Genomic DNA, 57,671 nt, shown 5'->3' with positions numbered 1-57,671 from the left:
CAGCTTTTGTCTTCTGACTTGGCAAGTACCACCGAACCATCAGCACTTATCGCTTCGCGGCTAGAATATCCTAGACTAGCCGTAACGGGCAGCGTAAAACGTTCGTTTCCGGTATTTAAATCCCACGCTTTCACAGTTTTGTCCCACCCAAAAACCACTACTGAGGTATTACTGTTTATGGCTACTTGTCCGAATGCTCCATTAACATTACCCGTCAAAGTGAAACGTTCGGTGCCATTGGTCAAATCCCACACGGTTACCTTTGGGAAAGGCTCCTCGTCAGATGGATAGTACGATGCACAAGCCCCCACCAACCCATCGGCGCTTATTGCTACGGCTGTGACCCACATGCTATGGCTTTTCAGGGTGAAGCGTTCGGTGCCATCGATCGCATCCCATACCTTCATCATGCGATCGCGCGAACCAGAAACGGCTACCGAACCATCAGCATTGATACCTAAAGCATTCGGTTCAACCGAACTAATGTGACCTTTTAGGAGAAAGCGTTCGGTTCCTGTAGCCGCATCCCATACCTTTATGGTTTGGTCATCCGACCCAGAAACCGCCACCGACCCATCCGCACTTATCGCTACGGTGGTGACGCAGTCTTGGTGACCTGGAAAAGGAAAGCTGTCCGTAGCAGCCGTTAAATCCCACACTTGCACGCATTGGTCTACCGAACCAGAAATCGCTACGGAGGCATCGGCATCGATCCCTACTGAGTCAATCTTGTTTATATGACCTTTTAGGGTATAGCATTGGGTTCCGGCGGTCAAATCCCAAACTTTCACGGTTCGGTCTGCTGACCCAGAAACGGCTACCGACCCATCCGCACTGATGGCTACCGCAGCAATCCAGCGGCTGTGACCTTCTAGGGTGAAACGTTTGCTGCCGGTAATCAAATCCCATACTTCGATCGTCTTGTCAATGGACCCAGAAACGGCTACGGAAGCATCCGCACTTATCGCTACTGAAGTAACCCAGTGACTGTGACCCTCTAAAGTAAACCGTTCGCTGCCGGTAGTCAAATCCCATACCTTTCCGGTAGTCAAATCCCATACCTTTATGGTTTGGTCATCCGACCCAGAAACCGCCACCGACCCATCCGCACTTATCGCTACTGACGAAATGACACTGCTGTGACCCTCTAAAGTAAACCGTTCGCTGCCGGTAGTCAAATCCCATACTTGGACAATTCCATCTGCCGATTTCAATCCAGCAACCACTACCGACCCATCGGCACTGATGGCTACTGTTTGGATTTCGCCTTCGTCACCTTTTAAGGTGAAGCGTTCGGTACCTGCGGTCAAATCCCATACTTTTACGGCTGACCCATGTGCAAAAACCGCTACGGAACCATCGGCACTGATGGCTACTGCTGCTGGCTTATAGTATGCTGGTGTGCAAATACATAACTTGGAAACACTTCTCAAAGTATGTAGCAGTGGGTCTCCCGCTGGCATCAAATTGGGGGCAAGCGGACGCAACCAAGGTCTGGTTTGATTTTGTTGGGCTTGTTCCAGGAGTTGACGAATTTCTGGGAGCTCGTACTCCATTAGCCTTCCCCACAGATGTGACGCCAGTTGGGTTCGATCTTTCTCGATGGTCGGTGCCGATAGCTGCAACGCTTTCTGAATCAAACGCAACGCCCGCACGGTTTTCCAGTTCAGATGGGTTGCTACTTCTGTGGTTGCCAACCACCCATAATCTTCAATTAAGGCTTTGATGCCAAATTCGGGATGGTTGACTTTGGCAGCGATATACTCGTAGCTAGACAGTAACTGGGCATATTGTTGAACATTTCCCGCTTGAATGAGACTGTCTGCTTGCTCCAGTTGCGGTTGGCTGCTGGCGTTCCTTGGTTCTTCATTCGATGGTATCATTGTGCCAATCAACGATCGCGCTCGACTTATTCGGTTATTATAGCCAAGATTTTTTCGGCTGTCGAGAGCAGAATATGGCAGCATAATGGATGTCCTACGATTGGCTGCGATTGGTTATTTTTATAATTGTCAGTGGCTGGTTGTATCGAGATGGAAAAAGGGATTGATACCAAATCCGTACTGGCAAGACCCGATAATGCAAGCGAGTAAAAAACCCCCTGTTGTCCCCCTTGTAAAGGGGGACGGTTTGGGTTATGTTTGTGGTTTAGCAATATCGGGTTTCGTATGAAAATTTTGACGGGAGTAGATTTTCGATCTAAAGAATAAGCATGTATTACTCTTGCGCTGTCACTTCATCATTAAATATCGCTTTTAGCTCTAATTCATGTAAAGTCTGGCTGTAGACTTGATTGATTTCGGCTGATGTTAAATTTGGCTCGATATTATTTTCTTAAAAATATACAAGAAATAGTTGGCGGGTTTTTCTAGGGGACGTTTCGCTCAATATTCCTATATACAATATTGTTGGTACGTGCAATCAAATAGCGATCGCTACGAACAACCATCCTACCCCCTTTTTGATATTTTCGTTAATTATTGCCCAATTGTGCCTATTTGAAGCGATTTGGTGGGGTTTGTAAAAAGAGCCATTTTTGTGGGACTGGTTGTGGGTACAATTGGCTAGGCGCTATAGATACCCAACGAACAACAGGGGAACTGTTCAAACCTATGCTTAGAAATGGAATTGGAATTCGGACAGCACAGGCCCTTTCCGAACGCCTGAGAGGGCAAATTCACGTATACGACGGCGAAGGCAAGGGCAAATCCCAAGCGGCTTTGGGGGTGGTTTTGCGTTCCATTGGCTTGGGAATCGACAAACCCCAGCAAACTCGGGTGTTGCTGCTGCGGTTTCTCAAAGGTCCGGGTCGCGAATATACCGAAGATGCTGCGATCGCGGCGTTGCAGCAAGGCTTTCCCCACCTCATCGACCAAGTACGCACCGGTCGCGCGGAATATTTTGGACCTGATGAAATTACCCGGTTCGACCGCCAGGAAGCACAGCGTGGCTGGGATATTGCCAAAGGCGCGATCGCTTCTGGTCTGTATTCTGTAGTCGTCCTCGACGAACTCAACCCCCTCATCGATTTGGGATTGCTTTCCATTGAGGAAGTGGTCAAAACCCTAAAAAACAAACCAGACTATCTAGAAGTCATCGCCACCGGACGGTCCGCGCATCCCAAATTAGTGGAAATTGCCGATTTGCACTCGGAAATGCGTCCCCAATACCATACCGAACACAGCATCGATGGCGTAGAAATTTATACCGGGTCTGGCAAAGGCAAATCCACCAGCGCTTTAGGCAAAACGCTACAAGCCATTGGCAAAGGCATCAGCCAGGACCAATCCCACCGGGTTCTGATTGTACAGTGGTTGAAAGGCGGCAGCGGCTACACAGAAGATGCAGCGATCGCGGCTTTGAAACGAACCTATCCCAGTTTGGTAGACCACCAACGCTGCGGTCGGGATGCCATTGTCTGGTACAACGATCGCCAGGATATCGATTATCTAGAAGCCGAACGGGGATGGGAAATTGCCAAAGCTGCCATTGCTTCTGGTTTGTACAAAACCATTGTTCTCGACGAACTCAACCCGGTGGTAGATTTGGAACTACTCGATCCCGACCCAATTGTAGAATCGCTGCTACGCAAACCCAAAAATACGGAAGTTATTGCCACCGGTCGCTGCAAAAACATTCCCCCCTATTTCGACCTGGCAAAAATTCACTCGGAAGTTTACTGCCACAAACATTACGCCAACGAAGGGGTGGAACTGAAACAAGGGGTCGATTTTTAATTGGTTTTGCTAATACTGCAAAGACCCAAAAAAATTCCCCCTCCTCCCCCTCCTCCCACTCCTCCCACTCCTCAATCCCAAATGTGATTTGTAAACATCGGATTTCGTATAAGTTATGTACAATCCGCTGACTGGTTCCAAATTTCCCCAACCGCTGGATAAAATTGCCCTCACCGCGATCGCGGTTTTGCTGGTTGCGATCGTTTGGTTTGCTTTGGTTGGCGAACGGGTACCGCCACGGGTGGTGAATTTTTCCTGGTCCGAGCAACAAATTAGTGCCGACGACCGCGCTTTTATCATGACCTTTAGCCGACCCATGGATACCGAAAGCGTAGCGGAAAACCTGCGTCTCGACCCACCCCTGCCAGGAAAAATTAGTTGGGCCGGAAGGCGGATGGCTTATACGTTAAATTCGCCTATTCCTTACGGAACCCGCTTTCAAATTGCCTTAGAAGGGGCGCGGGATGCCTACAGCCAGCAAGGTCAAGAAAGAAAAATCCAACCCTTTTCCGATTATTTCAGCAGTCGCGATCGCGTTTTTGCTTATTTAGGTGTGGATGGCGAAGAACGGGGTCGTCTCATGCTGGTGAACCTCACCAACGCCAAAGACAATTTGCCCATTGCCCTCACGCCCAAGGACTTAATCGTCAGCGATTTTCAACCCTATCCCCAGGGCGATCGCATTTTGTTCGCCGCCACCGACCGCCGCCACTTTCAAAAAGAAGGCACCTACAACAACAAACTCTATTCTGTCACCACCGGCATCCGTTCCACCGACGCCCCACCAGACACTCCCAAACCAGAAGCCGGCAAAATTACCCAAATTCTGGGCAATCAAAACTATAAAAACCTGCGCTTCGATTTATCCCCCGACGGCAAAACCATCGCCGTTCAACGGGCCAGCCGCCAAAACCCCGGCAGCGATTTTGGGGTGTGGGTCTTGCGGGAAGGAGAATCTCCCCAACGCTTGCCCACCAAAGCCGGCGGGGAATTTGCGATCGCGCCAGATAGTAAAACCTTAGCCATGACCCAAGGACAGGGCATTGCCATTTTACCCCTCGACCCGGAACGCCAAGCCGGTGAATCTACCGTCGAACCCATCGAATTTCTGCCAGAATACGGGCAAATCTTGGGCTTTGACCCCGATGGCAGCCAAGCCGCCTTGGTGAAATTTAACAGCGACTACACGCGATCGCTGTTTCTCGCCAACATCCAAGGGGAAGAAACGGAAATCTTACGCACCAAAGGCTCCATCCTCAGCGCCACCTTCGACCCCACCGGTCAAACCCTGTACTGCGTCCTCACCGACCTCATCGAAGGGGAACAGTACGTAGAACAACCCTACATCGCCAGCTACAACTTACAAACTCAAAACTGGTTGCGCCTGTGGAACCTTCCCCAACAGCGAGACATTCAAATCAGCCTAGCTCCCGACGGCCTCTCCTTACTGTTCGATCGCTTGGTTGCCAACAATTCTGACAGCAGCGATAGCGATCGAACTTTGCGAACGGAAACCGGGATGCCAATAGAGTCAGCGCGGATTTGGATCTTACCTTTGGTACCGCCAACCGCCGCCGACCAAGAACCCGAACCCAAGCAACCGGAAAAGCTGCCCTTAGATGGTTTGCGTCCCCGTTGGATTCGGTGATGCAGTAGGGTAGAATATAGCAACGATTGAAACAGCAAGCAGATTTGGGGGGATATCGTGAAAGCCGTTGTCATGACCGCAGCTGGAGAACCGGAAGTTCTGCAACTGCAATCGGTTCCGCAACCGCAAATCCAAATCGAAACGCAAATGCTGGTGCAACTGAGAGCGGCGGGAGTCAATCCCATCGACACCAAAGTGCGCCAGCGAGGAACGTTTTACCCCGACCAAGAACCGGCCATTTTAGGATGCGATGGTGCTGGTGTGGTGGCAGAAGTGGGTTCTGCCGTACAAAATTTTCAAGTAGGCGATGAAGTCTATTTCTTTAACGGCGGTTTGGGTGGTCCCACAGGCAATTACGCAGAATATGCGGTGGTGGATGCTCGTTTTGCAGCCAAAAAACCGCGATCGCTGAGTTTTGCCGAAGCTGCCGCTGCGCCTTTGGTTTTAATTACTGCCTGGGAATCCCTGTACGACCGAGGTCGCTTGCAAGCCGGACAAACCACGTTAGTTCATGCCGGTGCCGGTGGTGTCGGTCACGTGGCGGTTCAACTGGCGAAACTACAAGGTGCTAGCGTGGCAACAACGGTGGGAACGCAAGAAAAAGCCGATTTTATCCAAAGTTTGGGGGCAGATTTGCCAATTTTATATAAAGAAAAGGATTTTGTGGAAGCGGTTTTGGCATGGACCCAACAAGAGGGCGTGGATTTGGCGTTTGATACGGTCGGCGGTAAGGTTTTGGAACAGAGTTTTCCTGCGGTCAAAGTCTACGGTGATGTGGTGACCCTGTTGGAACCGGCCGCGGATACCTCCTGGAAAGTCGCGCGCAAACGCAACCAACGCCTTAGTCTGGAATTGATGCTAACGCCGATGACCCTGGATTCGGCGACCCTGCGCCAGGACCAGACCAAAATTCTCAACCAATGCGCGCGCCTAATTGATGCTGGCAAGTTGAAAATTTGTCTCAACCATACCTTCCCCCTGGAACAAGCTTCCCAGGCGCATCGTCTGCTGGGACAAGGATCGATGCTCGGTAAAATTGCTTTGGAGATCGGTCAGTCTGCTGGTTAGGCAAGTGAGAAGGGGCGTTGGCTTCCATCTTCCATTCCCCTTTTTTCTTTTTTTCGTCAACTAGGAGGAAAATCATGGCTCCAAAATTCTTTGTTGGTGCTTTTTGGAAATCAGCGATCGCACTTTCTGTCTGCAGTGCGGTCGGCTATCTAGGAACAGCAGTTCCGGCTGGGGCCGTTCCCCAAACAGAATCTCGAATCCCGGTTGCTACTGCTTATTTAGCCCAGGCAACAGATATGCAGTCGATTGCCGAAAATTTGGTGGAATTGCTGGCTGAAGATAACTACGAAGAGGCACAAACCTTATTTGGCGATTCCATTCGCTCGGAAATTTCTCCCGAAAGCTTAAAAAATCACAAGCAGAATTTTATTTCTTTGCACGGTGAGTTTCAACAGGTCGTCGGAACTCGCAACCCAGAAGAAAATTTGGTGGTGGTAGAAGTGGAAACCACCCAGACAACCACCGACGTATTTGTGATTTTCAACGAAAACCGGGAAGTGGTAGGCGTTGATTATCTGCAAGAAGAGGAAAATTAACAAGAGAAACTGGTTTTTCTAGCAATGGGACTTGGTTGGATTGGTTTGCAGGAAATGTTGACGCCGCGGCGTTGCATGGCTTGCTGGAAATGGTCTGTCGGTAAGGCAGCTTCCACGGGGAAAACCCCCGCCGGAAATAGATTTCCCGAAAGCAGGTACTCTGCAACCGCACCAGTTCCCTGACCTACGGCTGTAACGGTGTTGTCGCCGCTGTAGGTGACCATTGCTTTTGATGGCTGACTTTGGTGTTTGCCGCTGATTTCTGCGGCCATGGCTATGCCAATTCCCGTCCAGCGATCGCTAATTTGGGTCATTTGATGGCTGCCTTTGGATAAAAATTCGATGGTTTGCGAGTCTTGCAGCCATTTTTTGGGTAATTTTGCTACCATCCACGTCATAAAATTGTACAAATCGGGCACCGAACCAAATTTGCTGGTGACGGTTTGCACGGGGAAAATCTGCGGCAGGGTATACGCTTCGATGGTGGGAAACCAGTAAACGCCCACTTTTCCGTATTTGGGAAAATCAAAGGTTTCTCGTTCGCTGTAGGGTTTGACTGGCTGCCACTGACCGTTTATATAAGCCGAAAATCGATGTTGCAGTTCTAAAAACGTGGTTCGCATCACCGTTACACCAGCGCCACCGGAACCAGCTACTGCATAGCGCAAGTGTACGGTTTCCGGTGCGTCGAACTGTTCGATGCCCATTTTGGCCATGCTGTTGGAAATGCCGGGAAATACGCCGCTGCTGAGAATGGCGGTCATGCCAGCGCGTTTGGCTTCGTCGTGCAATTGCCAGCAGTTGCGAACGTAGTTTGGGTCGTCGCTGATGTCTAAGTAGTTAACACCCTGTTGGATGCAAGTTTTTAATACTCGCGTGTCTCGATAGCGAAACGGTCCGGCACAGTGAATGACTAACTGGTGGGCTGCGATCGCTTTTTCTAGAGTGTCTCGATCGTCCAAATCTAGGATTTGAGTTTGTACGCGCTGGTTTTTACCAGCCAGTTCTGGCGTGCGGGTACGCCCGGTTAGCGAAATCTGTGCGGATGTATAAGCCAGCAAATCCCGGGCTACACTATGGCCTACTTGTCCGCTTCCGCCTAGAATTAAAACGCGATCGCTCATGACTCTTCTCGTTTCCCAATAGGCAACTGACTCAACAGCATCGCCGCTATAATAGCACCAGCACCAATAAATCCTTGCAATCCCAAGCGTTCCTGGATAATCAAATAAGCAAAAACCGATCCCCAAACCGGTTCCAAGGTAAAAATAATGGCGGCTTCCGGCGGGTTGACCATACTTTGTCCCCAGGTTTGAAACCAAATGGTCATTGCCGTCACAATGGCCCCCAAGTACAAAACCGGAATCCAAGGGAACTGAGTAACAAAACCATCAGAAAACGGTATGGTAGACAGCCACTGGGGTTGCGCCACCATCACCCATCCCAGGGAAAACAGCGCCGTCATTCCCAATTGTACGCCACTAAGTGCCAGAGGCGAATATTGGCTGGCATAGCCACTCAAACGAACGATGTAGGTGGCATAGAAAAAAGCACACAACAACGTCCAAGCATCTCCCAAGTTGGGTGGCGAACCATCGTAGGAAAGCAATCCCACCCCCACCACGGCGATGGCTGCCGCTACAATGGTTTGCGATCGCAATTTTTGCCCCACAATGGTCAACAACAACGGCACAAACACCACATACATGGAGGTAATAAAAGCACTGCGGTTGGCAGTGGTGAATTCCAAACCAATGGTTTGCGTGGCGTATCCACCCGTCAGCCAAACACCCAGTTCCAATCCCGCCAGCAACACTCCAGTATTCCACCTGACAAACGGCAGAAAGAAAATACTGGCGGTGGCAAAGCGAATAAAGGTCAATACACTCGGGGGAACATCTCCCAGGGTTAGCTTGATAACCACGTAGCTGGTTCCCCAAAGCAAGGTGGCTGCGTTTAATAGCAACACACCCAGCAATTCTTGTTTTAGTCCTGCGTTGGTTGGTTCAGACACGAGTTGCTGCTAGCGTACTTGACGGCTGTTTGCGAAGACCGGCGAGTTTCATGCGAATGCCGGTTTCCGGTGCCAGGGTAACACCCCGCCTTTGCGGACGCACGGGTTTTTTCTCTGCTAAGACCAACTGGTAGTTGGATAAAACCGTAGCCAGCACCAATTTTAATTCCATTTGCGCCAAAGCCGCGCCGATGCAGCGACGTACCCCACCACCAAACGGGAGAAATTCGTAAGCGGAAAACTGACGTTCTAAAAACCGTTCCGGTTGAAATTGCTTGGGTTGGGGATAGATATCTTCCCGTTGGTGTGCCAAATAAATACATCCCATCAGCAGAGTTCCCGCCGGAATGTCATATCCCATCAAATGAAAGGAAGTATTTTCGGGAACGACTCGGGGAAATGTGAGAATGGCGACTGGATACAAGCGCAAGGTTTCGTTACAAACTGCTGATAGGTAAGGCAGGCGTATAATTTGCATGGGGTCGGGATGGTCTCCCAAGGAAGCAATTTCTTCTTGCAGTTGTGCTAAAACGGAGGGATAGCGATGGGTCCAGTACAGTGCCCAAGAGAGGGAAGTGGCGGTGGTTTCGTGACCGGCAAATAAAAGCGTCAGCAACTCGTCGCGCAGTTCGCGATCGCTCATCCCTTCCCCGCTTTCGTCGGTGGCGGACATCATTAAACTGAGGATATCCGTACGTTGGGAATTGTCTTGCTGGCGGCGATCGCTTATTTCCGCGTAAATTAATTTATCTATCTCTTCTCGGACGTGCAAAAAGCGACCCCAAGGACTCCACGGACCCAAATTCTGTTGTAAAATAGGAAAGAATAAGAAGCTGGATTTGGCCGTGGAACTAAAGAAATCCATAAGTTGGCTGGTCAGGTCTTTGAGGCGTTCGTAGCGTTCTCCTTGGGTCACCCCAAAGACGGCTTGCAAAATCACCAACAAAGAAATTTCTTGCATGGCGGGGCGTGCAAAAAAGGAAGCATCCACGGAAAAACGCCCCATGACTTGCTGGGCTAAGTTACAAATCAAATCGCCATAGGACCGCAGCCGTTCCCCATGAAAAGAAGGCATGAGCAACTGCCGCTGTCGCTTGTGGCTGGCTCCATCTAGTAAAATGACTGAATAATCCCCGATCAACGGCTGCAACAGTCCATTGACGCTTCCCGGGGCGGTTAGTTCTTTGGTATCCTTGGTTAAAATCTGTTGGATCCCCTGGGGATTGTCTATGTAAATTAACGGGGTGCCTTGCGGACCGACCTTAGCGGTAAATATATCCCCGCATTGGCGTTTGGCACTTTCCATATAGCCAACTGGATTGGCCACCCAATGGGCTTTTTGCATCCAAGCGGGGGCTTTTGGTGTGGGAGGAAGGGTCATAGGGCACTTGCTATCCACAACGTCCCCTATAGAATAACTTAATTTTTTTGGGGTTGTTGGTGGCGGAAACTGGAGGGGAACAGGGCAAGCACGGGGGCTTGCCCCTACGGTTGTTGGTGGCGGAAACTGGAGGGGAACAGGGCAAGCACGGGGGCTTGCCCCTACGGTTGTTGGTGGCTAAATCAGCTCTTCGCCTTCTGTGGCTGCTTCGGTTTCCTCGGCTGCTTCTTCTTCCTCTTCTGCCACGGTTTGGGAACCGGCGGTGCTGCCCAAGACCGAAACCACCACCAAATCCGGATCGTCAGTGGCTTTCGCGCCTTCTGGCAGGACCAGTTCCCCAATGTGCCAGGCGTCTCCGATGTGCATGTTGGACACGTCTACTTCAATATATTCGGGGATTTTCTCGGGCGCAACTTGCACGTTGATTTCGTTGGCGACCTCGTCGAGAACGCCGCCTTCTTCTTTCACGCCTACCGGTTCTCCTACATAGTGAATGGGCAAGGAGACTTCCAGACTTTCTTGAGATGCGATCGCAAAAAAGCTCAAATGGTACAAATCGGGCTTGAACGGGTGGGTTTGAACTTCCCGCAAAATGGTTTGCCCTTGCCAAGACAGTTCCGGAACGTTCAAGGAGATGCTGGTGTTGTTGGTGACGGCGTTTTGCACCAACAGCTGCGCATCTTTACCATTAAGAACCAAAGAGATGGACTCTTGACCTTTATGACCGTACAAAACAGCAGGTACTTGACCGGAACGGCGCAATGCTTTGGGTTTGCTTCCTTCTGGTCGCAGGTGACCTTCAATAGTTAGTGCCATAGTTTTTTTACAAATTAAGATGGGATTGCTTGTACTTCTACGGAACTGGCGTTGCCAACTGCCGCAGCAGCTACTTTAGGAGACTTTGCAAATCAAATATTATAACATCCCTAGTCAGGACTAGGCGTTATATCAATGATGTCCGCGTTTGACAGGGCGTCCGTTGGCATCTAGCAGAGCGCGTTTGGGACCGTGAATGGGGTCTTCCACAATAATGGTTTGGTCGCGGCTAGCCCCCAAAGAAATAATAGCAATGGGAACTTTCATTAACTCTGCTAGAAACTTGAGATAATCCAACGCCGCATCTGGCAAATCTTCCAGGGTACGACAGTTTTCGGTAGACTGTTTCCAACCCGGAAGGGTTTCGTAGATGGGTTTGCACCGAGCCAGCGTGCGGTTGCTGGTGGGGAAATGTTCCTGTCTTTGACCATCCACTTCGTAGGCGACGCACACTTTAATTTCGTCCAGAGTATCGAGAACATCTAGTTTGGTAATGGCTAGGCAATCCAAACCGTTGATGCGCACCGCATAGCGACCAATGGCCGCATCGAACCAGCCACAGCGGCGGCGGCGACCGGTGGTGGTGCCAAATTCCGCACCGCGATCGCCCAACAGTTCTCCCAAATCTCCCGGCAATTCCGTGGGGAACGGACCTTCTCCCACCCGGGTGGTATAGGCTTTGGCCACGCCAATTACGCGATCGATGGTGGTCGGACCCACACCAGCACCGACACAAGCCCCGCCAGCTACTGGATTGGAAGAAGTAACATAGGGATACGTCCCATGATCTAAGTCTAAAAGCGTACCTTGCGCCCCTTCAAATAGAATATTGCGCTTGGTACGTACGGCTTCATATATTTTTAGAGAAGAATCCACCACGTGGCGACGCAGGCGTTTGGCATACTCTAAATATTGCTCGATGACTTCGTTCGCATCCAGCGGTGGCAAATTATATAATTTCTCTAAAAGGACATTTTTATAGTTAATCGTCCACGTCAGTTTATCTCGAATACCTTCCGGGTCATCGATGAAGTCTACCACCCGCAAACTGGTACGTTCCGATTTATCGGCATAGGTGGGTCCGATGCCACGACCGGTGGTGCCGATTTTCCGTTCCCCGCGCCGTTCTTCTGCCGCCTGGTCGATGAGCCGATGGTACGGCATAGTAACGTGGGCGGTTTGCGCAATCATCAGCCGTTCGGTGGAGACATTTAGCGACTCCAGCCGATCCAATTCCTCAATGAGTACGGTCGGGTCAATAACCGTTCCAGAGCCGATGATGCACTCAGTCTCGGGATAGAGAATACCGGAGGGAATCAGATGCAGCTTGAAAGTCGTGTCGTTGACCACGACGGTGTGACCTGCGTTGACCCCCCCTTGGTAACGCACAACTACATCTGCCGATCGGCTCAGCAAATCGGTTACCTTTCCTTTTCCTTCATCGCCCCACTGGGCACCTACTACTACGACGTTAGCCAAGGGTCTTCTACAAATTTAGTTCACACAAACTACAATTATCTTGAGCAAAGGGGTCCCTTGTCAAATGAAGTTTTGTTAAGATTGGAATACTAACCCTATGGGCTGGCCCACTCTTGCGTAAGAGCTTGCCAGCGTTTCACTCCATTGATTCGGGAACCCCAAATGGGGAGTACCGATCGCCGCGCATCCAAACAAGATTCTCCCAACCACACAACGATTCCAGGAGGGATACAGTGGCATTACACGCCGAACTACACCGTCATTTGGGGGGATCTGTGGTCCCCCGCATCCTCTGGCGCTACTTTCAGCGTCATAACCGGGAACTCGCCCAACGTTTTCCAGAATACAACAGTTTCGAGCAATTTTATACCCGTCCCCGCAAAACATTAGATGAATATCTGGAATTGCATACCCTGGTGGAGAAAGTCCAAACCGAACAATCTCTACCCTATTTTATCTATCGTTTGATTCGGGGTGCCTACGTTTTTGAGAATCTAGCGTACCTAGAACTGCGGTATACGCCCTACCTGCGTACACCAGAAGACCTCAGCCAAAACCAGCGCATCGATCGCATGGCGAAAATTGTAGAAACGGTGGGGAAATCCTCCCAAATTCGGGACTGTCCCATTATTACCAGTCAAATTCTGTGCATGCACTCCACCTTGCCCTACGAGGTGAACCGTGCCATTATCGAACTAGCCAGCGAAAGTCCGTACGTTTGTGGGGTAGATTTGGCAGGGGGCGACACCTGCTACGGAGAACGCATGGAAGAGTTCAAGCAGTTGTATGCCTACGCCCTGTCTTTAGGGGTGAATACCACCGGTCACCTGTACGAAACCCCCAACGGCTGCTATTCGGAGTTGCTGCCTTATTTGATGCGTATCGGTCACGGCATTCAAATTCCCTTGCGGTATCCGGAGTTGCTGCCAGAGTTAGCCCAACGCAAGCAGTGTTTGGAAGTGTGTCCCACCACCTACATCAAAACCGGTACCCTAGAGGATACGCACCAGCTTAAACCAGTGTTCGATCGCTGTTTTGAAGCGGGTGTCGATATTGCCATTTGTACCGATAACGCTGGCTTGCACAACGTTCGTTTGCCCTTTGAATACGAAAATCTCCTAACGCTGGATATTATTGACTTTGACCAACTGTACGCTTGCCAAGAAGCCGCTTTTCGCCATGCCTTTGCCTGGCCCCACCACCAACCTCCTGTAGATATTCTCACGGATTGGTTGCAAGGGGAACCCCAGCATCCGGAACTGGCCACCAAAAATTAGATATTTGTGGGGTGGGACTTACCCACCCTGTTTGTGAGATTTACTTGGATTCCGGAGAGGCTCCCTTCAGCAACATTTCGTCGCGACTCACGGATTGATAAAACTGCCAGTACTTGTAGGCCGAGTAAGCCAAAGCCACCACACCCAGCGGAATGGCGGATTCGTCGGGTTCAAATTGCGGGTGGTGCAGGGGATGGTTGACGCGATCGCTCATGCCTACTCCCAAACGCAGCATCATGCCCGGGGCGTGTTCCAAATACAAGGAAAAATCTTCCGCGCCTAAGGACGGTTCGTCTAAAATTTCCACGGCTTCCGGACCCCAGGCTTCTTTAACGGAGCTTTCTACCATTTGCGTTAGTTCCGATTCGTTATGCACCGAAGGCACCCGGCGGTGGTAATCAAATTCAAAGGTAGCGCCGTAGGTATCGCACACATTAGAAATAATTTGGCGAATCCAATCAGGCAGCGCCGCATGGGTTTCCGGATGCAGCGATCGCACAGTTCCCACCATTTTCACGCGATCGGCAATCACATTCGACGCCCGACCGCCTTGAATTTGCCCAATACTCAAAACAACCGGGCGTAAGGGATTTTGGGTACGGCTAATGGCTTGCTGTAACGTAGTAATCACTTGCGCGGCAATCCAGATAGCATCCACCGCTTCGTGGGGGCGCGCCCCATGCCCGGATTCGCCGATAATCGTAATCTCCAAGTCATCCGCCGCTGCGGTGAGGGCACCGTGGCGAATACCAATTTTGCCAGCGGGAATGCTGGGAAACACGTGTACTCCCAGGATACCAGCAACATTGTTCATGGCACCATCCGCGATCGCCCATTTTGCCCCCTGGGCAATTTCTTCTGCCGGTTGAAAAATCAAACGCACATTGCCTGGCAATTCGTCGCGAATTTGCGATAGGACCATTGCCGTCCCCAACCCCAATGTGGTATGAATATCGTGACCGCAAGCATGCATGATTCCCGCATTGCGGGAGGCAAATTCCAAATTGGTGCGTTCGGTAATGGGTAAGGCATCCATATCCGTGCGAATCCCCAGATAGGGGGCATCTTGAACGTTACACAAATCTCCCACAACACCGGTTTTGCCTACACCTTCGGTAACATGCCAGCCGCTAGAGGAAAGCACACCGGTAACGTAGGCTGCGGTTTGGAATTCCTGGGCGCTTAATTCGGGATGGGAGTGAATGTGACGGCGGATTTCTATCAAACGCGGGGCAATATCTTTGGCAATGGATTTAATGCGATCGAGCATAGGAAGGAATAAAAGTTAAGCAACAAATTACAAAAACAGTTAATGGTATAGTTTAACCCATTGCAACCAAAAGGCGTTTCAGCTTGTCAGATGTCTGTTTTTGGGAAAATCAAAAACGCGATAGAAGCGATCGCGGGTTTCCTGCGAGTCCTGTTGTGCTACTACACTAGATAGAGTAGGCATTATCCCAAAACCTCAATTTTATGGAACGCGAAGAGCAAAATTTACCGCCAATTATTCCGCGAGAGACGCTGTTTGGCAATCCGGAAAAAGCCAGCCCCCAACTTTCGCCGGATGGGAGACAATTGGCTTACCTTGCCCCAGATGAGAACAACGTGTTGCAAGTCTGGCTGCAAACCCCTGGCGACGAAAGCGACAAGCAACTGACTCAGGATAAAAAACGCGGCATTCGTGCTTATTTTTGGACCTACGATGGGGAACAGTTAATTTACCTGCAAGATGCGGATGGCGATGAGAACTTTCACCTGTATTCGGTGAATATCTATAAAAACATCGTTCGGGATTTAACGCCGTTTCAGGGGGTGAAGGCGCAACCCATCGATATCGATCCCAATTTTCCCAATGAAATTTTGGTGGGGTTGAATTTGAACAATCCCCAAAAGTTTGATGTGTATCGCATCGACTTGCAAACGGGGGCAGTGACCTTCGATACGGATAACCCTGGCAATATTATAGCTTGGACGGCGGACGCGCAGTTTCAAGTTCGAGCAGCGATCGCGGCAACTCCTGACGGTGGCTACGATTTGCTTTACCGGGAGAAATCAGATGCCGATTGGGAAACTTGGCGTCACTGGGATGCAGAAGACGAAGGTTCGGTGGTGGATTTCTCTGCCGACAACCAGACCATGTATGTGATTGCCAGCCACGATGCCAATGCGGAACGGTTGCTGGCGGTGGATGTGCAAACCCGCGAGGAAACGGTTATCGCTTCTGACGAACAGTACGATGTGGGTGGGGTGTTAATTCATCCCACAACGCGGGTTTTGCAGGCGGTTTCTTTTTATCGCGATCGCTTGGAATGGCAGGTATTAGATAATAGTATCGCGCAAGATTTTGAAATTTTGCAAAATTTCCATCGCGGGGAGTTGAGTGTGGGTAGCCGCGATTTGGAAGATCGTACTTGGTTGGTTTCCTATCGCAGGGATAACGGACCAGTTTCTTACTACCGATACGACCGCAGCACTCAGAAACTCACATTCCTGTTTACCAACAAACCCCAATTACAGGAATTGCCCCTGGCACCGATGAACTCGATTTCATTTCCATCCCGGGATGGGTTGACCATTCACGGTTACCTCACATTGCCCGTTGGCGGCGAAACTCCGTTGCCGGCGGTGTTGCTGGTTCACGGTGGACCCTGGGCGCGGGATACCTGGGGCTTCGACCCGGTGGTGCAGTGGTTGGCGAATCGCGGTTATGCGGTGTTGCAGGTAAACTTCCGGGGGTCTACTGGCTACGGTAAGGACTTTCTCAATGCCGGCAATCGGGAATGGGGTGCCAAAATGCACGACGACCTGATTGATGCGGTACAGTGGCTGATTCAAGAGGGCATTGCCGATGGCAATAAGATTGCTATTATGGGCGGTTCCTACGGCGGTTATGCGACGCTGGCGGGATTGACGTTTACGCCAGAGACGTTTGCCTGTGGGGTGGATATTGTTGGACCCAGCAATTTGATTACGCTGATGGAAAGCATTCCGCCCTATTGGAAGCCGATGATGGCGATGTTCTCCCATCGGGTGGGAGATTTGGAATCGGAACCGGAGTTTTTGAAAGCGCGATCGCCCTTATTTTACGCAGACCAAATTCAAAAGCCCTTACTTATCGGTCAAGGTGCCAACGACCCTAGGGTTAAACAAGCGGAAAGCGAGCAAATTGTGGAAGCGATGAAGAAAGCCGGGAAGCCGGTGGAGTATGTGGTTTATACGGATGAGGGGCATGGTTTTGCTCGTCCGGAAAATCGCTTGCATTTTTACGCGATCGCTGAAGAATTCTTGTCTAAATATCTAGGCGGTCAGTCGGAACCCGCTAGCGAAGTGGAAGGTCATTCTGGCGTCGTTAGCCGTTATTAGAGCGTTTGAGGGGGATTTGTTTGTCCCCCTCTTGGGCGTGGGAGCGTGGGAGCGTGGGAGCGTGGGAAATGGTATGGTTGAACATAATTTTGGGGTGGTACTGATGGTGGTTACGAAACAGCAATTTAACAGTTTTGAAGAATATTTAGCGTACGCGGATAATTCCGAACAATTCTACGAACTATTTAACGGTTGGTTGGTGGAAGTGCCTCCAGAATCTGGTTTGAATGTTGAAATTGCTACATTTTTGCTGCTGAAATTTGCTGCTTTGTTAGAATATCGTCGGGTACGAGGTCAGGGATTGGAGTTGGAAGTGAGAGGGGAACCTAGAAATCGCTATCCCGATTTGACAATTATCCGAGAAGAACATATCCAGCAGCTATCCCAACGAAATACCATTCGCCTTTCTATGGCACCTCCTTTATTGGTGGTGGAAGTGGTTTGCCCTGGTGAGGTACAAAGGGAACAAGATTACGTTGCCAAAAGGTTTCAGTATGGGGATTGTGGGATTCCGGAGTATTGGATTGTGGATCCGCAAAGGCAGACGATTCTGGTTTTGGCGTTGCAAGGAGGAAATTATCGAGAGGTTGGTTGGTTTTCTGGTGATGATTTTGTGGTTTCGCCTGGTTTTCGAGAGTTAAATTTACAGGTTTCTGAGGTTCTTGCGAGGGAAATTTCTAGCGAAGAGGGGGATTAGCTAACAATTCCTAGCAAAATTTCTAACAGTGGGGTTAGTTCTTCTGGAACTAGATAGCGTTTGGGGTCTTGTTGTACGAGACGTTCCTGTCGGCGGAATATACCAAACCGCCAGTCTTCACCTGTGGTGACGATACCATACAAAATGGGGGTTTGCGATCGCGTCCATTGGTCGAGGGCAATGAGTTCGACAGCAAGTTGTGTGAACCCACGTACGAGGTCGGCTTGTTTGGCTGCAATAACAATCAAATTTTTGCTGGCGATATAATAGTCAATGGTTCCTCGCAGGTGTTCGTTAACGGCGATGGTGTATTCTACGTACATGCTGCGATCGCTCAAATCGATAATTTCAAATAAAATGGGGGCGATAAGTGCCTCCCGGCGGGCAGTTTCGTTAGCGAGTTCGATTCGTTTGCGGTTGCGATGGATTTGTTGCAGCAGGGGGTCGATGGATGCGGGGAAGGGTTGGCGTGGCAAGTCAATGGGCGATCGCTGCAAGGTACAGTTAAATTCGGCTAGGATATCTTCTAGGGCAAAGGGTAGGTCGAAGTATTGGCTAAAGGTGCAAGGTTGTCCGGGTTGGAGGATTTTGGGTTGGTTCATGGTCGATGTGGTGGAAGCTATCCCATGTTATTGTAGATCGCCTGGTTGATTGTGGAGATGGCGCGATCGCGCGCGTTTTGATTGGGATAGTAGCATGAGAAAGGAGTATCATTCGGGAAAGCCTAGAGAGGTAGAAGCTATTGAACCGTTTTGATAAAATTGGTATAATTTTCAGTTAGCATAGTTGGTATTGTGCCTAAAAACTTCCCAAGGATATAAGGATAGATGTCTGCTTCTGCTCAACCCGAACCTGAAAACAAGTGTAGTGATTGTTTGTTTATGAGATTAACGGGAACACCTGTTAGGTCATTATGGCCATGGCAAAAACTTATCGAATTGAACTTAACCCTTGCCTTTGGAGAGCAAAGCCAAAAATTGCCAGCTGGTGAGGTTTCATTCGGCATTAAAGCTGGCGAATTAAGATTAACTCTAAAGAATGGCTTTATTCCTTATAGAAAGCGGGAATTAAACAACGATATATTTGAATTATCGATTCCTAAGGAACGTCAAACAAGCAAATCTGGAAAGAAGAAAGGAAGTGTCAAAGCATCAGCTGCGAATAGCGGCGAACTGAAAGGAGAAACAATAGCAAGCAGAGAAGACATAACAGAAACAAAAGATAAATTCAAATTTCGTTCGCCGCAGATAACAACTAAAGGATCGGAAGAAAATCCTGCTTGGGAATTTGAAATTAAGACGGGCGAACCATGTATTAAAGGAGATATTCAAAATAAAAAATTGGCAACTGTTATAGTTAAAGAACAAAGACAACCATGTGAAATTGAAGCAACTTTCCAGGTTTCAGGTCGAGATATTTATATATCTAAAGGGGAGGGATTATGGCCTTCCCATATTACTAATAGAAAAACAGCTATAATAGAAAAATATTTCATTTATTACTGTAAAATAAAACCTAAAATTAAGCCATATTTAAGCAAACACAATTTACATTTCGAGTAGTTGTGAGCGCCTTAATTTTTGCTTTTTGCAAAAAAGTGCAAAATCAAGTAATACCGGCTCTTGTGAACTTAGTGTGTAAAAAGTCGCTGAACTTTCTGTTGGAAGGCACTTTCAGCTTAAATTATCAAGAACTGGTAGCAAATCGCTGAATCTATCGCCATAGCTAGATCCTAGTTTGATTCCTACACCACAAGTTCGGAAGACCCGTAATACCATTTTCTTAAAAGGATATAATCAATAAGCAGGGTATTTTTGTAGCTTCGCGAAGCGTCCCTAACAGGGAAATCGGAAAATTCCAGAGAATCATTGTTTTTCAGAAATGGTATAAAATAAGGAAATACTAGACTCAAAGGTGTTTTGTATGTTATACTAATATACAAACTAAATACTAAATAAGCTATTGCGATTTTAAACTGCGTCAAAATGATAGCTTTAAACATTTCCAGGCGGAAGTTTATCTATCAATATAAATGCAAATAGCTTATAAATATTTCGTAGATGTTTTATTATAGGAATTAACATAAAAAAATGTCTTTACAAAAAAATCAATCTTTGAATATATCTGAACCTGAAAATCGTTGTCCTGATTGTGTATTTATGAAATTAATAGGAGAGCCTATTTATTCACAAGGATTATTAGAAAAGATCGATCTAAAATTAACTATTAACTTCAACGAGCAATGGGAGGAGTTGCCAGCCGGTCGGATTAAGTTCGGTATCAGAGCTGGGGAATTGAGGCTAACGCTAGAGAATGGCAGAATCCCCGACGAAAATCGGGAATGGAACGATACGTTTGATTTATCGATTTCAAAAGAGCGACAAACGCGAGAAGCTGAAAAAAAGAAAGGAAGCGGCAAAGCATCGGCAGCTAGTGGTGGCGAATTAAAGGCAGAAACCACAGCAAGTTCAAAAAATACAGCAGAAACAACCTATAAATTTCAGTTTTCTGTAGCACAAGTAACAATGAAAGGACTAGGGAAAACTCCGGGTTGGGTGTTTGAAGAAAAAACGGGAGAGCAAGTTTTAAAAGGGACCATTTCAAATCAAAAATTGGCAGCAGTAGCAGTTAATGGCAAGCCATGCACAATTAAAGCAACGTTTGAAGTTTCAGAACACGATATCTATGTATCTGGTGCTGAGGGAGTATGGCCATCCGATATTAGCCGCAATAAGAGAGCAGTAATAGAGAGATTGATTGTTCGGAATTTTCTCAAATCGAAAATCAAGCCGTATATCAGTCGGCAGGAGCTACAATATGAGTGAAGAAATGTCGCCTCAAGAACTACAGGATGCCATCCAACAAGTAGCTGGGGCAGAAACAGAGAATTTTGCCGAGTTAGCTCAAATAGCAGGATTAGCCTCATACGAAATCCGCACTGCGAAGACCCGAAAAATTCCCCAGGCTAAGTCGAAAACTTCTTGTGGTTTTTTTCCCTCCTCCCGCTCCTCCCCCTCCTCTATCTCAAACGTGGTCTGTGCACATCGGATTTGGTATCAAACAGGATTTTGCTGAATCTGACTTAAGTGAAACTGATTTAAAAGGTACCGACCTGAGCGATGCTAATGTAGAAAATGCTCATTTTGGAGAGAATCCTGGAATATCATTCAATGAAAAACGCGATTTGATAAGCCGAGGTGCAATTTTTGATGATGAACCAAATAAACCAAGCTACAAATCAAAACCTACACGTTAGTAGATAGAATCTTATTCACCATCAGAAGACCTTAACTTCCCTTCCACAGAAGCCTCCGCATCCAGCGCGATCGCACGTAACTGTTCTAACATATCCGGAGGTGCCGTAGACCACATTTGCCGTTGATTCGCCTCCAACAACCGTTCCGCCATATCCCGCAACGCCCAAGGATTGTGCTTCTTGACAAAATTTTGCACCTGTTCGTCCAAAACATACGCCTGGGCAACCCCCTCATACATAAAATCTTCCGCACATTGCGTCGTAGCATCGTAGGCAAACAAATAATCCACCGTCGCCGACATCTCAAAAGCCCCCTTATACCCGTGCCGCATCACCCCTTGCAACCACTTGGGATTCACCACCCGGGAACGATAGACAAAATGCAACTGTTCCCGCAAACTCCGTACCCTCGGCGTATCCGGGCGGGAATTGTCGCCGAAATAGGTTTGGGGATTGTGCCCTTGGAGGCTTCGCGCCGCCACCGTCATCCCCCCCTGAAACTGATAGTAATCATCCGAATCCAACAAATCGTGTTCCCGATTGTCTTGATTGTGCAAAATTACCTGCATTTGTTGCAAACGATTCTCAAATGCTTCCGGGGATGCATGGGCAACTGCCGTACCATCATTATTCCCCGCATACGCATAACAACTCCAATTGACGTATGCCCGCGCCAAATCCTCATCCGTCTCCCAATTTTGCCCCTCAATCAACCCCTGCAAACCAGCGCCATACGCCCCTGGCTTCGATCCAAACACCCGATAGCTGGCGCGGCGGCGGGCTTGGTCTTCTGGAAACCCCATTTGCTGCCAGGTTTGGCTTTCGGAACTCACTTGCGCGGCTAGGGGATTTTCCTCTGCAGACTCCGGCAACGCTGCCACTGCTTGGGCGGCGCGGTCGAACAAATCGATTAAATTGGGAAAGGCATCCCGGAAAAAGCCGGAAACCCGCAGCGTCACATCGACACGCGGGCGACCCAATATCGATACCGGCAAAATTTCCCAATCTACCACCCGCCGGGAAACGCCTTCCCACACTGGTCGCACCCCCAGCAATGCCAGCGCTTCGGCAATATCGTCGCCGCCGGTTCGCATGGTGGAAGTTCCCCATACCGACAATCCCAAGGTTTGCGGGTACTCGCCGTTTTCTTGAGTGTAGCGTTCGATGAGGGTTTCTGCTGCTTTGCTGCCTACTTCCCAGGCGCTTTCGGTGGGGATGGCGCGAATGTCTACCGAGTAAAAATTGCGACCTGTGGGCAATACTTCTGGTCTGCCCCGTGTGGGCGCGCCGGCTACCCCAGAGGGAACGTAACGCCCGGCAAGTCCTTGCAATAAATTCGCAATTTCTTGGGAAGTTTGTTGCAAATGGGGGAGAATGGTGGTTGCAATCCACTGCAATACTTGCTGGCTGGCTTCGGTGGCAACCTGGCTTTGCCAATCTTTGCCGGCGATAACCGCATCCACCAAACGGGCAGCTTCTGCTTCTAGCCGTTCCAGATTGTTCCTGCCCTCGGCTTCAATTCCCCAATCTTGCGCGATCGCATCAATAATTCCCAAACCACCACCAGGATAACGCGCGATCGCTACAATTAAATCCCGCAGTTGCCGACCTTGGGGCGCTTTGCCAAAAATATGCAAACCATCGCGAATCTGCGCCTCCTTCAAATCGCACAGATAAGCATCAATTTGCGTCAGATACTCCGGAAAATCTCCGGTTAAATTCAAATCCTTATCTAAATTCGCCTCTTGAATGGTACTGGTAATGCGATCGCGAATCACCGGCAACCGCGACGGATCCAACCCCTCCGCCTGGTAGTACTCATCCACCAAATTTTCCAAAGCCTGCAACGAACTGTAAAGCTGCGCCCGGGTCATCGGCGGCGTTAGATGGTCTAAAATCACCGCTTGGGAACGGCGTTTTGCCTGAGAACCTTCCCCCGGGTCGTTCACAATAAACGGATAAAAATGAGGAATCGCCCCCAACGCCACTTCCGGATAGCAACTTTTCGACAGCGCCACACTTTTGCCCGGCAGCCATTCCAAATTGCCGTGTTTGCCCACGTGAACGATAGCTTGCGCTTCAAAGTGACGTTGCAGCCAGTGATAAAACGCCAAATAGTGATGCGTCGGTTCCAAATCCGGCGCGTGGTAGCTTAACGCCGGGTCATTGTCGTATCCCCGGGAAGGTTGAATGCCGATGAAAATATTGCCCAACTGAATCCCCGGAATCGGTAAAGAATTATCCGGCGGCAATCCCCAACGATTGGCAATCCCCTTTTGCACTTCCTCCGGCAAATTTTGCCAGCAATGACGATATTCCTGCGCCGATAAATCCTGGGCAATCGCCCGCATTTCAAAGCCTTCCGGGTCGTTGGTTCTTCCCGCCGTCAGCCATTCCATCAACGTTTGCGAATCCGGAGGCAAATTTTCCACATGGTAGCCAGCTTGCTGCAACGCTTGCAGGATTTCCACGCAACTCGCCGGCGTATCCAACCCCACACCATTCGCCAAACGACCATCGCGATTGGGATAGTTGGCTAAAATTAGGGCAATTTTTCGTTGTGGCGGCGGTGTCTTTTGCAGCCGACACCAGTTAGCAGCCAAATCGGCAACAAAGGCTACCCGGTCTGGCATGGGTTCGTAAACCACCACTTGGGTTTGCAAGCGATCGTCGGTGGCGGTAGAATTTTTAAATGATATTGCCCGCGATGTGATGCGCCCGTCGATTTCCGGCAGCGCCACATTCATTGCCATATCCTTAGGCGATAATCCTTGAAATTGATTTTCCCACTGTTCTTTGGTACCGCCGCTGAGAATAGTTTGCAATACTGGTACGTCGAGGTTTTGCCAAAATTGCAAATCGGGGGTAGCGGCATCGAGTTTGGCAACGGAAAAACCGGTGGTGTTGAGTATAATAGATACGTCCGAGGCGATTTCTGTTACCGCATCCCGTACTTCGCGATCGCGCAACGAAGACACAAAAATCGGTACTGGGTGTAAATTGCGTTCCGCCAGCGCCTGCGACAAAGCATCAATAACCGCCGTATTTCCAGATAAATAATGCGCCCGATAGAATAAGATTCCCGCAGTGGCAACGGGTTGTTCGGGAACTGTCGCCCCATGGTAGCATCCCACCTGGGGAACTGGTTGTGGCGCTGGGGGTTGGTAATGAGTTCCCCAAGTAGCATCCGCCACCAACTGCAAGCCACAGACAAAATTCTCTATGCCACCTTCTTGAAAATACCGCCAGATGGTATTGGCTGTTTTCACCGAAACTGTGGAATGGCTAATTAAAGTGGGATCGAACCCATCGTCGCCGGGAAACACAATTAGCGTCGCGCCGGTTTCCTCCACGGTGGCTTCCACCACTTCCATGCCGTAATCCCAGTAGGAACGACCTCCCAGCAAACGAACGACTATAACTTGGGCATGTTGTAACACATCTTCGGCGTAGGTATCGATGGTTAGCTGTTGCTGCAACTGCAATAAATTGGTGGCGCGAATTTCTGGGAAATCTTCCGGTAGCTGGTTGATTGCCGCCGACAGGGTTTGAATGTCGGTATCCGCCGCTGTTAGAAATACAATCGGCGCTGGCGTTTGTTCGACAAACACCACACCTTCAGAATCGGGATTCCAACCGCCGGGGATAGTGGCTATTCGATGCATAGATTGTAGATGGGACCAAATCCGACAGGTAAAAACTACTATATGTGGGAGGGGGAGGAGTGGGAGGAGTGGGAGGAGTGGGAGGAGGGGGAGGAGGGGGAGGAGTGGGAGGAGGGGGGAGAGGGGGAGAAAGACAATTGAGAAGCTGGGGGATATTCCGGGTGAAGCAACAGCGATTGTTCATTATAATACGTTTTTGTCGTTATAAGCTTAGAGAACCTTTGTGGAATTGAGTGGCGATCGCGCTATTATCGTTTTGTTACTGGCAGCGTTTATCGATTTTCTCATCGGCGACCCCTGGTGGCGCATTCCCCATCCCGTACAAATGATGGGTTGGGTTATCTCCCGCTACCAACAGTTGGTCGTGGCGAATCGAGAACCCCCCCAGAAACTTACCTCGGCTATCTTTTTATACAGCAGCGGTGTTTTTCTGACTGTAGCCTTGGTGGTGGGTAGCGCCTGGGTGGGTTGGTCTTTGGTTGCTGTTAGCCATGCCTACCATCCGTTATTGGGAATGGCTATTGAAAGCATTCTCCTGGCAAGTTGTTTCGCCACCCATAGCTTGCGCCGCGCTGCTGAAGAAGTTTTGCAGCCGCTTTTGGCGGGGGATTTCGCCACTGCGCGATCGCATTTAGGCATTTACGTAGGCAGGGATACGGAAAATTTATCGGAACCGGAAATTTATCGCGCTGTTTTGGAAACGGTGGCGGAAAATACAGTGGATGCGGTTACCTCTCCGCTTTTTTATGCGGCGGTGGGGTCGTTGCTGTTTCCCTTTGGCGGGGTTGCCTTGGCGCTGGGGTTCAAAGCGGCCAGTACCTTGGACTCTATGATAGGCTACAAAAAGCCGCCCGTGCGAGAATTGGGTTGGTGTGGTGCCCGGTTGGATGATGTTTTGACGTGGCTTCCCTGTCGCCTGACGGTGGTGACGTTGGGATTGCTGGCAAGGTCGCCGGTTCGGGTTTGGCTGGCTTGTCAGAAGGAAGGGCATCTCGACCCCAGCCCCAATTCTGGTTGGAGTGAGTGCGCCTACGCCACGATTTTGGACGTACAGTTGGGGGGCATCAATACCTACGGCGGTGTTGTGAAGGAAAAACCCCGGGTGGGACCACCCATCGACCCCATTACGGATGAAAAAGTGTATGCGGCGATTCGGCTGATGCGATGGAGTTTTTTGCTATGGCTGGCAGCAGCAATTTTCTTGATTCTGGCGACGTAAATCCCCAACAAGACCAGCGACCGACTCACGGGGGCAATTTGGTTTGGGCGGCGCAGGTGGCTGGTTGCAGCCGCGATCGCATTTTGGATTTTTCGGCGAGTATCAATCCCTGGGGTCCGCCGGATTCGGCTATTTCAGCGATTCAGGATAATTTATCCAGTCTCAACAGTTATCCCGACCCCAACTATACGCTTTTGCGCCAGGCGTTGGCGAGTTGGCATGGTTTGTCGGCGGATTGGATTTTGCCGGGGAATGGGGTGGCGGCGTTGCTGACTTGGGTCGGTCGGGAACTGGCGCAGTTGGATGCTGTGTATGTTATTGCGCCGGCTTTTGCCGATTACGCGCGATCGCTGAAAGCGTTTGATGCCCCAATTGTTCGCTATCCTCTCACGGTAGCAGGGAATAAGTTTACCATCGATTGGGCGGAATTTTTGGAATTTGCTGGCACCAATAACCAGCAAAACGGTTTGCTGCTGAACAATCCCCACAATCCTACGGGGAAGTTGTTTGCCAAAGGGGATTTGCAGGCGCTGCTGGATAATTTTTCTTTGGTGGTGGTGGATGAAGCTTTTATGGACTTTTTGCCGCCAGACCAACAGCAGAGTTTGCTGGATTTAACCCCAGACTATCCCAATTTGGTAATCTTGCGATCGCTGACGAAATTTTACAGTCTACCGGGCTTGCGGATTGGTTATGCGATCGCCCATCCCCAAAGATTGCGGCGCTGGCAAACTTGGCGCGACCCATGGTCGGTCAATGCCTTGGCAGCAGCAGCAGCTATAGCAGTTTTGCAAGATAGTAGCTTTCGCGAAAAAACCTGGCAGTGGTTGCCGGCAGCTCGGGAAAAATTATACCACAAACTCTCGCAACTCCCGGGGCTAACGCCAGTACCCAGTGCGGTCAATTATTTGTTGGTACAAACAGATTTGCCGGCGCGCCAGTTACAGAAACAATTGCTACAAACCAGCCAAGTCCTAATTCGCGATTGTACCAGTTTTGCGGAATTGGGCGATCGCTATTTTCGCATTGCCGTGCGATCGGCATCGGAAAACCAACAGTTGTTAGCTGGACTGGCACAAATTATAGCAAAACAAGAAAAACCGTAGGGTGGGCAATGCCCACCTCAGACAAACCTCATGTTAACTATTTTCGCATTGCCGTGCGATCGGCATCGGAAAACCAACAGTTGTTAGCTGGGCTGGCACAAATTATAGCAAAACAAGAAAAACCGTAGGGTGGGCATTGCCCACCCCAGACAAACCTCATGTTAAAAAATATAAAGCTATGAAAGCGATCGCTATTCTGGGAACGTCTTCCAATGCTGGGAAAAGCTGGTTGGTAACTGCCTTGTGTGCTTGGTTGCGCCGCCAAGGGGTCAAAGTTGCCCCCTTCAAAGCCCAAAATATGTCCAATAATTCCTATGTTACCCTAACCGGCGGCGAAATTGGTCGGGCGCAAGCAGTACAAGCAGCCGCCTGCGGCATGCCAGCCACCGTGCAAATGAATCCCGTTTTGCTAAAACCTTCGGGAAATAGTACCTCCCAAATCGTTTTGTTAGGAAATCCCCAACAACACATCGCTGCCAAAGATTACTACCGCTATGTAGAAACCATTTGGGAAACGGTACGGGAAACCTTAGATTGGTGGCAAGACAACTGCGACGTTTTGGTCTTGGAAGGTGCTGGCAGCCCCGTAGAATTAAACCTCATGCATCGCGATATTGTCAACTTGCGCCCCATTTTACACCTGGGGGGTCGTTGGTTGCTGGTGGGGGATATCGAACGCGGGGGCATTTTTGCGCAAATGGTAGGAACTTATACTTTGTTGCCAGAAGCTGCCCAAAACCAAGGATTGGGACTGATTGTCAATAAATTTCGCGGCGATATCAACTTATTTGCCGATGCTGCATCCTATTTTCAACACCACATTCGCAACGTTCCCTATTTAGGCGTCCTTCCCTACCGCCACAATTTACAACCGGAAAGTGAAGATAGCCTTTGTCGGGAAGCAGAAGAAAAAGGAACTGGTGCCAAACTGGCTTGGATTCGTTTCCCTTATCTTTCTAATTCTCAGGACAGTCAGCCGTGGCAGCTCGATCGCGGGGTTCGCGTTAGCTGGGTGCAACATCCACAGGAACTGGAAGATGCGCGCATCATTTTCTTGCCAGGCAGCAAAAATACGCTTCGGGATTTGGCGTGGTTGCAGGAAACGGGATTGGCAGCGGCAATTCAAAAAGCCAGCCAGCGCGGCGTTCCGGTGGTGGGAATCTGCGGTGGCTATCAAATGCTGGGTCGGCGGCTGGTGGATGCAGCAGGCGTGGCAGGGGATGCGGGTGACGTACCGGGGTTGCAGTTGTTGCCGGCGGTGACACAATTTGCACCGACCAAAGAAGTGCGTCAAGTACGAGTGACCCATGGCACCGATACGTGGATGGCTTACGAAATTCACATGGGGAATACGTACTTGGATGGCGAAGAACCAAATCAGGAAACAATGGAGGCCATTACCGTGGCTGCGGACCAACATCCCGTGGGAATGCGCTTTCAAAAGGTCTGGGGAACCTACTTGCATGGGTTTCTGGAGTCGGCAGCGGTACGTCGGGAGTTGGCGGATTTGGCAGGAATTTCTGAATATCAACCGGCGGAATTTTCTTGGCAGGAATCCCAAGAACGTTTGTATCAGAAAATGGCGGATTTCTTGGAAACCTATTTGGATTTAGATCCGGTGCATCGCTATCTGGATGGTAAGATTTGATAGGATATAAAGATATTGGATGGTGTTTGCTTCTTGTTTGAGGAGGTAAGTTCGTTGGAAGTTTCCTGGCAACCGATTTTAAAATATGTGGGTATTGGCGCGGCGGCGATTGTTGGCGTGGTTTTGATTTTGTGGCTGGGATTGGTTGTGGTTGTGGGTGCGGCTACGAAAGGATTGCCGCAAGCGATTGTTTCTTTTTTCCGTTCCCTCGCAACCGATGGGATTGATGCTACGTACGAGGAAAAAACCACGGAAAATTTTCAAGCCAGTACATCTAAGTCAGCATTTCGTCAGTTTATTCGCGATCGCAAATTGCACCAGTTTCAGCAAGTGAAACCAGGGGTTCCCAAACGTCAGGCAAATCGCTATGCCATCGATGTTACGGTGACCACAAAAGATCGTCAAGAAATACCGGTAAAGCTGGCTTTTGTCAAAGACGATAAGGTTTGGAAAATCGATGCCATGGCCCCAGGTTTGGCTTCTGAGAAGACAGGATAGCAATTCGATCGAATTTTTGTTGAACAAAACTGCATAATGTTTTAATATGGTAACTAAAATATAAGTTTGATCGATTGATTTTAGAAAATCGCGTGCTAGAATCAAAACAATCCTGTAATGCTACTGTATCGTCATAACGATATTCCCCTTCATGGTTTTCCGGGATCCAAACCACTCCGATGGCAAAAGCGTGGGAAAACTGCCCCTGAGGTGGGTATTGGTTGTTCCTTTCGTCCTGGAAATCTTTGCTGCTGTGGGATTGATGGGATGGCTTGCCATTCGTAACGGTCAAAAAGCTGTGGACCAGCTAGCCACGAAAATGCAACAGGAATTGCAGATGCGTATTGAAGAACGCCTGCAAGATTATTTGCAAGTTCCTCATACAATCAACCAGTTGAATGCCAATGCATTAGATTTGCAAAAGTTGGATGTGGAAAATTTACAGAGTTGGGAACGTCACTTTTGGCATCAAATTCAGCTTTTTGATAATATTAGTTATATCCAATTTGGCGATCGCCGGGGGGAATTTGTCGGTATTGCTGTTTACGATGACGGCAGTCTCAACTATCAAGTGACCGAGTCTTCCAATTCTTTACGTAGCTATAGTATCAACGCTTCCGGATACCGCGGCGAACTGTTGCGAACTTCTTCGGGATACGACCCCCGCCAACGTCCTTGGTATCAAATTCCCAAACAAGCAGATGCGCCTGCTTGGACCCCCGTTTATGCTTGGGTAAGTGCACCTACACCAACGCTTGCCATTACTTTAGGACAGCCTTACTACGACCCGCAGGGCAATTTTCGTGGCATTTTGGCAACCGACCTAACCATTGCTCAAATTGACCAGTTTTTGCGCACTTTAGAAATTGGCAAAACTGGGGAAGTCTTTATTATTGAACCTTCGAGAAAGTTAATAGCTACTTCTACCAAGCAAAAACCTTTTGTAATGAAAGATAATGTCCCCAGACGCCTGGCAGCCAAAAAAGCCAGCGATCGCTTGATTGCCAAAACAGCCCGTCAGATAAATCAAAAATTTTCCAACTTAGAAAAGCTCCATCGTCCCAAACAAGTAAAATGGGAATTATTTGGAGAACCCCATTATACCCGAATTTTCCCTTTTGAAGATGAATTCGGCATCAACTGGCAAGTGGTTTTGGTGGTTCCCGAGTCGGATTTCATGGCGCAAATCCATGCCAACCGGCGAATGGCTATTTTAATTTGTGTTTTAACCTTTTTTGTTGCCAGTGGGTTGGGTATTGTAACCGCGCGTTGGATTGCTCAACCCATTTTACACCTGAAAGATGCCAGTCAAGCGATCGCTACCGGTCAATTCAGCCAACAAGTGCGCGCTCATAGAATCAGCGAATTGGAGATCCTCGCCAACGCCTTCAATCAAATGGCCAGCCAACTGCAAACCTCTTTTGGTACTTTAGAACAGCAAGTTCAAGAACGTACGGAAGCCTTGAACCACAGCGAACAGCGCTTTCAACTGGTGGTACAAAGTATTAACGATGGCATTTGGGATTGGCACCTTCCCAGCCAGCAAGTTTATTTTTCCCCTCAGTGGAAAAGCATGCTGGGATATGCGGATTGGGAAATCCCCAACCAGTTTCATGTCTGGGAAGATTTGTTGCATCCTGACGACCTAAGCATAGCCAAAGTTACCCTTGAAGAACACCTCAAGGGCAAAACTTCCCAATGGCAAATGGAATTTCGCATGCGTGCCAAAAATGGTTCCTATCGCTGGATTCTCAGTCGCGCTAAAGTAGTAGAACGGGATTCCCAAGGGAAGGCTATACGCATGGTAGGGGCACATACCGATATTACCAGCCGCAAGGAAATGGAAGCTGCTTTGCGGAAGGCAAAAAAAGAAGCAGACGCTGCCAACCAAGCCAAGAGTGAATTGCTGGCTTCTATGAGTCACGAACTGCGCACGCCTCTCAACGGGATTTTGGGATACACCCAAATTTTACAGCGTTCCCAGGATATAAGCGATCGCGACCGATACCATGTTAGAATCATCAGCGAGTGTGGCACTCATTTGCTTACATTGGTGAACGACATTTTAGATTTATCCAAAATTGAAGCCCAAAAAATGACCCTACATCCAGAACCGTTTCACCTCCCTGCTTTTTTAACCGGCGTAGCAGAAATGTGTCGTATCAAAGCACAACAAAAAGGAATTACATTCACCTATCACAGCGATCCGGATTTACCAGAAATCATTGTGGCAGATGAGAAAAGACTGCGGCAGGTCTTGCTGAACTTACTAGGCAACGCCGTTAAATTCACAGAAGTGGGTGGCGTGGTTTTTAGCGCCGCCGTTTTGGAAACATACACCAATGAAAACCACCGTAAAATCTTTACCATTCGCTTTCAAGTAGAAGATACGGGAATTGGCATTCCTTCCGAACAAATCCAACAAATTTTTCACCCCTTCGAACAGGTGGGATTGGCAAAACATCAAAAACAGGGAACGGGGTTGGGATTGTCTCTCAGTCAGGAATTTGTGCGTTTGATGAAAGGAGAAATTCAGGTAAACAGCGTTCCCGGCAATGGGAGTATTTTTTGGTTCGATTTGGATCTGGAAATGGCCCGCCAAAGCCTAAGATTGGATCGTAGCAACCATCAAGGCAAAATCATTGGTTACGAAGGGGAATCCAAACGATTATTGGTGGTAGATGACCGTTGGGAAAACCGTACCTTTTTGACCAATTTATTGCAACCGCTGGGATTTGAAATGGAAATCGCTGAAAATGCCGAAACGGGTTGGCAAAAAGCGGAACAATGGCAGCCTCATTTAATTTTGACCGATTTGTATATGTTAGATAGCAATGGGTTGGCCTTTTTGCAGTGGTTGCAGCAAAACGAATTATTATGTAGAATTCCTATAATCGTTTCTTCAGCCAGTGCCATGGAACGCGATCGCGACCGGGCATTTCAAGCTGGGGCCAACGATTTTTTACCCAAACCCGTAGAAACTGCCCAACTATTTGACCTCCTGCAAAAACATCTAAACTTGCAGTGGGTTTACGAACAGAACCAACCGCAACCGCCAATGGAAGCAGACGTGGCAGAAGAACCCATTATTCCACCACCGGCAGAAGAAATAAAAACCTTGTACCACCTAGCTTTTATTGGTAGTTTTAAGAAAATTCAGAAACGAGTTGCTAGCTTGCCCAACCAAGATAGCGAATTTACCCCATTTTACCGTAAAGTTCTCCAGTTAAGCCGCAGCTTTCAGGAAGAAGAGCTAAGAGATTTTCTCCAACAATATTTGCCGCCAGAATCACGCTAATCCTACTGGATTATGCCAAAACCAAGGGAATTACAGGAAATTATGAAACAGTTCGCTCCCAACTTGTCGCAGGGTTTATGATTCGGATTTCTGTAGTGTGAATTTCGTATGAAAAATGGCCATACGCTTCTTACCAAATATGTAGGGTAATATACCAAATCAACATTTTGAATGTCAAGGTTAAAAGATAAAGAATTCATAAATCCCTCGATAGATTCTGACAGCTTTGGGGAACGATAACTTGAGAATCCTAAGGTAGCCATATCTCCGGCAGTATTTTCTGGTTTTCTGCCTTCCCTATCGATGGCAACTCAAATATAGACTCCCTTTTCCGTTTTCAAATCCTATTGCAATTCGATCGAAATTATGACTTTACCCAAAGTAAAATGGTACGAGAGACTGGATTTTAGACTAATTGTTGGCATTAGCCTACTAACTGGCGGTTTGATGGCCAGCTTTGCCATCGCCGTCAATACCGTTGGCAAACAAATGGTATTGCAAAACTCTTCCAGATTTATCGAACAAGCTGGTGAATCTGCGATCGCGAAATTGAACGCACGTTCCCAAGAAATAGCTGCCCTTACTAGAACCCTTGCCGAAACTGCGCGGCAACTCCCCCAATCGGAAAGGGAATTTAAGTATTTTATTCCCAAATTGCTCGATTTTCAAGGGGATAGCCAAATTGCCGGTGGTGGCATTTGGCCGGAACCCTATCAATTCTCTCCCCAACAACCACGCCGCAGCTTTTTTTGGGGAAGAAACGACAAAGATATTTTGCAATATTACAATAACTACAATCAGGGCAGCCGCGGCTATCACTATCAAAAATGGTACATCGTTGCCCAACATTTACAACCAAATCAATGTTTTTGGAGCGAAGCTTATATTGACCCCTACTCTTCCCAACCTATGGTAACTTGTACCGCAGGTATTTGGAAACAAGAGCAATTTTGGGGGGCTGCCACCATCGATTTAAAATTAAAAGGTATCCAGGAATTAGCCAATTCCCTGCAAGCCGAAACCGGGGGATACCTGTTTGTGGTTGACCGCCAGAACCGCCTCATTGCTGCCCCCAATACCACAGCTAGCGACCAACTTCCATCCACCGAAAGCGCGCAACTGCAACCCCTAGACCAACTTAGCAAAACCACCTCCGACCTAACCCCAGTTTCCACCGCTTTGGAAGTTACCAATCGCAAAATTATCGATCGCGCGCGTCAGGAATTTGACAATTGGCAGGAATTGGTGAGCAATTTGCGCCACGCCGGCTATGCCATGACCCAGCGAGAAGCCGAGAAAATAGCCGCCGCGATTGTCGATCCCCTAGAAAAACAAAGCCAGAACGATCTGTTGCTAAACAGCCTCCAACTCAGCAACGATGGCTTGCTGGGAGAACCATCTAACGTGTATATTTTCCACATTCCCAATACTTACTGGAAACTGGTCATCGTCAAACCCATCGCCGAAGTAACCAACGAATATGCTAGTGTTCTGCGAACCATCGTCAAAAGCGCGATCGCAATTTTATTGGTAGCTGCCATTATCGCCATCATCGCCATTCGCCGTACCTTGGTTGCCCCCATCAAACACTTAAGTCAAGCCAGCCAAGCGATCGCAGCCGGCAATCTGAGAAGGCGCGTACAAATCGAAGGCGTTAAAGAACTGGAATCTTTAGGAAATTCCTTCAACCAAATGGCTTTTCAACTGCAAAGTTCTTTTCGCGAACTAGAAAAAAGTAATAACGCCCTAGAAGAGCGTGTCAAAGCCCGAACCCAAGAACTAGAAAAAGCCAAAAGCAAAGCTGAAACAGCCAACCGTGCCAAAAGCAACTTTTTAGCCAACATGAGTCACGAACTGCGGACGCCACTCAACGGAATTTTGGGATACATACAAATCCTACAAAAAGCTACCGACCTCAACCAACACCGCGCCGCCGTCGATACCATTCAAAAAAGTAGTTCCCATTTGCTAACCCTAATCACCGATATTTTGGATCTATCCAAAATCGAAGCGGAAAAAATGGAACTGCATCAAACAGAATTTCACCTACCTTCTTTTCTGACCAGCGTAGCAGAAATTTCCCAAATAGAAGCGCAGCAAAAAAATCTCATTTTTACCTACAAAAGCGATTCCGAAATTCCCGCCGCTGTATATGCCGACGAAAGACGCTTGCGACAGGTTTTAATCAACTTAATCGGCAACGCCGTGAAATTTACCGAAGCGGGACACGTTACCTTTACCGTACGCTATTTGGAAAAAGTACAAGAAGACCCAGAAACTGTCAAACTTCGCTTCCAAATTGAAGACTCTGGCGTTGGCATTCCCGAAGACCACATCCAAGAAATTTTCCATCCCTTCGAACAGGTGGGAAACATTCTCCAAAAATCCCAAGGCAGCGGGTTAGGATTGTCTCTCAGCCAAAAAATTCTCAACATCATGGGAAGCCAAATTCAACTCAACAGTACTCCCGGTGTTGGCAGTACCTTTTGGTTCGATATTGACTTGCAAGTAACTTCCCAATGGAATACCGAAGCCATCCAAACCCACCAAGGCAAAATTGTTGGCTACCAAGGCGACACCCAACGAATTTTGGTGGTGGATGATAAGTGGGAAAACCGCGATGTTATCGTAAATTTATTAAAACCGCTGGGATTTGACATCGTTCAAGCTGAAAACGCACAACAAGGGATTCAGCAAGTAGAAAAACAAATTCCCCATCTCATCATTACAGATTTGCTAATGCCAGATTGCGATGGTTTTGGCTTTATTCAGCAGTTGCGGCAAAATCCAGATTTATACGCCGTTCCCATTATTGTTTCCTCCGCTAGTGGTATTATGGTCGATCGCGATCGCGCCATTGAGTATGGCGGCGATGATTTTCTCGAAAAACCCGTACATGCCACGCAGCTTTTACAAAAATTGCAGCAACATCTACAACTGCAATGGACCTATGATGCCAAAGAAACTGCCACAGAAGCCGTTAAAGAAGTTCGCGAAGAAAGTTTAATTGTTCCCCCACCGGAAGTAATGGAAACTTTATATAACCTCGCCTACCGCGGTAGCCTGAAAAAAGTTCAAAAATATGCCGAAAGTCTACAACAAGAAGATGGTCGGTTTGTACCGTTTTCCCGTAAAGTTGTTCAATTTACCCGGACTTTCCAAGAAAAACAACTTATCGAATTTTTAAAACAGTACCGTCAAAAATTTTTCCAATAACAGCATTCTAACTTTAAAGAAGACGCGCCGTACCTGTTTCCACATGGAACTCCAATCGGCTTTCGTAATTCGTTACCCTATGATTCCAACTAACTGTGGGGTCCTTTTCCAAAGCTTCTATGCTGTGGATGGCATCGGGAAGAAACCCAATAATTTCTCCCGGTCTTGTCGGTGCTTATGGCAGTGGGTTTGCAAATTCCTTCGTTGGCAACCAGCCAATCGCTAGCCATTAATTTCTCCTTTTTTGGGTTCTTTCCGAGCGCGGTAATACCATTACTTGAAAATTTGCAAAAAATCATTCGGATATTTTGGTAGGGACGTTTTGCGAAACGAAACGTCCCTACTTGTTACAAGTTTGTTTTTATGATTTTTCCCTACAACTGGCGTACGGAAGGTTGACCGTCTTTTACCTCGCCAACCAAAACCACATCGGCTACGCCCACAAACAAGCCATTTTCTAATACACCAGGAATATTATTGAGGGTTTTTTCCAAATTTGCCGGATCGGAAATTGACTCAAACTTCACATCAATGACCATGTTTCCCTGGTCGGTAATGACCGGACCAGCCTTTTTAACCCCCATACGCAATTCCGGCTTGCCGCCTAGCTGTTCGATTTTGCGCATGACGGGAACAATCGCCATAGGCAATACTTCTACCGGTAGCAAAAAATTAGAGCCTAACCGATCTACCAACTTGCCGCTATCAACCACCACCACAAATTGGTCTGCTAGAGAGTCTACCACTTTCTCCCGGGTGTGCGCGGCACCACCTCCTTTGATTAAATTAAGATTGGGATCTACTTCATCAGCGCCATCAATAGCAATATCGATGCGATCGATGGCATCCAACGTCGTTAGCGGAATGCCGTATTTTTTGGCGAGAACCTCCGCTTGAAATGAAGTAGGAATGCCGCGAATATTTTTTAAATCGCCAGATTGCAAGCGATCGCCGATATACTGAATGGCATAGGCCGTAGTGGAACCAGTTCCCAAACCAACCACCGAATTGGATTGGACTCTTGCCGCTGCCGCTTTGCCTACCTGCTGCTTCATCACTGTAGATGGATCTTCGCTCATGAATACCTCTCAAAATACCTGCAAACTGTAACCATTGTTTACTTTAGCGGCAAGTTGGTCAAAAGGGCCCCATTCCTTCCCCAAACCGAACATTTTCCTCTACCGGCAAATCCACACCCAGGTAAAGATACATGTCGAAATCTCGAGTTAGCGTAGAAAATAGAAACAGGAGAAAGCAGCCTCGTAGCGCCAACTTTCAAGCGAGGCGGAACCCCAATATCGCTGCCAACCGTACGGCGTCCGATCGCTTTTGGAACATGAAAGCCGAACTTATCCCCGATCTACCGCCCAAACCACCCTTTTGGCGACGCGCTTGTGCGTTTTTACTGGATTTTGTGGTTGCCTACTTGGTTACTGTTATTATTAGTCCTAACTGGTTTATCCACACATTCTTTTTCCTGGTGGCGTGGTTGGGCAATCGTATTTTATTCGTCGGTCGCAACCGCGGTCAAAGTATTGGAAGGTGGGCTTTTGATATGAAACTCATCGACCGCAACCGGCGGATTCCCTACCTAGACATGTTGCTGCGGCGGGAAGCCATCACAGCGGCAGAAGGCGTTTTGCTACTGTGGGCTGTCTATGCCCTGTTTGCTGGCAATTCAGTTGCGTTTTTGCTAGTCATTCCTCCCATTGCGGATGCGATCGCTGCTTGGAGTGACGAAGCCAACCAGCAATCCTTTCACGACCGCTATGCCGACACCTTTATGGCCTCCTCCCGCCGCGGTTATTCCCTAGACGTGAAAATTCAAAAATGGGTTGAACTTGCCCTACGTTCTATGCGAAAATAACCATTTGTGTCTAATGCAAACCCCCCAAAACGATTGGTAAAATTATGGCTAAGGGAGTCCGAGTTGTAATTACACTAGAGTGTACGGAATGCCGAACCAACCCCAACAAACGCTCGAACGGGGTATCGCGGTACACCAGCACGAAAAACCGTCGGAAACATTCTGGTAGGATGGAATTTAGAAAATACTGTCCCCACTGCAACAAACACACCGTACACAAAGAAACCAAATAAGCAGCATTTGCTAGAAGGTATCGGAAAGAAAAAATGGCAAGCAACGTCAACTACTATCGCCGGCGCGTATCGCCGGTCAAACCAGGCGAACAGATCGATTACAAAAACGTAGACCTGCTGCGGAAGTTCATTACCGAACGCGGCAAAATCCTCCCCCGTCGCGTTACTGGTTTGACAGCCAAACAGCAAAGAGACTTAACCACTGCAATCAAACGCGCGCGAATTTTAGCCCTGTTGCCCTTTGTCAACCTGGAAGGCTAATCGGCAGCCAAGCAGCGATTGCGCAGACGAGTTGCTAGCAGGTCAAAGCTGTGGAGAAGGGAAACTTAATCGAATTTCGCCAAGATGGCGATCGCCGCCTCGCCGTCGTGGAACGCCCAGAAGGTAAGAAACATTGGATTGTCACCGACGAACGGGGGCAATCCCATACGGTTCACCCCCGACAGGTTACCTATGTCGTTCCCGGCGGCGACTACACCCCCGAAGACATTCCGTCGTTTCAGCAACAAGTAGAAGCCTACTGGGACCCTTCTAGTCTAGAAGTGGCGTGGGAATTTTTGGACAGCGACACAGGCACGATTGCCCCGGAAGAGCTGTCTGAATTGTTGTTTTCTGACCAACAACCCGCTCAATGTTACGCAGCTTACTACTTGCTGTCGGAAGACAAGCTATACTTCAAACAAAAAGGCAACAATCGGTACGAACCGCGATCGGCAACGCAAGTAGCCGATTTGAAACACCAACAGGAAGTTGCCATCCAAAAACAAAAAGAGCTGGAAGAGTTCCTGGAACGGGTTCGTCAAGCTCTGGAAGGGGAAAGCGTCGAGTGGACCGCCAGCGATCGCCCGCGCTTAGAAGCTTTGGAGAAACTCGCTGCCGTCGGCGAAGAACCTTCCGGACGTACGGCGAGAGATATTCTTGCCATCCTAGAACGTCCGGAAACTTCGGAAGCGGCCTTTCAGTTGCTTGTGGACTTAGGACTGTGGAGTCCCCACGAAAACCTATTCTTGCGGCGCAGCCAAATTCCCACGCAATTTCCCGCTAAGGTACTGGAAGTGGCCCAACAATATCTCGACTCTCCCCTTGCCGACCGCGATCGCAACCGCCTCGATTTAACCCATCTGAAGGTGTATACCATCGACGATGAAAGTACCCAAGAAATCGACGACGGCGTCAGTATCGAATATCTAGAAGACGGCACCGAACGCATCTGGGTTCACATCGCCGACCCCAGCCGCTGGATCTTCCCCGGCGACGAACTGGATGTGGAAGCCCGGCGGCGCAGTACTACCCTGTACTTGCCCACGGGGATGATTCCTATGTTCCCCGAAGCCCTGGCCACAGGCCCCATGAGTTTGGTTCAGGGGAAAGAATGTCCGGCTTTGAGTTTTGGCGTGATTTTAGACGCTGATGGCGCGATCGCCGATTATACCATTGCCCCCAGCACCATCGTTCCCACCTACCGTCTGACCTACGAAGACGTAGACGAAATGCTCGATTTGGGGGTCCAAGCCGAACCAGAAATTTTAGCGATCGGCAAATGGGCAGAAATTCGCCACAGCTGGCGGCAAAAACAAGGGGCTATTAGCATCAGCATGCCCGAATGTTCCATCAAAGTCTCCGATGACGACAATATTTCCATCCAAGTTATCGAAGACTCCCCCGCTAGACGCGCCGTCGCCGAAATGATGATTCTCACCGGGGAAGTTGCCGCCTGCTATGGGGAACAAAACCAACTGGCCATTCCCTATCGCCAGCAACAACAACCGGAACTCCCCCCAGAAGAAGAACTCATGCAACTGCCTGCCGGTGCCGTACGTAGTAGCGCCATGCGCCGTTGCATGCCCCGCAGCGAAACCAGCCTCACCCCCGGTCGTCATGCGAGTTTGGGATTGGACCGCTACGCCCAAGTTACCTCTCCCATCCGTCGCTACAGCGATTTGTTAGCTCACTTCCAACTGAAAGCCCACCTGCGCGGCGAAGAGCCACCCTTTTCCCCCGAACAAGTGCAAGAAATCGTCGCTAGCGTCTCCGCTGCTGCCCAAGAAGCCACCCAGGTAGAACGACAAACCAACCGCTATTGGGGGTTGGAATACCTGCGCCGTCAGGGAGACACAGTTTGGCAAGCCCTGATGTTGCGCTGGCTGCGCCCGGATGACAATCTCGGGGCTATTTTATTAGAAGAATTGGGTTTGGAACTGCCCATGCGTTTTACCCGTTCCATCCAACCCGGCGATCGCTTGGAAGTCCGCGTCACCTATGCCGATCCCCGGCAAGAGATGGTTCGGTTCCAGGAGGCCTTGGTACAGCAAGCGGCAGGGTTGTAGGTTGACAGGGAGCATCGGAGCATCGGAGCATCGGAGCGTCGGAGCATCGGAGCATCGGGGCGTCGGAGCATCGGGGCGTCGGAGCATCGGAGCGTCGGAGCATCGGAGCATCGGGGCGTCGGAGCATCGGGGCGTCGGAGCATCGGGGCGTCGGAGCATCGGGGCGTCGGAGCATCGGAGCATCGGAGAAAACAACCAATTATATCTCCCAAGCTCCCAAGCTCCCAAGCTCCCAAGCTCCCAAGCTCCCACGCACCCACGCTCCCACGCCCCCACGCTCCCACGCCTCGCAACTAGCTGCCAAATATCAACTCCCGCAACGGCTGGGCAACCCAATTCAAACCGACGCGAATTTGATGGTCGGGGTTGGGAAGACGATATAAATAAATCAGACGGCGGAAAATATGCGCTGCGGGTCCGTCTAACTGCCATCCCAAACCAGTGAGGGTGGCATTGTCTACACCCAGGGTCATCATTTCCCCTAAATGCTGGTAGCGGAATGGCAACAACGGGCGATCGCTTAAAGAAGCCCATACGTTCCAACCTGCGTAGTCTGCTTGTTGGAAAGCCGCTTGCGCCGTTGCCGGAACCCGTTCGCCGTTGGCATCCTTACATTCGGCGGCATCCCCGAGGGCAAAGATTTCTGGGTGTTCTTGAACTTGTAAATAAACATTGGTATAAAGCTGACCGCGATCGTTGTGTTGCCCAGGTAGGGAACGAACTGCTGCAGCGACTTGCGTTCCCACCGTCCACAACACCAAATCGGCGGGAATTTCATCAACTTTGCCGCGATAATCCAACGAAATCGTATCGTCGGATACAGACACCACCGAGGTTTCCGTATCTATCCAAACTTCCCGTTGTTGTAGAGCTTGTAAAGCTGCCTTGCGATTAAAATCAGTAGACGATCGCAAAATTTGCTCGTTGCGATCCACCAGCCGCAAACGACCTCTTTCTCCCAAGCGATCGCTCAACTTGCAAGCCAATTCTACACCGCTGTAGCCGCCGCCAACCACAACCACCCGAATCATATCTTTGTCCGAAGCTTCCAGCGATCGCAGTTTCTCTTCTAACTGGTAAGCATCGCCAATGCTGCGAAACGGGTAGGCATAGTCCGCTGCCCCCGGAACCACATCCAACGGGGTTTCGCCTCCCAACGCCAACACCAAGCGATCGTAATCAAATACCTCACCAGCTTCTAACTGTACTTGCTGCTGTTGGACATTGATGCGGGATACATTGCCTTGATGAAAACGAACCCCCGTTTGCGCCAACAATTCAATGTAGGGAGGGGCAATTTCCCAACTTTGTAACTCCCCCGTCATCAACTCGTACAGCAGGGGTAAAAATACAAACCGATCCTCGCGATCGATTAACGTAATTTCTACATCTTGGGGAATCTTCCAAGGAAATTGACTGAGACGAAGGGCTGTATACAAACCTCCGAATCCGCCACCGACAATACAAATACGTTTGGTTGAATCGCTCATGAAATTTTTCCCTAGGCCTTCCAGTTGCCAAACCATCTTTAGCCATCTTTCTCTAGGATAGACGCCCGCAGCAGCTAGAAACAACAAATCCCAAAACAAAATCGAGATTTTCGAGAAATTATCCCAATCTCATGTATGGTAGTAATGGCTATAGCCTATGGCTGCCGGCGATGGGGAGATGGAAAAGCTCTATGGCACAAACGCTGAAAACCGTTCACAACACCATTTTTAAACGCAGACCTATCCAGTCATCCCAACTAAGCGATGCGGAGAAATACCCGGTAAAAAGCAACGAAACCTTCGAGATTCGTTCTTTTACCAAAGAACGCAACCACATTCGCTTCGTTTTGCTCAACGAAACCTTCAAAGGCTTCGACACCTGGTACGCTTATGCCCCCCATGTGGAGGTCATCAGCGACGAACAAGACCAAAGCGGCTATGCCACCCTCTACCCCAAACCCAAGCCCATCTCCCTTAGTTTGGATATTCCCTATAAATCACAGCTAGACAACTGGGAAAACCCCACTGGGGCTTGCAACGTCACGTCTATAGCCATGTGTTTGGAATATTTGCGCGCCGACCGCCGTTCGGAGTATTCCCAGTACAAGCAATTTGAAGACGAACTGTACCAATACGCCCTCGACCGCGGCTACTCTCGCCACAGTCCCTACGATTTGGAAAAAATTGTTAAAGATTACAACCGCAACGACCACTTTACCACCAGCGCTACCATTGAACAGGTGAAAGACTGGCTGGCGGATTTAAATCCAGCGGTGGTACACGGTTATTTTACTTCCTACGGTCACATCGTGGTTCTGGTGGGCTACGACGATTCCGGTTTTATCGTTCACGACCCCTACGGCGAGTGGTTTTCCACTGGCTACCGTACCGACCTCAGCGGCGCTTATTTGCACTATTCCTATCGCCTGATTCGCCGCTTGTGCATTCCTGACGGGCAGTTTTGGGTGCATTTTATTAGCTAAAGCGATCGCTCCATAACATATTTTCTCCAATTTGTCAATATATTGGAGAAAATTTTTCGTGGCGCTGCAACCGAACCACCACAACGATTATGTCCGAGTTATCCGATAAATTAATTTCTTTGTACCAATGGCTGGGTGGTGGCGTTTTGCTGGGATTTGTCTTGGGGAAAACCCTGCCCAATTTTGTCAGCGGCTATTTGGGAATCTATCTCTTTTGGTTTGGCGTTCCCATTAGCATTATCGCTTTTGTCCGCCGCGCCAATTTATCGGGTTCGGTTTGGATGGCACCAGTGACGGCTTGGATGGGCATTTTGTTGGGGGCAGGGATGGCTGGGCTGTGGATTTGGTTGTGGCAGCGATACCGCCGCCGCCAAGAATTGTCGCCTTGGGAGTCGCCAACGCAAGGGAGTTTTTTGCTAGCTTCTATGGTAGGCAATACCGGCTATTTGGGCTATCCGGTAAATTTGACGTTGGTGGGCAACGATTATTTTGCTTGGGCGCTGTTTTACGACTTTTTTGGCAGCATGTTGGGGGCTTCTCTAGTGGGGGTGGCGCTGGCAGCCAAATTTGGCAGCAACAAGTCGGTTTCGTGGGATGTTCTTTGGGCGATCGCGAAAAATCCCATTTTTTGGAGTATTGCCTTTGGCTTGGCGTTCAAACAAGTCACTTTGCCGCCCAATATGGAGAAAGGATTGCAAGGATTGGCGTGGATTTCCTTGGGATTGGCCATTGTTTTGATTGGCATGCGCCTCAGCCAGCTATCTTCGTGGAAAAATTTGCCCCGCGCTTCGGTGAGTTTGGGCATTAAAATGCTGGTGGTCCCATTCATTGCCGGTGTGGTGTTATCGGCGTTGGGGATTACCGGTCCACCGCGACTGGCGATGGTGTTGCAAATGGCGATGCCACCAGCATTCGTTACTTTGGTCATTGCCGAAGCCTACGATTTGGACCGTCAGTTAAGCGTAACGGCGTTGGCGGCGGGTTCCATTGGTCTGTTGTTGACGTTGCCGTTGTGGGTTTGGCTGTATGGTTAGGAACAAACCAGCAAGTCTTCCACATTCATGCATTCGTATTCTTCAAAAGGTTGGTGAATCCAGGGATTGTCCGGGAGATAATCGACATAGTAATCGGGGATAATAACCGATTCGCCTTTACACCACAACACAGCGGTTCGTAGGTCTTGGATGTTTTCCGAATAGCGATCGCGCAGCCAGGCAACGCTTTCTTGTAGGGAAACGCCGGAATCTGCCAAATCGTCTACCAACAACACGCGATCGCCCAATTTTTCTTCTGTCATGGTTAAATTTTGGGCAAAGGTAATTTTTCCTTGGACCCGACCGCCAGCACCCGTGTAGGAAGAAACCGATAAAATAGCCAAGGGAACGTCGTAAATCCGCGATAGAATATCCCCCGGTCTGAGACCGCCCCTAGCCAAACAGACAATTTGGTTAAAGGTCCACTGGGATTGATAAATCTGGGCGGCGAGTTGTTCGATTTTGCGGTGGTACTCCGACCAAGTAACGTACAGATCGCTCATAGTAGTTTGCCAGAATTTGGGGTCAGATAAGAAAATACAACGTAACAGAAAATTCGCTAAATTTGAAACTGCTTGGTAGCGAGAAGGCTGGTTGGTCGCTTTCTTTCGCTGCGCTAGGATTTCTTCTACTTTAGCTGCTGTTGCCTCATAAAGAAACGGAGATAAACGGAAAGATGGTGTTTCCCAGAAAAACGATTTCGGTAGTGCTTGCAGTTTGGTTTTGCTGGTTGCTAACCGCCGCATCCCCAGCTATTGCTGGTCTCAACGACGATAAGTTCGACGGCAATATTTTTGCTTTGTATGGCGGCAATGGGGCTTTGGTTCCCCCGAAGGTAAGTGTAGAACAAGCCTTAAACCGCCCAGACAATGCCACGTTATTGGTGTTTTTCCTTGATGACAGCCGCGATTGCAAGCAGTATTCGGTGGTGGTTTCCCGCTTGCAGTCGTTTTACGGCAAGGTAACCGATTTTATCCCCATCAACGTAGACTCGATTTTGCCGAAAGATAGTTATTCTCCCACAGAACCCGGCTACTACTGGGAAGGGGTGGTTCCGCAAACGGTGCTTTTAGATCGAGACAATCAAGTGGTGTTTAATGGCAAAGGTCAAGTTCCCTTTGAACAGGTGGATGATAAGTTTCGGGAAGTGTTCGATTTGTTGCCACGTTCGGAGTCGGAAACGCCCAAGAGACGACCCCTAAACGAGGTAAACGAAGAACTTCAGTAATTGCTGGTTTGCCTGCCACCCTTACAATGGAAATCTAGCTGGATTTTGTGGACAACGCTACGGTTTGAACGAGTTTGACGTTCGATTCTCTGTTTCTCAATTTGGTGGTTTTTGTCATGGCTGCGATCGCGATCGCGGCCATGGGAACCAAAATGGCGGCGGTTAGCGATCGCCTGGCAGATTCTACTGGCTTGGGAGAAGCCATGGTAGGCGGTATTTTGCTGGGAGGGAGTACTTCCCTTTCTGGCATTGTTACCTCGGTCACCGCCGCTACCCACAACCACCCCGAACTAGCAAGTAGCAATGCCATTGGCGGAATTGCTGCCCAAACCGCTTTTTTGGCTTTAGCCGATATTGGTTACCGCAAAGCCAACTTGGAACACGCTGCCGCCTCGGCAGCCAATTTGATGCAAGGAACCTTACTGGTGACCCTGCTTTCCATTCCCCTGCTAGCCATGTCGGGTCCGCAAGTCCATTTTCTGGGTATTCATCCCGCTACCGTGATTTTGGTGGCGGCTTATATATTTGGTATACGGCTGGTTTCGCAAACCAAAGAAGACCCCATGTGGATGCCGCGACTAACAGAACAAACGCGGCTGGATAAACCAGAAGCAGCATCCACCTCGCAAACCAGTTGGTGGCAATTGTGGGGACAATTTATCCTTTTGGCGGCGATTGTGGGCGTAGCTGGTTATGCGATCGCCAAAACTGGCATTGCGATCGCTGCCGCCACCGGTATTTCCGAATCTTCCATGGGAAGTTTGTTTACCGGCGTGGCTACTTCTTTACCGGAATTGATTACCACAGTTGCTGCCGTTCGTCAAGGGGCTTTGACCTTGGCGGTGGGTGGTGTGATTGGGGGCAATAGTTTCGATTTGCTATTGTTGGCTTTTTCTGACATTGGCTATCGTTGGGGGTCAATTTACGGAACGTTACAAATGCCCCAAATTTTCTTAATTGCCCTCACCATCCTCATGACCGGTTTGTTGCTGTTGGGATTACTGCGCCGGGAAAAACACGGCATCGGCAGAATTGGCTTTGAAAGTTTTCTGGTTTTAATGTTTTATGCAGGCGGTGTGGTGGTTCTCGGCAGTTCCGGATTTTAACTCGGTAGAACTTCCTAAAATTTACCTTGGGGAAGGGGGAATCACGGGGGAAGCCCCCTACATGCCTACATACCAATAAATTTTGACCGTTCCCCTACCATACCCCTCCCCAATGCATATAGCCTAGAAATAGCTTAAAAAATAATACAAGTTGTCAACAAGGCTATTCTTTGTGGGGCCTTTTTTAAAAATCATCCCGACGATGGTTTTTCTGTCAAACGAACAAGGAGATCGATTATGTTAGAAGCTTATCGCCAACACGCAGCCGAACGGGAAGCTATGGGCATTCCGCCGTTACCATTGGATGCCCAACAGACTTCCGAACTGTGCGAATTGCTGAAAAATCCCCCAGTCGGGGAAGAAGAAACCCTGCGTTATTTATTGATCGAACGCATTCCCCCCGGCGTAGACCAAGCCGCCTACGTCAAAGCATCCTTTCTGACCAGCGTTGCCAAAGGGGAAACCATCACCCCCTTAGTGTCTCCCGTAGAAGCCACCCAACTGTTGGGAACCATGGTCGGCGGCTACAACGTACAATCCTTGGTGGAATTACTGCAAAACGACAATGAAGAAATTGCCGCCACCGCCGCAGAAGAGTTAAGCCATATTACCCTGGTTTACGACGGTTTCCACGACGTTCTGGAAATGCGCGATCGCAATCAGTACGCCCAGCAAGTCGCCGAAGCCTGGGCAGAAGCCAAATGGTTCCGCGATCGCGATCCCCTACCCGAAAGCATCACCGTCACCGTCTTCAAAGTACCCGGAGAAACCAACACCGACGACCTTTCCCCCGCCACCCACGCCACCACCCGCCCGGATATTCCCCTGCATGCCCTTTCCATGCTGGAATCTTCCATGCCAGACGGGATTGAAACCATCGCCCAACTCAAACAAAAAGGGCATCCCGTCGCCTTCGTCGGCGATGTAGTGGGAACCGGTTCCTCCCGCAAATCCGCCATCAACTCCGTCATTTGGCATCTAGGTCACGACATCCCCCACGTTCCCAACAAACGCGCCGGTGGCTACATCCTAGGTAGCAAAATTGCGCCCATTTTCTTCAACACCGCCGAAGATTCTGGTGCTTTGCCCATCGAATGCGATGTTTCCCAGATGGAAACCGGCATGGTCGTTACCATCTATCCCTACAAAGGAGAAATTACCAACGAAGCCGGGGAAGTCATTTCCACCTTCACCCTGAAACCAGAAACCATCACCGACGAAGTTCGCGCTGGCGGTCGCATTCCCCTGATGATCGGACGCGGTTTGACCGACAAAACCCGCGATGCCCTAGGATTGGACCCCAGCCCCATCTTTATTCGCCCCACCCCTCCCCAAGAAAACGAAAAAGGCTTTACCCTCGCCCAGAAAATGGTCGGCAGGGCTTGCGGCGTTTCTGGTGTCAGACCCGGGCAAAGCTGCGAACCCATCATGACCACCGTGGGTTCCCAAGATACCACCGGACCCATGACCCGCGACGAACTCAAAGAACTGGCTTGCATGGGCTTCAACGCCGACTTGGTATTGCAGACCTTCTGCCATACCGCCGCTTATCCCAAACCCGTTGACGTAAAAACCCACCAAGAACTGCCCGATTTCTTCGCAGCTAGGGGTGGTGTATCCCTGAAACCCGGCGATGGCATCATTCACTCTTGGCTAAACCGGATGCTGCTACCAGATACCGTAGGAACCGGCGGCGATTCCCACACCCGCTTCCCCTTGGGTATTTCCTTCCCGGCTGGTTCTGGTTTGGTGGCTTTGGCATCGGCTTTGGGTGTGATGCCGTTGGATATGCCGGAGTCGGTGTTGGTACGCTTTACCGGCGAAATTCAACCGGGTGTCACCCTGCGGGATATCGTTCACGCCATTCCTTACGTGGCGATTCAAAAAGGCTTGCTAACGGTCTCTCAAGAGAACAAGAAAAATGTCTTCTCCGGTCGGATTATGGAAATGGAAGGCTTGCCCGATTTGAAAATTGAGCAAGCCTTTGAACTGACTGATGCCACGGCGGAACGTTCTTGTTCTGGCTGTACGATTAAGTTAGGCAAAGAGACGATTTCCGAGTACCTACGTTCTAATGTTTCCCTGCTGAAAAATATGGTGGCGCGGGGGTACCAAGATTCGCGGACCCTCATGCGCCGGGCAGCGAAAATGGAACAATGGTTGCAAAATCCCGAGTTGCTAGAAGCGGATGAAGACGCGGAATACAAGGAGACTCTGGAAGTCAATCTCAACGAAATTACCGAACCAATTGTGGCAGCGCCCAACAATCCGGATAACATGAAATTGTTGTCTGAATGCGAGGGCGATCGCATTGATGAGGTTTTTATTGGTTCTTGTATGACCAACATCGGTCACTATCGTGCTGCTGCCAAGGTTCTGGAAGATGCCGGTAAGGTAAAAGTCCGCCTGTGGATTTGCCCGCCCACCCGCATGGATGAGGAACAGTTACGCAAAGAAGGCGTATACGGTATTTTTGCCGCCGCTGGTGCCCGTACGGAAATGCCTGGATGTTCCCTCTGCATGGGCAACCAAGCCCGTGTGGAAGATGGCGCTACGGTGATGTCAACTTCCACACGCAATTTCAACAACCGCATGGGCAAAGATGCCCGGGTTTATCTCGGTTCGGCGGAACTGGCAGCGGTTTGCGCGCTGTTGGGTCGCATTCCTTCCGTTGCCGAATACAGGGATATTGTGGCGAAGAAAATTAATCCCTTTGCCGACGACCTCTATCGCTATCTCAACTTCAACGAAATTGAAGGGTTTGAAGATGAAGGTCGTGTAATTCCGCTGGAGGAAATGCCCCGCATTGAGGATATTCTGGGTATGCCGACGGCTGAGACAAGTCAATAAGTAGTTGGTTTTGACAGGGTGGGCGATGCCCACCCAACTCTGTCAAGATGGTTAAATCTTGCTAGCTTTCAGCGCTTCAAGCTCTGGCAAATTCTGGGAAAATATAGTGTTTTGGAAAATAACAAGAGATTCAAGCGTTCAAAACAACGGTGTCTCGTTCCAAAATTTGCCACCTTGACAGCGCTAGCCACTTAAAAACTTATTTGTGTATACGATTTTCACAAAAATAAAAATTAATTTATCCATAGCAACATTAGTTACCATTTTTAAAAGATTAATTGAAAACTCCTCCAATCCTTGGGTAGAACTGTAGAAGCCTTTCAGAGAATCAAACCACAATGAAGATAAAGTTATTTGACATTGAAGCTGGAAATATTATATTCTTTTAGTAGAATACAGAGATTTTCTGGATCGAGTATCTGATTGACTGTTCTAGCCATAGGAGAGAGAGGAGGTAGTATGCCCTATTTATAGAATGCGTAAATGGTGGCTATTGTAGCTTTGATACTGGTGTATCAAAAATTCTAGTTATAGGGCCAAACATCAGAAAAATCAATTGATATTAAGAAAACCGGCAATAAAATATTATGAAACATAATAATAAACTTAAATTAGACGAGCTGAAAAAAGCTATATATAATTATTTTGATGTTAAGAATACGGAGGAATTGAGAAAATCCAAGCATTTCCAGATGGCTACAGATGGTATGGAAAAGTTAAATTTGAAGAAAAAAGAGTCATGGGAAATTTTGTATAGAAAGTTTATCGGGATTTTACCAAACGAGCAAAATGAAGAAGGCTATGGATGTATTAATGGTATTGATATTTTTAAGTATTCAAGACCTTGGCAAGTATTTGGTTTAGACCCTAAAACTTCTAGCGTTGAAGATGTTAAGAGGGCTTATTATAAGCTATCCAAAATTTACCATCCTGACAAAGAAACAGGCGATCGAGCAATATTTGAACGCTTGGAAAAAATGTATAGAAGTTTAGTAGAAGGTATTAAGTAAAATGACAAGTAACAACACGATCGATAGAGAAAATTTCTTTATTAAAGAAGAACAGGTTTTAAATGGTCTTTCTCTAAATAAGGAAGAATTAGATAGTATTTTAAAAAAAATAGAAAATCTGCCAAACAAATTTGATTGGGAAGAGAGATATCATTTTAGGTATGTAAATAAAGCTCAGGGAAGAAGAAATTTTTCTCGGCTTGGCTTGATCGTCATAAGTGAGTATTTTGAATTTAATAAAGAACTTGATAGTGCTAAAGAAGTGATGAATTTACTACAAAGGTTAACTAGAGAACGAGAAGAAAAAAATATTGATGTTAAAATTGTAGAAAAAACCAATGAAACGCTAGACGATTCTTCCAAGGAAATTGTATTAAGAAGGAATCGTCATTGGCTCAAATTTGATGATATTCGTAAAATTCTTAGTACTACTTCACTTCGTTTGAAACAAGCACTTGAAAGTATTGCCAGGTCAGAGCTACCTCTCATTGTAGAAGAGGATTTTGAAGATATAGAGAATGACCGCTATTATTCTTTTTCGGGTTTAGAGCGCATTTGTCGGGAATTACAGGAAACGTTAACCAACCGATACAGGCGTTTGTATGCTGGTAGAGTTCCTGAGATAGCTCCTGAGGTTATCCATGAGAGATCTAAACGTCTTCTAACAGCTCCTCCTGAAAATGAAGTTAAGCAGGCTAAGGAAGCAGCAATAAAGAGACAAAAGAAAAAATGCCAAATCACTGGTGAAACTCGTAAATCTCATGAATTAGCAGTGCATCACCTTTACGATCGAAGTACATATTCCGAGTTGGCTGCCGATCAAGATAATCTTTTCGTCATAACCAAAGAGATACATCAAAGGTTTCACACTTGGCATGAGGGGTTTTATAAGACTTGTACAATAGATGATTTCATAGATTTTATCAAACTTGATGAAAACCCTTCCCATTCTGTTTTAACTGAACTTTACGAGCGCAGAAGGAATTTACAAAATAAACAGAAGGATCGTTTCAAATTCCGGCAATTAGAACCAGGAAGTACTGAATCACAACAAACACAACCAAAAGGAAAATCCCAACCAACTACTAGCAAGCCAGCTGCTTCCCAGCAAAAAACGCAAGGAAAAGAGGACTCTGAATCAAATGCCGACAAAAAAGATGGAACTAGTGGTGTTAATTCTTTATTAGGAAAAAATTGTTCGGCGATGGTTGGAGGCAAAAAGGAATTGGGAGTCATTTTAGCAATTGCCAAAGATTCTTCGGTAGACTACATACGAATTTGCTTTCAAGTCAATGGCGAAGGGCAAGGGAAATGGATTTATGAATCGGATTTGATTGAGGAATAAAGCTGAAAAATTTTTAGCAATATTACGGTAGAACGATCGCACCTAGCGCCTCTATTTCGATCGATTTTTCTTTAACAGCCAATAGGCATCCATCAGACCTTTCCCTTTAACTTCAATCTTGCCACGTTTTTGGAAATGATATTTGCCTGGATAGCAGCATAAAGCTTGATAGGTATTTTCCGAAATTTGAATAAAACCGGGTACGCCTTCCGATTCCATGCGAGAGGCAATATTCACCGCATCTCCCCACAAGTCGTAGGAGAATTTTTTGGTACCAATGACCCCAGCTACCACCGAACCAGTATTGATGCCAATACGCAATTTTAAATTCATATTGCGTGTAGAATTGAAATCCTTCACCACTTGCTGCATGGCGAGTGCCATATCGGCGATTGACCGTGTATGGTTGGCTTGCGGTATGGGAACGCCTCCTGCCACCATGTATTCATCGCCAATGGTTTTGATTTTTTCCAGTTCGTAGGTTTCGGTGAGGCGATCGAAATGGGAAAATAATTCGTTGAGAATGGAAATTAATTCTTGAGGCGATATCTGACTGGCAAGATTGGTAAAATTGGTAATATCGGCAAATAAAATACTGGCTTCGTCGATGCGGTGAGCAATATGGTGCCCGGGGTTTTCTTTGAGTTGTTTGGCAATGGTTGAAGGAAAAATATTTAACAGCAGATTTTCGGCTTTTTGCTTTTCCCATTGCAACGCTTGTGCGGTGCGCTTGCGTTCGGTAATATCGTTGAAAAAGACCGATAGCCCTTCATAAGAAGGATAAACCCTAACTTCAAACCAACGTTTCAAAGATGTATAAAACTCTTCAAAGGTAACGCCCTTACCTTTGGTAAAGGCTTCGCGATACTGCTGTTCGGTTTGAGAACCCACAAACTCCGGCAATACATCCCAAATTTGTTCCCCTAGCACTTCCTCTGGCTGGCGTTGTAAAATTTCAGCAGCGGTGGGATTGACGTGGGTGAAACGCCATTGCGGGTCCAGGGCAAAGAAACCATCTTGCATGTGTTCTAGCAAGTCTACAATTTGCCGGTCGGAAGCGCGCAGTTTGGCTTCGGTTTCTTCTTGTCTGATAATATGGCGTTCCAAGCGTTTGACGTTCAGACGCAGTTCTAGTTGCGAGATGACCTGACGTGCCAAAGCTTGCAGGGCTTGCTGTTGTTCTTGAGTAAGTTTTTTGGGGACGCGATCGATGGCGCAGAGGGTTCCTAAAGGATATCCTTCTGGTGTGACTAAGGGAGCACCGGCATAAAAACGAATGTTGGGATCGTTGGTGACCAGGGGATTGCCGGCAAAGCGATCGTCTTCTAGGGCGTTGGGTACGATGGTAATTTCATCGGGGTTGAGAATGGCGTGGGCGCAAAAGGCTTGTTCTCTGGGCGTTTCGGATGCTTCCAGCCCTACTTTTGATTTAAACCACTGTCTTTGTTCGTCGATGAGGGTAATTAGGGAAATGGGGGTACCGCAAATATGAGAAGCTAACGTGGTGAGGTCGTCGAAGTCTTGCTCGGGTAAGGTGTCGAGGATTTGGTATTTTTCTAGGGCTTGCAGTCGTTCCCGTTCGTTTTCCGGTTTGGGAGGCACTTGCATGGAACGTTTTTTTCCACGACCAAGGGGCAACCCGATCGCGTTTGTTAAGGTTTGTAGCGATCGCTGGATTTGATTTTTAATACGAGACAAGCAGTTCACAAGCAAGGGAAACGAATGGAATTGTTCTTTTCTAGCTTATCGAAACCGGTCGTCGGAACGCTTGTGTTTTACCTTGCCTTTAGCGTCTTCCAACCAACCTAACCGTTCCACCGTTTGTTCGTCGAATTCGGGAACGTAGGGTTTGATATCTAGCAAGGGGGTACCGTCTAGAATGTCTATATTCTCTACATACAGGATATTATCTGCTCGATGGTTTAGTTTTACAATAGATAAACCGATGGGATTGGGTCGTTTGGGCGATCGCGTTGCCAAAACCCCACGTTTCATGGTATCCAGAAAAGGTGTGACCTGCAAGTTGCTTGCAGTTACTTTATGAAAATGGAAAATTAAAATAATATGGGAAAACCCTTCCAAATCTTGCAATCCATCGGCAAACTCGGGGAAAATTTCTATAGTTCCCTCTACGCCTTTTGCCCCAGAAGGCTGGATGGGCATACCAGCAATGTCTTCAAAGGGACTGCGAATGGTACCAATCGAACGATAGGAAATTTCCATATAGCTATCCGTACAGATTTATCGCCAATTAATTATAAAACAATACAATAAAAAAATCACAATGGCTACCTGCCACGACCTGAAATTTAAGATTTTCCATGTTTTTGCCAATTTCCGTACGCAACAATGAAAGAATTTCCCAATTTTGATTTTAAATTATTGAACCCAGATCCAAAAAGGTAAAACTTTTACTTATTTCCGTGTTTTCCTATCAACAAACAACACCCGCAAGATATACTTGCGGGTCGGCAAGGGAATTATTGAAAGCGACTGGTAACGCGACCAAGCAAACAATCCGAGGAAACCCAACCAAAAGTACGGCTATCTGTACTCTCGGTGAGATTGTTACCGATGAGAAAACATTGTCCATCCCGACGTACCGCCCCGATCCATTTAACCAATTGTAAATCGTGGCGTTCGGGATGTCTGGCGACAACAATATCCCCCAGCTTGGGACTATGGTGTCTGTAGGCTTGGGGATCGACGAGAATTTCTTCGCCTGGTTGCAGCAAGGGAGTCATGGAGTAACCGCTCACACGAAAGCGCGAACGACGCCGCAAAATCCACAAGAACAACTCCCAATAACTGCAACGGGGGAGCGTTTCGCCTACAGACACCAAGAGCGCATTGTTAGCTGGCTTTGTACCAGACAACGTCGTTGCGTTCTTTGGTAGTCCAGAAGATATCATGGATTTCTTTAACGTAATCCATGAGCTGGTTGGCGCTATCCAAGTCAATCTTTTGCTTACAAGTGGAGCAGAGCTTGGTCGCTTTCCACACTTTATCGTGTAAGTCTGGATAGCGTTCTAGGTGATGGGGTTTGAAATAGTCAGTCCACAGAATAAGGATTTCCCGCTTGGTAATTTCTGCTTGCTCTTCCTTAATCTGGATGTAGCGAGCCAGGGTGTTGTGATAGCTGGCTAGGGTAGCCTGGTCGTTCCCTTGCGGTGGATCGAGGTTGAGGATTTTGTTGGTTAGCGAAACGACAGCTTCCGCGGCAATGCGTGCAGAAGCAGGATCGTATACGCCACAAGGACCATCGCAGTGGGCGCTAACTTCTGGTGCCGGGAACCGACGCTTGATCTGCGCAATTGCTTGTTTGAGCACGCTCTTTACCTCCCAAATATTTACTGAAAAGTACCTTTTCTTAAAGACCACCAGTCGAGGGCTGGCGGATCGTTACCTACAGGTTCGATGTAGCTTCTCGTACTTCCATCAACTTAACAGATAAGTTGTTTTTGCACTAGGCAGCTCGGACCAAGTCTTTTCCCCCGGGGGGGGGGATTGGCACCGTATAAAGTGCGGGAAGTACGGTTTTCCCTACCATTGAAATCAATAGGATGTTTTCTGGGAAAACAGAGAAGTAGCTGTCACTGGCAGGCGATCGCATTTTCAGCAAATCGCCATTTAGCTTCATACTACTTTACGGCATATTTTAGATCGAAATTTAAGCTCTATCCAAGGATTTTGCCGGAAATTCTCTACTGCCGTAGGTGGGAGTAGCGATCGCTTCCTGAGAATCCTATGTATTTTTGGTTTCGCGGCTATGCAGGTACCCCCTCAAAGAACGCAACGCAAACAAGCATGCCCCATTTGGCTCCAAACCGCCAATCTGCCGGTTGGCGAAACCGGTTTGCCATTTCTGCCCCAACCAGAATGCGTTATTCTGGGAGATGGTAGCCTAACGCTTGCTATCCATCCCCATGGTTGGATCTGGGCTATACTTACCCGATCTCCTTTGTATTCCTATGCAACCAGAGCGCCTTCAGGAGCAATTAGAGCAGCTCAAGCAAAAACAGCAACTGATTCTCGATCGGATTGACGATGCGATCGCCCTGTTTGACAGTAGCGATCGCTTAATTTCCTACAACCGCAAACTCTGCGAAATTTGGGGGCTATCCGCCGAATACTTGCAACAACAGCCTTACTTCCAAGAACTTTGCACGGAAATGGCAACGCAAGGCTCCTCTTCCACCGCCACGTGTCAGTTATTGCAACAAATTTGGCAGCAAAGCCGTAGCCAACCGGTTTCCATGGACTTAGAACCCACCCCAGGAAAATACATAGAAGTCCATACCAGCCAAATCGAACCAACAGGAATTCTGTTCGTCTTTCGCGATGTCACCGAGTATCGGCAATCTCAAAACAGCCTCAATGCCGAAGTCAAACGCCTGCGATTTCTGTTGGGATTGATGGAACGCTTGCAAACCCCCATTGAAGAATTGCGGGAAGTAGCACAGTTTGCCCTCAACTACCTAGTAGAAGCCATGGGAGCTTCCTTTGGGGATGTAAAAGTCATTGTAGGGGAAGGAAAACATCGCAAAGCCACCTCCCTTTCTAATCGGGTATCCGGAGAATTTATTGCCTACTATGGAGAACCCGCTGTTGCCGAAATGGAAGCAGCACTTCAGGAAGGCATTCCCTACGGAGAGGGCTTGCTTTGGCAAGTGGTTGAGAGGGGACAACCTTTATTTGTAGAAAATTACTACCAACACCCACAAGCGGTAAAAAGCTTCCGCCATGCGGGCATTGGGCAGTTGGGGATTTTTCCCATTCCCGACGCCAAAGGGGAAATTATCGGGGTTTTGACCCTAGAATCGCGCAATCTGAAAAAACTCCAACAGGCCCCACAACAAGATATGCTCGCGGCCGCCTGCCGCACATTAGGCAGTGCCATTGAAAGGGCGCAGTCACAAGAAAAACTACGCCGTATCAACCAAGAGTTAGAACGGGCTTCGCAAATGAAGTCGGAGTTTCTCGCTTCCATGTCCCACGAGCTGCGGACGCCACTTAATAGCATCCTTGGTTTTTCCCAGCTTTTAGAAAGTCAAAAATCCGGACCTTTAAATGAGAAACAGCACCACCAAATTCAAGCGATCGCCAAAAGTGGCAACCACTTACTGGAGCTACTCAACGATATTTTAGACTTATCCAAAGTTGAGTCTGGAAAAATGGGTTTGGAGCTAACTTCGGTCCATCTGGCCGAACTATGCGAGCAGTGCGTCACCACCATCCAACCCCGTGCCGAAATTAAAAACCTACAACTATCCCAGAATATCGACCCCACTCTACCTGTTGTCCGTTTGGACCCGCGGCGCATCCGCCAAATTTTAATCAATTTACTCTCCAATGCAGTCAAATTCACCCCAGAAGGGGGTAACATTGAGTTAGCCGCCTACGTAACCAAAGGCAGCCAAATTCACGAAGATTTGCGCCCCGACCAAAGCACGGTCACCCCCGAAAAAGACTATCTCTGTCTACAAGTAAGCGATTCCGGCATAGGCATTCCCGACAGTAAGTGGCACCTGCTGTTTCAGCCCTTCCAACAAGTGGATGCTTCCCTCAGTCGCCGGCACGAAGGAACGGGATTGGGATTGTCCCTAACCCGACGGCTGGCAGAATTGCATGGCGGTACGGTATCCTTTCAATCTCAGGTAGAAGTGGGAAGTACCTTTCGCGTTTGGTTGCCCCTCAATCCCAGCAGTACCTCCGAACAGACTCCCCAGGTGGGGGTAGGTGAAGCCGAAGCCTTAGCTGGGGAAGAAACAGACAAAACCCCTGGAACGAGGAGAAATCGCCGGCAAATTCTGGTCGTAGAAGATCAAACCCTCAACCAAATGTTTATCTGCGAAGTGCTGGAAACCCAGGGATATACAGTGGAAATTGTTGAAGACGGTCAAACTATGGAAGAGACCATCGAAACCCTGGCTACCGATCCCGAACGCGAGTTGCCCGACGCGGTGTTGATGGATATTCAACTTCCCCACATAGATGGGTTGCAGCTAATTCAAAAAATGCGATCGCATCCTCAATGGGGGACCATTCCTATTATTGCCGTTACGGCTTTGGCCATGCCGGGGGATGAAGATCGCTGTTTGGCCGCCGGTGCCAATGCTTACCTAAGCAAACCCCTCACCATCGAAACTCTCCTGGAGACCCTGCAAAACTTAGGACAACCGCCAGAATTCTAGTCAGCACCCCCCGGCTGAAGCACGGGGGCTTCATGCCTCCAGCTTCAGGTAGCTGACCAGCCTAAGCCCTTTGGGGGCTACG

The 57,671-nt window shown here is 48.6% G+C and carries 44 protein-coding genes (1 of these 44 running past the window's edge); 28 read left to right on the top strand and 16 right to left on the bottom strand.

Features of this window, described 5'->3' with window-relative positions; genetic code table 11:
- Window positions 1–1,883: the 5' portion of a WD40 repeat domain-containing protein gene (locus AS151_RS15400; protein ID WP_170861418.1), read on the bottom strand. Its footprint begins 313 nt before the window's first position; 1,883 of the gene's 2,196 nt are visible here — the first part of the coding sequence; its start codon is at window positions 1,881–1,883; its stop codon lies off the left edge, out of view.
- Between the two features lie 729 nt (window positions 1,884–2,612).
- On the opposite strand from AS151_RS15400, the gene AS151_RS15390 reads away from it, so the two are divergent.
- From AS151_RS15390 to AS151_RS15375, 4 genes are all read left to right on the top strand, one after another.
- Complete coding sequence (locus AS151_RS15390; RefSeq protein WP_071517943.1) at window positions 2,613–3,737, top strand: cob(I)yrinic acid a,c-diamide adenosyltransferase; 1,125 nt, start codon at window positions 2,613–2,615, stop codon at window positions 3,735–3,737.
- A 115-nt stretch (window positions 3,738–3,852) separates the two neighbouring features.
- Entirely contained in the window at window positions 3,853–5,385 is a 1,533-nt protein-coding gene (locus AS151_RS15385; protein ID WP_071517942.1) for a hypothetical protein, read from the top strand.
- Window positions 5,386–5,442: 57 nt separating this feature from the next.
- A complete protein-coding gene (locus AS151_RS15380; RefSeq protein WP_071517941.1) occupies window positions 5,443–6,453 on the top strand; it encodes a zinc-dependent alcohol dehydrogenase family protein in 1,011 nt (336 codons plus the stop codon).
- 74 nt (window positions 6,454–6,527) lie between these two features.
- Window positions 6,528–6,989: a DUF3887 domain-containing protein gene (locus AS151_RS15375; protein ID WP_071517940.1), complete on the top strand. Its 462-nt coding sequence runs from the start codon at window positions 6,528–6,530 to the stop codon at window positions 6,987–6,989.
- On the opposite strand, the gene AS151_RS15370 is transcribed toward AS151_RS15375, so the two are convergent.
- The 5 genes from AS151_RS15370 to AS151_RS15350 all read right to left on the bottom strand — a co-directional run bounded on the left by AS151_RS15370 (window position 6,986) and on the right by AS151_RS15350 (window position 12,679).
- A complete protein-coding gene (locus AS151_RS15370) occupies window positions 6,986–8,113 on the bottom strand; it encodes a saccharopine dehydrogenase NADP-binding domain-containing protein (protein ID WP_071517939.1) in 1,128 nt (375 codons plus the stop codon). The genes AS151_RS15375 and AS151_RS15370 overlap by 4 nt on opposite strands.
- Window positions 8,110–9,003, bottom strand: coding sequence for a DMT family transporter (locus AS151_RS15365; RefSeq protein WP_071517938.1), 894 nt, complete (start codon window positions 9,001–9,003; stop codon window positions 8,110–8,112). Before AS151_RS15365 ends, AS151_RS15370 begins: the two co-directional genes overlap by 4 nt.
- On the bottom strand, window positions 8,996–10,384 hold the full coding sequence (locus AS151_RS15360; protein ID WP_071517937.1) for a cytochrome P450: 1,389 nt from the start codon (window positions 10,382–10,384) through the stop codon (window positions 8,996–8,998). Before AS151_RS15360 ends, AS151_RS15365 begins: the two co-directional genes overlap by 8 nt.
- A 177-nt stretch (window positions 10,385–10,561) precedes the next feature.
- Entirely contained in the window at window positions 10,562–11,200 is a 639-nt protein-coding gene (locus AS151_RS15355) for a 50S ribosomal protein L25/general stress protein Ctc (protein ID WP_071517936.1), read from the bottom strand.
- Between the two features lie 132 nt (window positions 11,201–11,332).
- Window positions 11,333–12,679, bottom strand: coding sequence for an adenylosuccinate synthase (locus AS151_RS15350; protein ID WP_071517935.1), 1,347 nt, complete (start codon window positions 12,677–12,679; stop codon window positions 11,333–11,335).
- A gap of 233 nt (window positions 12,680–12,912) precedes the next feature.
- Between AS151_RS15350 and AS151_RS15345 the strand changes: the two genes are divergently transcribed.
- Window positions 12,913–13,956 carry an adenosine deaminase gene (locus tag AS151_RS15345; RefSeq protein ID WP_071517934.1) on the top strand — a complete coding sequence of 348 codons (1,044 nt, stop codon included), beginning with the start codon at window positions 12,913–12,915 and terminating at the stop codon, window positions 13,954–13,956.
- 40 nt (window positions 13,957–13,996) lie between these two features.
- On the opposite strand, the gene AS151_RS15340 is transcribed toward AS151_RS15345, so the two are convergent.
- The gene (locus tag AS151_RS15340) at window positions 13,997–15,226 is read right to left on the bottom strand and encodes a M20 family metallopeptidase (RefSeq protein WP_071517933.1); all 1,230 of its coding nucleotides are present in this window, start codon (window positions 15,224–15,226) and stop codon (window positions 13,997–13,999) included.
- A 203-nt stretch (window positions 15,227–15,429) separates the two neighbouring features.
- Here AS151_RS15340 and AS151_RS15335 point away from each other — a divergent pair, with 203 nt between their 5' ends.
- Together AS151_RS15335 and AS151_RS15330 are read left to right on the top strand one after the other, a co-directional pair.
- Window positions 15,430–17,319, top strand: coding sequence for a S9 family peptidase (locus AS151_RS15335; protein WP_071517932.1), 1,890 nt, complete (start codon window positions 15,430–15,432; stop codon window positions 17,317–17,319).
- Window positions 17,320–17,422: 103 nt separating this feature from the next.
- The gene (locus AS151_RS15330) at window positions 17,423–18,016 is read left to right on the top strand and encodes a Uma2 family endonuclease (RefSeq protein ID WP_071517965.1); all 594 of its coding nucleotides are present in this window, start codon (window positions 17,423–17,425) and stop codon (window positions 18,014–18,016) included.
- Here AS151_RS15330 and AS151_RS15325 read toward each other — a convergent pair.
- On the bottom strand, window positions 18,013–18,618 hold the full coding sequence (locus AS151_RS15325) for a hypothetical protein (protein ID WP_071517931.1): 606 nt from the start codon (window positions 18,616–18,618) through the stop codon (window positions 18,013–18,015). The genes AS151_RS15330 and AS151_RS15325 overlap by 4 nt on opposite strands.
- A gap of 225 nt (window positions 18,619–18,843) precedes the next feature.
- Here AS151_RS15325 and AS151_RS15320 point away from each other — a divergent pair, with 225 nt between their 5' ends.
- The 3 genes from AS151_RS15320 to AS151_RS20920 all read left to right on the top strand — a co-directional run bounded on the left by AS151_RS15320 (window position 18,844) and on the right by AS151_RS20920 (window position 21,272).
- The gene (locus tag AS151_RS15320) at window positions 18,844–19,578 is read left to right on the top strand and encodes a hypothetical protein (RefSeq protein WP_139240688.1); all 735 of its coding nucleotides are present in this window, start codon (window positions 18,844–18,846) and stop codon (window positions 19,576–19,578) included.
- Window positions 19,579–20,106: 528 nt separating this feature from the next.
- On the top strand, window positions 20,107–20,841 hold the full coding sequence (locus AS151_RS15315) for a hypothetical protein (protein WP_139240686.1): 735 nt from the start codon (window positions 20,107–20,109) through the stop codon (window positions 20,839–20,841).
- 212 nt (window positions 20,842–21,053) lie between these two features.
- A complete protein-coding gene (locus tag AS151_RS20920; protein WP_170861417.1) occupies window positions 21,054–21,272 on the top strand; it encodes a pentapeptide repeat-containing protein in 219 nt (72 codons plus the stop codon).
- Window positions 21,273–21,283: 11 nt separating this feature from the next.
- Here AS151_RS20920 and cobN read toward each other — a convergent pair whose 3' ends face one another.
- Window positions 21,284–24,937: a cobaltochelatase subunit CobN gene (gene cobN / locus AS151_RS15305; protein WP_071517927.1), complete on the bottom strand. Its 3,654-nt coding sequence runs from the start codon at window positions 24,935–24,937 to the stop codon at window positions 21,284–21,286.
- 223 nt (window positions 24,938–25,160) lie between these two features.
- Here cobN and cbiB point away from each other — a divergent pair, with 223 nt between their 5' ends.
- From cbiB to AS151_RS15275, 6 genes are all read left to right on the top strand, one after another.
- Complete coding sequence (cbiB, locus tag AS151_RS15300; RefSeq protein WP_211517613.1) at window positions 25,161–26,156, top strand: adenosylcobinamide-phosphate synthase CbiB; 996 nt, start codon at window positions 25,161–25,163, stop codon at window positions 26,154–26,156.
- On the top strand, window positions 26,117–27,262 hold the full coding sequence (cobD, locus tag AS151_RS15295; protein WP_071517963.1) for a threonine-phosphate decarboxylase CobD: 1,146 nt from the start codon (window positions 26,117–26,119) through the stop codon (window positions 27,260–27,262). The genes cbiB and cobD overlap by 40 nt, the downstream gene beginning before the upstream one ends.
- Before the next feature lie 178 nt (window positions 27,263–27,440).
- Window positions 27,441–28,910, top strand: a complete 1,470-nt coding sequence (locus AS151_RS15290; RefSeq protein ID WP_071517962.1) for a cobyric acid synthase — start codon at window positions 27,441–27,443, stop codon at window positions 28,908–28,910.
- Window positions 28,911–28,964: 54 nt separating this feature from the next.
- The gene (locus AS151_RS15285; RefSeq protein ID WP_071517926.1) at window positions 28,965–29,408 is read left to right on the top strand and encodes a hypothetical protein; all 444 of its coding nucleotides are present in this window, start codon (window positions 28,965–28,967) and stop codon (window positions 29,406–29,408) included.
- 217 nt (window positions 29,409–29,625) lie between these two features.
- Complete coding sequence (locus AS151_RS15280; RefSeq protein ID WP_170861416.1) at window positions 29,626–32,706, top strand: ATP-binding protein; 3,081 nt, start codon at window positions 29,626–29,628, stop codon at window positions 32,704–32,706.
- 366 nt (window positions 32,707–33,072) lie between these two features.
- The gene (locus AS151_RS15275) at window positions 33,073–35,922 is read left to right on the top strand and encodes a hybrid sensor histidine kinase/response regulator (RefSeq protein ID WP_071517924.1); all 2,850 of its coding nucleotides are present in this window, start codon (window positions 33,073–33,075) and stop codon (window positions 35,920–35,922) included.
- 374 nt (window positions 35,923–36,296) lie between these two features.
- On the opposite strand, the gene rpiA is transcribed toward AS151_RS15275, so the two are convergent.
- Window positions 36,297–37,001, bottom strand: a complete 705-nt coding sequence (gene rpiA, locus AS151_RS15270; RefSeq protein ID WP_071517923.1) for a ribose-5-phosphate isomerase RpiA — start codon at window positions 36,999–37,001, stop codon at window positions 36,297–36,299.
- Between the two features lie 131 nt (window positions 37,002–37,132).
- Here rpiA and AS151_RS15265 point away from each other — a divergent pair, with 131 nt between their 5' ends.
- The 4 genes from AS151_RS15265 to AS151_RS15250 are packed head-to-tail and all read left to right on the top strand — an operon-like array spanning window position 37,133 to window position 40,349.
- A complete protein-coding gene (locus tag AS151_RS15265) occupies window positions 37,133–37,789 on the top strand; it encodes an RDD family protein (RefSeq protein ID WP_084639624.1) in 657 nt (218 codons plus the stop codon).
- Between the two features lie 44 nt (window positions 37,790–37,833).
- Window positions 37,834–38,022 (top strand): 50S ribosomal protein L33, encoded by a 189-nt coding sequence (gene rpmG / locus AS151_RS20910; RefSeq protein ID WP_084639623.1) that lies wholly within the window; start codon window positions 37,834–37,836, stop codon window positions 38,020–38,022.
- 33 nt (window positions 38,023–38,055) lie between these two features.
- Window positions 38,056–38,283 (top strand): 30S ribosomal protein S18, encoded by a 228-nt coding sequence (rpsR, locus tag AS151_RS15255; protein ID WP_071517920.1) that lies wholly within the window; start codon window positions 38,056–38,058, stop codon window positions 38,281–38,283.
- Between the two features lie 50 nt (window positions 38,284–38,333).
- Window positions 38,334–40,349, top strand: coding sequence for a ribonuclease R family protein (locus tag AS151_RS15250; RefSeq protein ID WP_071517919.1), 2,016 nt, complete (start codon window positions 38,334–38,336; stop codon window positions 40,347–40,349).
- Between the two features lie 293 nt (window positions 40,350–40,642).
- Here the strand turns inward: AS151_RS15250 and AS151_RS15245 are convergent, their stop codons facing one another.
- On the bottom strand, window positions 40,643–41,839 hold the full coding sequence (locus tag AS151_RS15245; RefSeq protein ID WP_071517961.1) for an NAD(P)/FAD-dependent oxidoreductase: 1,197 nt from the start codon (window positions 41,837–41,839) through the stop codon (window positions 40,643–40,645).
- A 191-nt stretch (window positions 41,840–42,030) separates the two neighbouring features.
- Here AS151_RS15245 and AS151_RS15240 point away from each other — a divergent pair, with 191 nt between their 5' ends.
- On the top strand, window positions 42,031–42,822 hold the full coding sequence (locus tag AS151_RS15240) for a C39 family peptidase (protein WP_071517918.1): 792 nt from the start codon (window positions 42,031–42,033) through the stop codon (window positions 42,820–42,822).
- An 89-nt stretch (window positions 42,823–42,911) separates the two neighbouring features.
- The gene (locus AS151_RS15235) at window positions 42,912–43,856 is read left to right on the top strand and encodes an AEC family transporter (protein ID WP_071517917.1); all 945 of its coding nucleotides are present in this window, start codon (window positions 42,912–42,914) and stop codon (window positions 43,854–43,856) included.
- On the opposite strand, the gene AS151_RS15230 is transcribed toward AS151_RS15235, so the two are convergent.
- Window positions 43,853–44,359 (bottom strand): phosphoribosyltransferase, encoded by a 507-nt coding sequence (locus AS151_RS15230; RefSeq protein ID WP_071517916.1) that lies wholly within the window; start codon window positions 44,357–44,359, stop codon window positions 43,853–43,855. The two genes, AS151_RS15235 and AS151_RS15230, sit on opposite strands and share 4 nt — an antisense overlap.
- Window positions 44,360–44,562: 203 nt before the next feature.
- Here AS151_RS15230 and AS151_RS15225 point away from each other — a divergent pair, with 203 nt between their 5' ends.
- From AS151_RS15225 to AS151_RS15205, 5 genes are all read left to right on the top strand, one after another.
- Window positions 44,563–45,084 carry a thylakoid membrane photosystem I accumulation factor gene (locus AS151_RS15225; protein WP_343327435.1) on the top strand — a complete coding sequence of 174 codons (522 nt, stop codon included), beginning with the start codon at window positions 44,563–44,565 and terminating at the stop codon, window positions 45,082–45,084.
- 74 nt (window positions 45,085–45,158) lie between these two features.
- Window positions 45,159–46,190 (top strand): sodium:calcium antiporter, encoded by a 1,032-nt coding sequence (locus AS151_RS15220; protein ID WP_244533037.1) that lies wholly within the window; start codon window positions 45,159–45,161, stop codon window positions 46,188–46,190.
- Between the two features lie 237 nt (window positions 46,191–46,427).
- Window positions 46,428–49,040 (top strand): bifunctional aconitate hydratase 2/2-methylisocitrate dehydratase, encoded by a 2,613-nt coding sequence (gene acnB / locus AS151_RS15215; RefSeq protein ID WP_071517914.1) that lies wholly within the window; start codon window positions 46,428–46,430, stop codon window positions 49,038–49,040.
- A 587-nt stretch (window positions 49,041–49,627) separates the two neighbouring features.
- Window positions 49,628–50,050, top strand: a complete 423-nt coding sequence (locus AS151_RS15210; RefSeq protein WP_071517913.1) for a J domain-containing protein — start codon at window positions 49,628–49,630, stop codon at window positions 50,048–50,050.
- A 1-nt stretch (window position 50,051) separates the two neighbouring features.
- Window positions 50,052–51,395 carry a hypothetical protein gene (locus tag AS151_RS15205; RefSeq protein ID WP_071517912.1) on the top strand — a complete coding sequence of 448 codons (1,344 nt, stop codon included), beginning with the start codon at window positions 50,052–50,054 and terminating at the stop codon, window positions 51,393–51,395.
- Between the two features lie 51 nt (window positions 51,396–51,446).
- Here AS151_RS15205 and AS151_RS15200 read toward each other — a convergent pair whose 3' ends face one another.
- The 4 genes from AS151_RS15200 to sodN form a co-directional block, all read right to left on the bottom strand.
- Entirely contained in the window at window positions 51,447–53,102 is a 1,656-nt protein-coding gene (locus AS151_RS15200) for an adenylate/guanylate cyclase domain-containing protein (protein ID WP_244533036.1), read from the bottom strand.
- A 36-nt stretch (window positions 53,103–53,138) separates the two neighbouring features.
- Window positions 53,139–53,618 (bottom strand): tRNA (N6-threonylcarbamoyladenosine(37)-N6)-methyltransferase TrmO, encoded by a 480-nt coding sequence (gene tsaA, locus AS151_RS15195; protein ID WP_071517911.1) that lies wholly within the window; start codon window positions 53,616–53,618, stop codon window positions 53,139–53,141.
- A gap of 257 nt (window positions 53,619–53,875) precedes the next feature.
- Complete coding sequence (gene sodX / locus AS151_RS15190) at window positions 53,876–54,235, bottom strand: nickel-type superoxide dismutase maturation protease (RefSeq protein ID WP_071517958.1); 360 nt, start codon at window positions 54,233–54,235, stop codon at window positions 53,876–53,878.
- Between the two features lie 13 nt (window positions 54,236–54,248).
- Entirely contained in the window at window positions 54,249–54,725 is a 477-nt protein-coding gene (sodN, locus tag AS151_RS15185) for a superoxide dismutase, Ni (RefSeq protein WP_071517910.1), read from the bottom strand.
- 641 nt (window positions 54,726–55,366) lie between these two features.
- Between sodN and AS151_RS15180 the strand changes: the two genes are divergently transcribed.
- Window positions 55,367–57,589, top strand: a complete 2,223-nt coding sequence (locus AS151_RS15180; RefSeq protein WP_071517957.1) for an ATP-binding protein — start codon at window positions 55,367–55,369, stop codon at window positions 57,587–57,589.
- Window positions 57,590–57,671: the final 82 nt, after the last annotated feature.

Origin of the sequence: Geitlerinema sp. PCC 9228 (assembly GCF_001870905.1) — a bacterium.
Taxonomy (GTDB): domain Bacteria; phylum Cyanobacteriota; class Cyanobacteriia; order Cyanobacteriales; family PCC-9228; genus PCC-9228.
The sequence above is the reverse complement of the archived record's forward strand: the minus strand, read 5'-3'. Positions and strand labels throughout refer to the sequence as shown.

Coding starts and splice junctions, on each gene's coding strand:
- AS151_RS15390 (WP_071517943.1), top strand. CDS start 2,613: ATGCTTAGAAATGGAATTGGAATTCGGACAGCACAGGCCCTTTCCGAA.
- AS151_RS15385 (WP_071517942.1), top strand. CDS start 3,853: ATGTACAATCCGCTGACTGGTTCCAAATTTCCCCAACCGCTGGATAAA.
- AS151_RS15375 (WP_071517940.1), top strand. CDS start 6,528: ATGGCTCCAAAATTCTTTGTTGGTGCTTTTTGGAAATCAGCGATCGCA.
- AS151_RS15370 (WP_071517939.1), bottom strand. CDS start 8,113: ATGAGCGATCGCGTTTTAATTCTAGGCGGAAGCGGACAAGTAGGCCAT.
- AS151_RS15360 (WP_071517937.1), bottom strand. CDS start 10,384: ATGACCCTTCCTCCCACACCAAAAGCCCCCGCTTGGATGCAAAAAGCC.
- AS151_RS15355 (WP_071517936.1), bottom strand. CDS start 11,200: ATGGCACTAACTATTGAAGGTCACCTGCGACCAGAAGGAAGCAAACCC.
- AS151_RS15340 (WP_071517933.1), bottom strand. CDS start 15,226: ATGCTCGATCGCATTAAATCCATTGCCAAAGATATTGCCCCGCGTTTG.
- AS151_RS15335 (WP_071517932.1), top strand. CDS start 15,430: ATGGAACGCGAAGAGCAAAATTTACCGCCAATTATTCCGCGAGAGACG.
- AS151_RS15330 (WP_071517965.1), top strand. CDS start 17,423: ATGGTGGTTACGAAACAGCAATTTAACAGTTTTGAAGAATATTTAGCG.
- AS151_RS15325 (WP_071517931.1), bottom strand. CDS start 18,618: ATGAACCAACCCAAAATCCTCCAACCCGGACAACCTTGCACCTTTAGC.
- AS151_RS15320 (WP_139240688.1), top strand. CDS start 18,844: ATGTCTGCTTCTGCTCAACCCGAACCTGAAAACAAGTGTAGTGATTGT.
- AS151_RS15315 (WP_139240686.1), top strand. CDS start 20,107: ATGTCTTTACAAAAAAATCAATCTTTGAATATATCTGAACCTGAAAAT.
- cobN (WP_071517927.1), bottom strand. CDS start 24,937: ATGCATCGAATAGCCACTATCCCCGGCGGTTGGAATCCCGATTCTGAA.
- cobD (WP_071517963.1), top strand. CDS start 26,117: ATGGCTGGCAGCAGCAATTTTCTTGATTCTGGCGACGTAAATCCCCAA.
- AS151_RS15290 (WP_071517962.1), top strand. CDS start 27,441: ATGAAAGCGATCGCTATTCTGGGAACGTCTTCCAATGCTGGGAAAAGC.
- AS151_RS15275 (WP_071517924.1), top strand. CDS start 33,073: ATGACTTTACCCAAAGTAAAATGGTACGAGAGACTGGATTTTAGACTA.
- rpiA (WP_071517923.1), bottom strand. CDS start 37,001: ATGAGCGAAGATCCATCTACAGTGATGAAGCAGCAGGTAGGCAAAGCG.
- AS151_RS15265 (WP_084639624.1), top strand. CDS start 37,133: ATGTCGAAATCTCGAGTTAGCGTAGAAAATAGAAACAGGAGAAAGCAG.
- rpmG (WP_084639623.1), top strand. CDS start 37,834: ATGGCTAAGGGAGTCCGAGTTGTAATTACACTAGAGTGTACGGAATGC.
- rpsR (WP_071517920.1), top strand. CDS start 38,056: ATGGCAAGCAACGTCAACTACTATCGCCGGCGCGTATCGCCGGTCAAA.
- AS151_RS15245 (WP_071517961.1), bottom strand. CDS start 41,839: ATGAGCGATTCAACCAAACGTATTTGTATTGTCGGTGGCGGATTCGGA.
- AS151_RS15240 (WP_071517918.1), top strand. CDS start 42,031: ATGGCACAAACGCTGAAAACCGTTCACAACACCATTTTTAAACGCAGA.
- AS151_RS15235 (WP_071517917.1), top strand. CDS start 42,912: ATGTCCGAGTTATCCGATAAATTAATTTCTTTGTACCAATGGCTGGGT.
- AS151_RS15230 (WP_071517916.1), bottom strand. CDS start 44,359: ATGAGCGATCTGTACGTTACTTGGTCGGAGTACCACCGCAAAATCGAA.
- acnB (WP_071517914.1), top strand. CDS start 46,428: ATGTTAGAAGCTTATCGCCAACACGCAGCCGAACGGGAAGCTATGGGC.
- AS151_RS15210 (WP_071517913.1), top strand. CDS start 49,628: ATGAAACATAATAATAAACTTAAATTAGACGAGCTGAAAAAAGCTATA.
- AS151_RS15205 (WP_071517912.1), top strand. CDS start 50,052: ATGACAAGTAACAACACGATCGATAGAGAAAATTTCTTTATTAAAGAA.
- tsaA (WP_071517911.1), bottom strand. CDS start 53,618: ATGGAAATTTCCTATCGTTCGATTGGTACCATTCGCAGTCCCTTTGAA.
- AS151_RS15180 (WP_071517957.1), top strand. CDS start 55,367: ATGCAACCAGAGCGCCTTCAGGAGCAATTAGAGCAGCTCAAGCAAAAA.